The organism is Robbsia andropogonis (genome assembly GCF_034047095.1).
GTDB classification, from domain to species: domain Bacteria; phylum Pseudomonadota; class Gammaproteobacteria; order Burkholderiales; family Burkholderiaceae; genus Robbsia; species Robbsia andropogonis.
On record NZ_CP139170.1, the window covers coordinates 3400477 to 3457214 of the forward strand.

Below are 56738 nucleotides of genomic sequence, written 5' to 3' on the forward strand. Positions count from 1 at the left end.
TATTCGCACGTCCAGCATGGCTTCGCAAAGCGGGCGTATTGTACAATAAAGTCTGTTTTTCCCTTGATTTGCCAATGGTTAGGGGCGGACGGAATGTCGCGGCAGGGAAACAATGGCGGTCGTCGTGACGGGCTTCGGAACGAGAATGCAATGTAATCGCCCGGTAACGGTCACTCTCCCGACATAATCGAACTGTTTGGCCCTTGGCGAAAGCGCGCAAGACCACGGTACGGGTGCGACAACAAGCCTGCATTTGCCCTGCATCCTTGGTATCGACTGCTTTCAATGCACTGCGCTACGTCGGCATTGTGCAGGGATGGCGACCTGTCGGGCGGTCCACGCACGGTGCCCGCGTCCCTGGTGACGAGGCGGAGGAATGGCCGGCGTATTTCGCACGACGCTTTCGTCATGTGTTCGTCAGGTCCCTGTGCCGATCGGCAATGCCAGCGACGAGCCGCGTTCCGCCAGCAGAACCTCGATTTTCGCTGCCGCGTCAATTTGACGCAGTCATCACGGGTCCGGGTCTTGGTGCCTTCGCCGTTTATCCCTCGAAGTGAAATGGGTATCCAGCGACCATACCGGCAGTCCTTCAGTATCGCTGTTTTTTGTGTTTTCTAACGCGCTTCGGCGCGGAGTCCGTCATGCCGTCGTCGTATCTGCTGCACCAATCGCGCTTCTTCGTCACCGTGAATCATCTCCGGGACCTGCCCCCCACCCCGCAACCCGAGGTCGCGTTCGCGGGTCGCTCGAATGCGGGCAAGTCGAGCGCGATCAACGTGCTTTGCAATCAACGTCGATTGGCGTTCGCAAGTAAGACCCCCGGTCGTACCCAACATATCAACTACTTCGAAGTCGGGCCGCAGGACGAGCGCGCCGGCTTTGTCGTTGATCTGCCAGGGTACGGTTATGCCCAAGTACCGGGTGAAGCCAAGAAACACTGGGAAGCCTTGTTGAGCAGCTACATGCGACTCCGTCCGCAATTGCGCGGCATGGTGCTGGTCATGGACTCGCGACGTCCATGTACCGATCTCGACGTCCAGATGATCGATTGGTTTGCGGTCACCGGCAAGCCGATCCACATGCTGCTGACCAAGGCCGACAAACTGAATCGACAGGAAAGCCAGCAGGCCCTGCGCAAGACGCGCGCGCTGATCGATCGCTATAACGAAGCGAGCGGCGAGGAACAACTGACGGTGCAGCTTTTTTCGATGCTCAAGCGTGTGGGATTGGAGGAAGCACACGCAAAGGTCGAAAGCTGGATCAAACCGCCGGCGCCGGTCGAGGATGGATCAGCGGCCCCCGTTGCCGCTGAATAAGCCTGCCGCCTTGGTGTTGGTCTCAGCTACGTCAGCCGCCTGGGTCGCCGATTGTTCCGCCAAGGCACGGGCCAATGGCGTGTCGGCACCTACCGATGCCGCCGTCGCCCTGTTCGACCCCGCATCGGCTTTTTGCGCGGTTTGCAATACTCGCTGCAGCGTGGCGGCGAAGCGATCCGCCGGCTGATAGCCCATCACCCGTAACGCGGTCAGTTCGCGGCCATGTGCATCGTAAAAGATGACCGCCGGCGGCCCGAACATGCCGAAGTGTTTCATCAACGCCTGATCGTCGGAATTATTCGCCGTCACGTCTGCTTGCAACAATGCAAAAGACTGCAAGGCGGTATGCACCGCGGGCTGCGGAAACACCAGACGCTCCATCTCCACACAGCTCGTGCACCAATCAGCGTGGAAGAACAGCATCGTCGGACGACCGGCTGCGGCCGTGGCGCGTTGCAGTTCTTTTAGAGACCGAACCTTGGCAAAGGGCAATCCCGCCATGTCCGCACTGTCGCCGGCACCAGCGGCCCGCGACGACGTATTACGCGAGACGCTGTCGGCAGCACCCACGGGCATCGCCACACCGGCAAATACAGCCAACGGCCGCATCGGATCGCGGGCCCCCGCCAAAGCCCCAGCGATCAATGCGGCCGCGCAGCCCGCGAATAGCCAACCCAACGCCCGCCCCAACACCCGCCAGGCGATGCAGCCGATGGCCGACGTGCTCGCTGCACCGCCAATGGGCACGACACCCAGGCAACAGGCACCTACCAAGGCGACGAACGCCCACCCCAGCAGTACGAGCGCGGCGGGTAGCACCGGTGCCGTGACCCACACCGCCGCCGCCATCAACAGTACGCCGAACGCGCGCTTGACGCTGTCCATCCACAGGCCCGCGCGGGGTAACAAGGCGCCAGCGCCCAACCCCACCACCAGCAGCGGCACGCCAAGTCCCCAAGCCATCGCAAACAAAGAAACGCCGCCCAGGAACACATTTCCGGTCTGTGCGATGAACGCCAGCACGCCGAACAGCGGCGCCGTCATGCACGCCCCGACGAGCAGGGCCGACAGGGCCCCCATCACCAGGACGCTGAGAACGCGGCCACCCCGCAATCGGCCCGACGCGGCGGACACACGGCTCTGCCAGGCCCCCGGCAACTGCAATTCGAACGCGCCGAGCAAGGAAACGGCGAACACCAGCAGCAACACGCCGAAGGCGCCGAGCACCCAGGGGTTCTGCAACGCCGCATTCAGGCTTGCCCCGGCGAGCGCGGCCGCGATGCCGAACACGGTATAGACAATTGCCATGCCGAGGATGTAGGTCGCCGACAGCGCGAGCCCGCGCCATCGGGTCAGCGCGGCGCCCTCACCGAGGATGATCGACGAGAGGATCGGAATCATCGGCAGGGAACATGGCAGCAGACTCAACGCCGCCCCCAATACAAAAAAGATCGCGATTACCGCTGGCAGGCTACGGCCTTCCAATACATGCATCGCATACGCTTGATCGTAAAGGCTGTCGGTAACCGAGGCAGGTACATCGCCGGCAACCAACGCCGGGTCGGCTGCGGTGTCCGTGATCGCCTCCCCCTCCGCGGCCGGCTTCAGCGCGACACCCGCCACATGCACCTGGTGATGGATCGGCGGATAGCAGACGCCTTTATCCGAGCAGCCCTGCGAGGTCACATCGAGATCGAACGGACCTTGCGCGCTTGTCACCGGCACGGTGATGTGCAGCGTCCCCCGATAGGTCTCGACGTCTTTGTTGAACGTCTGGTCGAACTTGACCATACCGGGAGGAAGTTGCGCCGCGCCCAGGGTGGCCTGGCCGGCAATGACCGTGTACGCGAAACGCTCACGATACAGGTAATAGTCTGGCGCGATCCGATACTGCAATTGGACTGCGCCCGGCACTTCGCTGGATTGGAATCGAAACGCCTCAGACGGATCGAGAAACCCGTCGTCGGCGTAGGCAACAGCAGGCAGCGCGAAAACCAATAACAGCAGCAGTGGCGTTAGCGCAAGACCACCGCGGAAGATCGCTTGCGCGGCACGGTGCAGGCTTTGGCGCAGACGCACGCGCCAGCGTGCCGTGCGGATGGTTGTACCGAGTACGGGCACACGGTCCAAAAGAAGAAAACACCGGGCACCGCGCTTGTCGGCATGCGGCGGCCGTCGGTACAAAAACACGGGCATTCTCGAGATCGCCATCAAAAAGCAGATTGTAACGGCTGGGCACCGCCGCCAAGATGAAACGTGCCTCCACATCAAGACCAATGGCGCACCACGCAACGTCATGCGACCCGCCATAAAACATCCGCGCGCGCATGAAGGCCAGGGGTGCCCGACGATTCTACCCGCTTCACGTCATCGACTTCGCTTTGGCCACGGAACGCTTTCACTTGTGTCGTCACTGAATCAGCGAAGTGACTTGGTGATGCATGCATACCAGCATTGCACCGCACATTCGATCGCAATCAGTAAGCGATCGCTTTATACCGTTCTAGCCATCGACCATGAGCCTTGCCCGAAACCTGATGCATCAACTGGCCACCGCGACCTCGATGACACCGCCAGACCCGGCGATGACGACGTGGGATCTCGCGATAGAGGATCGATCCATCACGCTGGAGGATGGCGGCGCCGTGTTGATATTGAGCACTCCGCTGGGAACAGCGTTACGCGCCCATCCCGCGCCATTTTGGCAGCACCTGCTGGCATTGAACACCACCTTGGTCGTAGCGGATGGCGGTGCAATCACGATTGATCGGCCCGGTCATACGATATCACTGACGCAGGTGTGGCCCGCTTCGCAGTACGCGTCGCGCAACCTGCCCGACTGCCTTGGTACCTTCATCGCGCAGGCCCGCCGCCTGGTCGACACGCTGAACCGGACGCTCCCGCTTGACACTTCTTCCGAAGATGGGGAGCCGGAGTCAGGTGGCGCGGCGACTTCGACGAAGGAGCCTGTTTTCGTCTGAGCGTGTGGATGCCGCCATCATTGATGAGTGCGGCATGTGATCAAGGACCGTGTGAGAGACGCGCTATGGCGGAAATGTCTGTATCGCCGGACGGTATTGCCATCGGCGTGGATGCGCATTGGGACCTCCGCGGCATCACCGACATCGGCAAACTTGCCGAATCGGCGCGTCGGACGGATCTGATCGAGCAGGGTTTTTCGCCGCTGTGGCGCAGTGCTGTCGCCATCCTGTCGACATTGCCGCTGATTGGCGGCAGCGAGCACGTCAAGCAAGCGGCAGCAGACATCGCGTTCAGTGACACGGCCCGCGCCGCGCACTTCGACGCATTTGTCGACGCGCTGCAGTCGCAGTACGGCGAAGCCGTTACCAACGAAGCGATTGCGCCGGGATGGCCGCCCGATTGCTGAAAGCCGGTGGCGCGGAAGCTTTCGTGCCGATCCCCGCGACATGGATCTATGTGGACGCGGACACGATGCAGCGGTATTCGCTCGACTTGATACGCGAAGTTACCGCATTGAATGTCAAGGCAGACGCGGTGGATCAGACAATCCAAACATTCGCCTCACCCGGTCGTCCGATGAGCAAGCTGGAAGCCACAAATCCACATGCGACGCGCGTCGCCTTTGCACAGGACGCGATAGCAAGGCTTCCGGCAGCAACACGTGAATCGATGCGAACGTTGCGCACTGCATTGGAAGCGTGCAAAACCCCGCCCAACGACTACGAAAGCGCAATGCGGCAGATGAAAGCGCTGGTCGGCGGTTTGCACGAACACGTCCCCGGCCCATTCGGTTCAGCGATCAATGTGGCATTGGGCGCGGCAAACACGTTGTATAGCGAGATCCGTGACGCTGCCCACGAGGATAGCGAACTACTGGTCAAGCAGAAGCAGCCCAGTTGAAACCCGACCTTTTTGAAAATCGACATGCCAACCGCAAACGACCTCCTGACCACGCTGGCGCAGCAAGCCGGCCTTCCTTTGACGTTCGACGCGAACGGTTGGTGCATGTTCGAGATCGACGGACTCTGGGTCGCCCTTCATCGCACCCCGTCCCATTTGATCATGCACGGCATGATCGGCGCTTATCCCGATCGCCTCGACGATGCCACTTTCTGGCGCGACGCGCTGTTCCGCAATACCGCAACACTGAAAACCGCTGGCGCGGCGATTTCGATGCACGACGGACGGACGTTGATCCTCACCCGTCCGGTGGCAAACGACCTACCGGACATCAATTCGATCGGTGCCCTTTCAGTGACGTTCGTCGATACATTGCGCGGACTGGCCGCGGCGCTCCCGATGGCCGATACGACCCCGCTGCCAAGCGCGGCGAGCGATGGCGGCATGCTACCCATGTTCGGCGGTCCTTACATGGCGGTGTAACCGACAGGAGGGTGGCCTTGGCCGCCATGATCATCGCGGCCCACGCGATTGAACCGTCCTCGCCGGTCAGGCGGGCCGCCTGAGCTTACTGTACTTTCAGGAACCGCCATGCCATTTAATTCTTCATTACCGGGAACCACCGTCGCGGACTTGAAGGCCGATTGGGGAGCCGTCACGGATGTTCGCCCGTTCGCCGAAGCCGAACGGAAATCGAACCTGATCGAGCATGGGTTTTCACCGCTATGGCGTGGTGTGGTGCGGGTGCTGAGCAATTTGCCGATCATCGGCAACACCGATGCCGTCAAACAAGCCGCAGCTGACATTACATTCAGTGATACGGCACGCGCCGAGCGCTTCGACGCCTTCGTCGGTGCACTTCGCTCCCAATACGGCGAAGCAGTCAGCCACGAGGCGATCGCCCTGACGTCGCTGTCACCGGCGAATTACCTGTCACTGTCAAAGATGCGGGAAGTCCGCGACGTCGCGCAGATGCGCGAAAGTCTGACGCATAACCAGCAATTCTCGAATCGGGTGGAAGTGAAGGTATGGCCGTGGGAGAACATGAGTCGCGTCGGGCATGTCGCGTTGATGCTGCGGCATGAAAAAACGGAAGGCGGGGAGATCACGCGGGCTGACGGAGAAGCGGAGACCTACGCCAGTTGGTGGCCCGGAGCCGAGGAAGAGAGAGAGGGCGAGCAGGTCAAGGAAGGCGAACTGCAGGAAAAGATCACTTCCTTGACGCGCGCGCCGCGACTTGGGGTACCGACGACATTTCGAGAGAACAAAATCCTTGAACTCTCGGCACGCGCGCAGCGGGGGCTGATGAGCGGGAAATTCCAACCCAAGGAGGGGCAGGTGCTATTGCCGGCCGAAAAGGGCGAAGAAGCTCAATGGGGCATGGAACCCGAATTCTCGATTGCCATGCCGATGGCCGGATATAACGAACGCCCTGTCGCTGTCGGCACGGGGGAAAAGGAACAGACAACCGCGCCCGCCCTTACGACCTTCGGCCTCAATGGACCGCAGATTAAAAACTATTGGGAGAAAGACGTTCTAGGCGACGAAAGCGCGCAATTCGCGCTCGTCAGCGCCGACAGCAATTGCTCCGGGATGGCGGCGCGACTGCTGAAGGCAGGTGGTGCAGGCGCTTTTGTTCCGGTCCCTACTGCGCAGATCTTTCTAGACCCGAATACGATGCATCGCTATTCGGTCGAACTCATGCGCGAGGTTACCGCTCTGAACGCCAAGGCCGACGCGGTGGACCGTGCCATCGGCGCGTTGCCGAAAACCGTTGGCCAGGAAGGGGCGGCGGCCGCGCCTATTTCCCAGGCCGAGCGCGTGACCCTTGCGCAAGCGGCGATAGCCGCCCTTCATCCGTCCGCACGCGCGTCGATGCAGACGTTAAGCAATGTCTTGAATGCCTGCCAGACAGAAGCTGCGGATTACGAAGGGATGATGCAACAGATGAAGGCGCTTGTTGGTGGGCTGCATGATCATGTCAACGGTCCGTTCGGATCGGATATCAATAAGGCCTTAAGAGCAGCATACGAATTGTACGACACGATACGTGGCGCAGCGCACAAGGCTAGCTATCTGCATGACACGATGGAGTCCGATATCGCGTCCGATTTTTTTGATGATTGATCACGCACGCTAAATACGACGCCCGCCCCTTCTCATTGACTGGGCGGCCCGCTCGGGCGTGAAGCATTATCTGGAACGGTCATGACACACATACCTTTAGCGCCCGATGGCGCTGTTGCGGACTTGCAGGCCGGTTGGGAAGCCGTCACGGACGTGCGCCCTTTCGCAGAAGCGGAACGGCAGTCGAACCTCATCGAGCATGGCTTTTCACCGTTATGGCGTGGCGTAGTACGTCTTCTGAGCAGCCTGCCGATCATTGGCAACACGAATCCCGTCAAACAAGCTGCGGCGGATATCACGTTTAGTGATACGGCACGCGCGGAGCGCTTCGAGGCGTTCGTCGGCGCCTTGCGGTCCCAATACAGTGCGGAGATTACCGATGAGGTGGTTGCCCTGACGGCGCTGTCGCCGGCGAACTATCTATCCCTGTCGAAGATGCGCGAAGCCCGGGACGTGGCGCTCATGCGGGAATGCCTTACCCATAACCAGCAATTCACGAATCGTATAGAGGTAAAGGTGTGGAACTGGGAAAACATGCGCCGCGTCGGCCACGTAGCGCTGCTGATGCGGCATGAGCTGACAGATGGCGGCGATACAAAATTAACGGGCCCGGATGCAGAGACATACGCCAGTTGGTGGCCCGGCGGAGATTTCGACGCGTCGCCCGACGAGGGGCAAGTGTCCGGCCTCGAAGCGAAAATATCCGATCGATTGGAGTTTGACATTCAAACGCAACGCGGGTTCGCTGGCTCATACAAATCCGATATGTACAGCGAAATGTCCCAACGCGCTCGAGAAGGACTCGAATCAGGACGATTTGCGCCATTGCCGGGTCAAGTTCCCATCAATATCTATCAGGGGGGAGAGGATGAAGCGCCTAACGTGAGCTGGGGAAAAGAACCCGACGCGTCTATCGCCATGCCGATGGCAGGCTACAACGAAAGACCACATCCAGGAGGGACCGGAACGGATGCCAACGGGGTCGTCGTTCCAACCCTGACCACTTTCGGCCTCAGTGTCGACGCCATCAAGACATACTGGGAAACGGAGGCGATTGGGAATGATGCGGCGCAGTTCAAGCTCGTCAGCACGGACCGGAACTGCTCGGGCATGGCGGCGCGGTTATTGAAGGCCGGCGGCGCGCATGCGTTTCTGCCAGTTCCCGAAGCGGTGCTCTTCCTGGATCCGAATACAATGCGTCGCTACACAACGGACTTGATGACGGAGGTCACCGCATTGAATGCAAAAGCGGATACCGTCGACGCCTCATTCGGCAGGCTGTTCACCGAGGATGAAGGGGCAGATGAAAGCGGTGTGACGCCCTCCTATTCAGTCCGCCTGGCACGTGCCCAAGAGGCAATCGCTTCACTGCCACGGGCGACACAAGCGTCCATGCAGGCATTAAACAATGCCTTGAATGAATGTAAGACGGAAGCGGGCGACTACGAAGGGATGATGCGACAAATGAAGGCGATGGTGGGCGGCCTGCACAACCACGTCAACGGCCCGTTCGGATCGGATATCAATAAGGCGCTAAGGTCTGCATACGAATTGTACAGTGCGATCCGTGGCGCAGCCCACGAGGCTGGCTACCTGCGCGAGGCGAGTGACTCCGATATCCCGTCGGATTTTTTTGATAATTGATCATGCGTATTGAATACGTTTCTTCCAAACACCGAGTCGATCACCCCCTTCGAATGACGTCCAAGGATACTTCGGGCGCGTTGGCGGCAGCGCTCCCGATGGCTAATACCAATTCGCCGCCAAGCGGGCCAAGCCAGTGGCGGCATGCCTCCCTAGTTTGACTGCAGTCGCATGGCCGTGTAACGGATAAGCGACCGTCCTTACCGCATCGATTGCCTAGACCGCAACGGCGGCGCTTTCATAGACCCGGCATGCAATCAAAGACTTACTACACTTTTAGGAAAAATCATGACAAACGATTCTTTATCACAGGGAGGTCTATTAACAGACTTCCAATCCGACGCGACAACCGTCACGGACATCCGCCCATTCGCGGAAGCCGAACGACGATCGAACCTCGTCGAGTATGGCGTCTCCCCGTTTTGGCGTGGCATGGTACGCATTTTAAGCAACCTGCCGATCATCGGAAACACGAACGTCGTCAAACAGGCGGCGGCGGATATCACATTTAGTGATACGACGCGCGCGGAGCGCTTCGAGGCATTTGTGGGTGCCTTGCGTTCCCAATACGGGGCGGAAATTACCGACAAGGTCGTGGCGATAACAGCGCTTTCGCCGACAAACTATCTGTCCTTGTCGAAGATGCGCGAAGCACGGGACGTGGCGGCCATGCGCCAAGGGGTTACGCATAACCAGCGGTTCCAGAATCGCGTCGAAGTCAAGGTATGGAACTGGGAAAACATGAATCGCGTCGGACACGTATCGCTGCTCCTGCGGCATCCGATCGCCAATCACGGTCGAACCGTATTGAAAGGTGACAAGGCCGAGACCTATGCCAGTTGGTGGCCCGGCAACGAATTGCCCACCTCAACCGACAATAGTCTCGTCGACAATGTAGTAGATAAAATCGTCCATAGATTGGCGTTTACGGGTACGGCACTCGGCCGTACCAGCGACTACGCGAACGACGTCTACGCGGAGATGTCCGAGCGCACGCGAGAAGGTTTGGAAGAGGGGCGGCTGCAGCCATTGCCGGGTCAAGTGCCGATGAATTACATCGATGACAGCACCAATTTACCAACGACAACCTGGGGCATGGAACCGAATGCATCGATTGCAATGCCGATGGCGGGATACAACGAAAAACCGTATGTCGATGCCGCCGGCAAGGAAGAAAATTACATGGAGTTCACGTGGACCCCGTTCGGTCTTGATGGCGGCGCCATCAAGACCTATTGGGAAACCGAGATAAAAGGAAACAAATCGGCGCAGTTCAAGATTTTCAGCACGGACTGGAACTGCTCGGGCGTGTCAGCGCGCCTGTTGAAGGCGGGCGGTGCGGAAGCGTTTCTGCCGGTTCCCGAGACGACGCTCTTAATGGACCCGAATACGATGCGTCGCTACGCGACAGATCTGATGACCGAAGTCACTGCGCTCAATGCCAAGTCGGAGGCCATCGACGCCATGTTCAGCAAGTTATTCGTCTTGGAGATGGAGGCAGACGAGAATGGCGCACCACCCACCTTTTCGGTCCGCTTCAAGCGCGTGCAGGACGCTATCGCGTTATTGCCACCAGCGACAAAAGCAACGATGCAGACTTTAAGCGATGCGGTGGCGGCCTGCGATCCGGTCGCGCACGATCATGCAGGAATGATGCGCCAGTTGAAGGGATTGGTTAACGGATTACACCCACACATCAAGGGCCCGTTTGGTACACATATCAACCTCGTGCTGGTGTCGGCGTGCCATCTTCTCAACGCAATACGCGTTGAAGCGTTTGCCGACAAAACACATAACGGCCACAACGCAGTCGGTTCGGAGCAAGCCGACGTCGAATAACGCAACACCCGGAGCCAAAAAGGATGCGAAAAAAAACCGCCTCATGAACTGCACCCCAAAAGTTGGACACGCGTCCAACGATTTGGGGTGTTTTTTCATGAGCAGACATAGTGCGCAGTTCAAGCGCTCCGTTGTGAAGGATTTGCTCTCAGGCAAAGGCGGCAGTAGCCGGGATGTCGCGTATCGACACGGCATCGATCACGGCACGGTACGCAAATGGGCGGCTGCCTGGCAGGAGCGCGGCGAAGACGCGTTCAGGAAGAAATACAGTCACTATGACGCGCGCTTCAAGCTGAAAGTGCTGAGGGCCATGCTGTCGAAGGATCTGTCCGGCCGGCAGGCGGCCGCATTATTCGATATCCGCAATCCGGCCGTGATCGGCATCTGGAAACGCCAGTATGATTCGGGAGGTATCGAGGCGCTGCAGCCTCGCCCGCGAGGACGACCCGTGAAGCAACCCAAGTCATCTGTGCCGTCCGATTCGACGAAATCCGACGTATCGCGCACGAAAGAAGAGCTCCTCGAAGAGCTGAACTATCTGCGTATGGAGAACGCGTACCTAAAAAAACTGGATGCCTTGATCCGCTCGGAACGCCTCGAAGCGCCGCGCAAAAAGCGCAAATAGTGGCCGGATTAAGGCATCGGTTTCCAGTTCAGGGGCTGCTGAAGTTGGCGGGCCTGGCGCGCAGCACTTTCTACTATCACTGCAAGGCCTCGCTGGCAGCGGACAGGCACGCGCCACTCAAGGCGCGCATCCGTTCGTTATTCGAGCAGCACAAGGGACGCTATGGCTATCGGCGCATCACCAGCGCGATCCGGCGTCTGGGTATCGTTGTCAATCACAAGACGGTCCAGCGGCTGATGCAGTCCATGAAGCTGAAGTGTCTGGTGCGCCCGAAGAAGTACCGCGCCTTCCGGGGCACGGTGGGACGGATTGCACCGAACGTGCTGCAAAGGCAGTTTGATGCCGATGCGCCGAACCGCAAGTGGGTCACCGATATCACCGAGTTCCGGGTGGGGGAGAGCAAGCTTTATCTCTCACCGGTTCTGGATCTGTACAACGGTGAAATTGTGGCCTACGAGACGGCTACGCGCCCGGCATTCGCAATGGTCGCGGGCATGATCAGAAAGGCAATGAGGAAGTTGAAGCACGACGATCGGCCGGTGGTCCACTCCGATCAGGGCTGGCACTATCAGATGAGTGCCTACCAGACACTGCTAGCCCGGCGCGGTCTTACACAGAGCATGTCGCGCAAGGGCAACTGCCACGATAACGCGACGATGGAGAGCTTCTTCGGTACGTTGAAGTCAGAATTCTTTTATCTGAATCGCTTCGAAAGCATTGAGGCGCTGCAGGCCGGCATCAAGGAATACATTCACTACTACAATCACCACCGCATCAAGCTCAAGCTGAAAGGGCTGAGTCCTGTGATGTACAGAACCCAGCCCTTAACGGCCTAGCCAAAAACTGTCCAACTTTGCGGGGTCAGTTCATCAAAGGGCGGTTTTTTTCTTCCAACACGGTCTACCACGATTCGCGCAGACCGACTGAGAACCAACGTCGGCGCTTACTCGGCGTCGCTCGTGTCTTCCACTGCTTCCGTGACTTCCGGGCGATCCATCAATTGGATCAGCGCCATCGGTGCATTGTCGCCGTGACGGAAACCGAACTTCAGGATGCTCAGATAGCCGCCCGGGCGGTTCGCGTAACGCGGGCCCAGCACGGTGAACAGCTTCGTGACCGAATCACGGTCGCGCAGGCGATTGAACGCCAGACGACGGTTTGCCAACGTATCGGTCTTGCCCAGCGTGATCAGCGGCTCCACGACACGGCGCACTTCCTTTGCCTTCGGAACCGTGGTCTTGATTGCTTCGTGATGAATGATCGAATTCGACATATTGCGCAGCATTGCCAGGCGGTGAGCGCTGGTACGGTTCAGCTTACGCAGTCCACTACGGTGACGCATGATGATTTTCCTTGAATTGAGTCTTGCTCCGGCTCTTCTATCCGTCCTGCCACACCCATCTGGCGCAGCGGACCGCGGTCCGGTAGGGTTGATTTAAAGGCAACTCCGCGTACAACGCGAAGGGGCATCATCTTACCGTATGATGCCCCTTCGATCCAACCACCCGCGGCACATGCTGCGATCGAAACAACAGATCGCGCCGCACCGCGCCGTGGTGCAAGGTCGCGGCACCACGCTGTCGCCTGACAGGCGACAGGCGTTATTACTTATCGAGGCTTGACGGCGGCCAGTTCTCGAGCTTCATGCCCAGCGTCAGGCCACGCGAGAACAGCACTTCCTTGATCTCGGTCATCGACTTCTTACCGAGGTTCGGGCACTTCAGCAGCTCGTTTTCCGTACGTTGGATCAGGTCGCCGATGTAGTAGATGTTTTCGGCCTTCAGGCAATTTGCCGAACGGACCGTCAACTCAAGATCATCAACCGGACGCAACAGGATCGGATCGATCTGTGGCGCACGCGACGGGGCTTCGGCCGTGGTTTCGGTACCTTCCAGCGCCGCGAACACGTTCAACTGATCAACCAGGATACGCGCTGCCTGACGAATCGCTTCCTCCGGCGTCAAGACGCCGTTGGTTTCGATGTTCATCACCAGCTTATCCAGATCGGTACGTTGCTCCACCCGTGCCGATTCCACCGCATAGCTCACGCGCTTGACCGGCGAGAACGACGCGTCCAGCACGATACGACCGATGACCTTGGCGACGTCTTCGCCGTAGCGACGTACGTTACCCGGCACATAGCCGCGCCCCTTTTCCACCTTGATCTGCACGTCGAGCTTGCCGCCCTTCGACAGATGCGCGATCACATGGTTCGGATTGATGACTTCGCAGTCATGGGGCAGTTCGATGTCCGCCGCCGTAACCACGCCTTCGCCGTCCTTGCGCAACGTGACCGTGACTTCATCACGGCTATGAAGCTTGAAAACCACGCCCTTCAGGTTCAGCGCCAGGTTGACCATGTCTTCCTGAACACCGTCTAGCGTCGAGTACTCATGAACCACACCCGCGATCGTCACTTCCGTCGGCGCGTAACCCAGCATCGACGACAGCAGTACACGACGCAACGCGTTGCCGAGTGTGTGACCATAACCGCGTTCAAACGGCTCCATCACGACTTTGGCGTGGTTGTCACCCAACGACTCCACTGCGATGATCTTGGGCTTCAACAAACTGTTTTGCATAGGTTTTCCTCTTCAATACCCTCGGCTCGTTACACCGATAAGGCTGACTGGCAACAACCCTAAAAAGCCGACGCGTGGCATGCCACGGCACCGACGTTACCGTCAGCCGCCGTTTCTTGCCACGCAGCCGGCACTACTTCACTGCTCACCACAACGCTACCGTAATGCAAACCCGAGACCGATCCGCATTCAGGTGGCCGATCAACGCGAATACAATTCGACGATCAGGCTTTCGTTGATGTCGCCCGTGATTTCCGAACGATCCGGCACTTGCTTGTATGTGCCCACCAGTTCCTTCGAATCAACCGCAACCCAGCTCGGGAAGCCGCTCTGCTCTTGCAGGCTCAATGCTTCCAGAACGCGAGCTTGCTTCTTGGCCTTCTCACGGAGCGCGATCACGTCACCGACGCGAATCTGCTGCGACGGAATGTTCGCCACCACGCCATTCACCGTGATTGCACAGTGGCTGACGAGCTGACGGGCTTCCGCACGGGTCGAGCCGAAGCCCATCCGGTACACGACATTGTCCAGACGGCCTTCCAGCAATTGCAACAGCGTGGCGCCGGTGTTGCCCTTGCGACGGTCGGCTTCAGCGAAGTAACGGCGGAACTGACGCTCCAACACACCGTAGATCCGCTTGACCTTTTGCTTTTCACGCAGTTGCAGACCGTAGTCCGACGTCCGCGCACCCGAGGTACGACCATGTTGACCCGGCTTGCTGTCAAGCTTGCACTTGTCAGCGAGCGAACGACGGTTCGACAACAGCGACAGGTCAGTGCCTTCACGGCGGGAGAGTTTGGCTCGTGGGCCGGTATAACGTGCCACTTTCAGTTTCCTTCTTGATTAATCGCGGACAACGGGCTGGGCATACGGTCCCGGCAAGACATCGGGCGTGCAAGTCTGCACAAAAGACGTCTTACCCCGCACCCCCACCCGCTGAGGCGAGTCCGATGTCCTGCACGGGGACGTCCTTGATGTCTGGACCGTCGCCACGCGCGTCGCACCTGGACGGTGGGCTTATGGGTGGAATGGCTCGCACCATTCCGGCATGCATCGATCAGATACGACGACGCTTCGGCGGGCGGCAGCCGTTATGCGGGATCGGCGTCACGTCGCAGATCGACGTGATCTTGATACCCAGGCTGTGCAACGCACGAACCGCGGATTCGCGACCCGGGCCGGGGCCCTTGATGCGCACTTCCAAGTTCTTCACGCCGTATTCCATCGCCACGCGGCCAGCTTGTTCCGCTGCTACCTGCGCTGCAAACGGGGTCGACTTACGGGAGCCCTTGAAACCTTGACCGCCCGAGGTCGCCCACGACAGGGCATTACCCTGACGGTCCGTGATCGTGATGATCGTGTTGTTGAACGATGCGTGGACGCATGCAACGCCCTCGGGTACGTTCTTCTTCACCTTTTTCCGGACGCGCTGAGCGGCGGAATTGTTCTGAGCCTTAGCCATTCGTTTTTCCTGTGACCAGTGTTGCGCTTACTTCTTCAGCGAAGCAGCGGCACGACGCGGGCCCTTGCGGGTACGCGCATTCGTGCGGGTACGTTGACCGTGGACAGGCAGGCCCTTACGGTGCCGCACGCCGCGGTAGCAACCCAAGTCCATCAAGCGCTTGATGTTCATCGTGACTTCACGACGCAGATCGCCTTCAACCGGATAGTTCCCGATTTCCAGACGGATCTTTTCCTGATCGTCGTCGGTCAGTTCGCCAACCTTCTTCGAGAAAGGCACGCCAACCTTCTCAAGGATCTTGCGCGCGGTCGGACGGCCGATACCGAAAATCGCCGTCAAACCGATCTCGGCGTGCTTGTGATTGGGGACATTAACCCCTGCAATACGAGCCATTACTCTTCCTCAACTGAGAGCCTGGTACCGACGCTACGCGTCAGCCCTGGCGTTGCTTATGGCGCTGATCCGAGCTGCAGATCACCCGCACAACGCCATTGCGCTTGATCACCTTGCAGTTCCGGCACATGCGCTTTACCGATGCCATTACCTTCATGATGTTACTCCCTCGAAATCACTTCGCCCTGAATACGATCCGCGCCCGCGATAGATCGTAGGGCGTCAGTTCCACCGTCACTTTGTCCCCGGGGAGGATACGGATATAGTGCATCCGCATCTTGCCGGAGATATGCCCGAGCACGACATGACCGTTTTCCAGCTTCACCCGAAAAGTCGCGTTGGGCAGGTTTTCCAGCACCTCGCCCTGCATCTGGATTACATCATCTTTGGCCATATTCTCGTGCTCAACGCATCATCGTATTGCCGCCCTTGAAATTGGCTTTCCGGAGCAGCGATTCATATTGTTGCGACATCACGTACGACTGGACCTGCGCCATGAAATCCATCGTGATCACCACGATGATCAACAGCGACGTACCGCCGAAGTAGAACGGCACATTCCAGCGCAACACCAGGAATTCCGGCAACAGACAAACGAACACGATGTAGATCGCACCCGCCAGCGTCAGCCGCGTAAGAATCCGGTCGATGTAGCGCGCGGTTTGGTCGCCCGGTCGAATACCCGGCACGAACGCCCCACTCTTCTTCAGGTTGTCCGCCGTTTCCCTGCTGTTGAACACCAACGCGGTGTAGAAAAAGCAGAAGAAAACGATGGCCAACGCGTACAAAATTACATACGGCGGCTGTCCGGGTGACAGCGTTGTCGCGATGTTATGCAACCACGGCATCCGGGTGCTGAACCAGTTTGCGATCGTCGCCGGGAACAGAATGATCGACGATGCAAAGATGGGCGGAATCACCCCCGCCATGTTCAGCTTCAACGGCAGATGGGACGACTGTCCGCCGTAAATCTTATTGCCCACCTGGCGCTTCGCGTAGTTCACGAGGATCTTGCGCTGGCCGCGTTCGATGAACACCACCAGATACGTGACCCCTGCGATCAACGCGACGATGATAATCGCCGAGATGATGCTCATCGACCCGGTTCGCACCAGTTCGAACAACCCTGCCACCGCATTCGGCAGCCCCGCCGCGATACCGGCGAAGATAATGATCGAAATGCCGTTGCCCAATCCGCGCTCGGTGATCTGCTCACCCAGCCACATCAGGAACATTGTCCCGGTCACCAACGTCACCACCGTCGTCAGGCGGAATGCAAGGCCCGGATCGATCACCAGACCTTGCTGACCGCTCAACGCCACCGCAATCCCGAACGCCTGGAAGGTCGCCAGCACCACGGTAAAGTACCGCGTGTACTGAGTGATCTTCCGCTGACCTGCCTGCCCTTCCTTCTTCAGCGCCTCCAGCTGCGGCGACACGATCGCCAGCAACTGCATGATGATCGACGCCGAGATGTAAGGCATGATCCCCAATGCGAACACCGAGAAACGCGACAACGCGCCCCCAGAGAACATATTGAACATCCCGAGGATGCCGCCCGCCTGACTCTGGAACAGCTTTGCCAGTTGGTCCGGATCAATCCCCGGCACCGGAATATGCGCACCGATCCGATAAACGATCAACGCCAGCAGCAGGAAAATCAGCCGCCGGCGCAGGTCGCCGTACTTCGGCGCCGTCTTTCCGGATTTCGCAAGACTTGGGCTGGTAGCCAAAACCTTCTCCGATGCAGCCGTGGCCATCCTGCTTCGCCACGTATCGCCACGTTCTGCGCTAATTAATCGCTGATTGCCGCTGCGGCGGGCCTGTCTCTCGGCCGGCCCGCCGTTCACTGCTTACTCGCTCAGCGAGCCGCCTGCCGCTTCGATCGCCGCACGCGCACCCTTCGTCGCCGTCATGCCTTTCAGCACAACCTTGCGCTTCAGTTCGCCCGTTGCGATGACCTTCACACGCTCGATCATCTGACCGACCAGCTTGGCCTTCTTCAATGCGAGCAGGTCGACTTCGTCGAGCCCCAGCTTTTCGAGGTCGCTCAAGCGCACTTCACCGACGAATTCCTTCGTCAGCGAGGAGAACCCGCGCTTCGGCAGACGACGATGCAGCGGCATCTGACCGCCTTCGAAGCCAACCTTGTGGAAACCGCCCGAACGCGACTTCTGGCCCTTGTGACCGCGACCAGCGGTCTTGCCCAGGCCAGAGCCGATGCCGCGGCCTACACGGCGCTTGGCATGGGTCGAGCCTTCCGCGGGCTTGATGGTATTGAGTTGCATAGTCTGTCCCCAGGCTTAAGAGCCGATGACTTTCACAAGGTACGAAACCTTGTTGATCATGCCGCGTACCGCCGGCGTGTCTTCCAACACGCTGACCGAGTTGATGCGGCGCAGACCGAGACCGCGAACCGTATCACGATGCGATTCACGCGTGCCGATCAAGCTCTTGACGAGCTGAACCTTGATGGTCTTATCTGACATGGTGAGCATCCTTAGCCGAGAATATCTTCGACCGACAAGCCACGCTTGGCTGCTACTTCCGCCGGCGTCACTTGCTTTTTCAGTCCATCCAGCGTCGCACGGACCAGGTTGTACGGGTTCGTCGAGCCAAAGCTCTTCGCGACGACGTTGTGCACGCCAACCGCTTCGAATACCGCACGCATCGGGCCGCCGGCGATCACGCCGGTACCTTCCTTGGCCGGTGCCAGCAACACCTTCGAAGCGCCGTGACGGCCCTTGATTTCGTGTTGCAGCGTACCCTTCTTCAGGTCGACCTTGAACATATTGCGGCGCGCGCTTTCCATCGCCTTCTGCATCGCAGCCGGGACTTCCTTCGCTTTGCCCTTACCCATGCCGACGCGGCCATCGCCGTCGCCAACCACGGAAATCACCGAGAACGACATCACGCGACCGCCCTTGGCGACCTTCGTGGTGCGGACGACGGCGATCGGCTTTTCGATCAGGCCGTCTTCGCTCTCGGTTTGAGTGCGTACTTGAGTTTTTGCCATGACGACCCCTTAGAACTTGAGACCGGCTTCACGGGCGGCTTCGGCCAACGCCTTGACCCGACCGTGATACCGGAAACCAGAACGATCGAACGCCACCGACTCGACGCCTGCTGCCTTGGCGCGTGCTGCAATGCGTTGACCGATCAGCGTAGCGGCGTCAACGTTGCCGCCCACGCCGGTTTTACCAGCCAATTCCGTACGCACTTCCGCTTCAACGGTGGACGCGCTGGCCAGCACTTGCGTGCCGCACGGCGAGAACACTTGTGCGTAGATGTGCAGATTCGTACGGTGCACCGCCAAACGGTGGATGCCGCGGTCCGCGATGAGGATCCGCGTCTTGCGCGCACGGCGCGCACGAGCTTGTTTCTTATCCATGGTGGGCACCTTACTTCTTCTTGGTTTCCTTGAGGATCACAACCTCGTCGGAGTACCGCACACCCTTGCCCTTGTATGGCTCAGGCGGACGGTAGCCGCGAACTTTCGCAGCTTCCTGACCGACGACTTGCTTATTGATCCCCTTGATGACGATCTCGGTCTGCGACGGCGCTACTGCCGTCACGCCAGCCGGCAACTGGTGCACGACCGGATGCGAGAAACCCAGCGACAGATTGATCTTGTCGCCTTGCACTTGCGCACGGTAACCGACGCCGACCAGGGTCAGCTTGCGCTCGAAACCCTTCGTCACGCCGATAACCGCGTTATTGGTCAGTGCGCGCAGCGTACCGGACAGCGCATTCGCTTCCCCGCTTTCATCCGCGACTTCGAAGGTCAGAACACCGCTGTCCAGCGCAACCTTTACCAGCGGTTGTGCTGCCAGCGACACCGAACCGCTCGGGCCCTTGACCACGATTTGTTCCGCGCCAATCGTTACTTCCACGCCTGCCGGCACGGTGATCGGGCTTTTACCAACTCGAGACATTGTTCTCTCCCTGACGTCAGGCGACGTAGCAGATGACTTCGCCGCCCACGCCTGCGGCGCGCGCTGCACGATCGGTCATCACACCGCGCGGGGTGGAAACAATGGCGACGCCCAGCCCGTTCATCACGCGCGGAATGTCGTCACGACCCTTGTACACGCGCAGACCAGGCTTCGACACGCGTTCGATGCGCTCGATGACCGGACGGCCGGCGTAGTACTTCAGCGTGATGCCCAGCGATGCCTTCGCACCGTCAGTCGTCACGGCGTAGGTTTCAATATAGCCTTCGTCCTTCAGGACCTTGCAGATCGCAACCTTCAGCTTCGACGACGGCATGACTACCGACGTCTTCCCGACTTGGTGTCCGTTTCGGACGCGGGTCAGCATATCGGCGATAGGATCACTCATACTCATATCGTTTCTCCTATTACCAGCTGGCCTTGGTCAGGCCCGGGATTTCGCCGCGGAAAGCCATCTCGCGCAGCTTGTTACGGGCGAGGCCAAATTTACGGAAAGTGCCACGGGGACGACCCGTGACGGAACAACGATTGCGTTGACGCGTAGGATTCGCATTGCGCGGCAGCTGTTGCAGCGCCAGGCGTGCTTGATAACGCTCATCGTCGGTCTTGCTGGAATCGTCGATGATCGTCTTCAATGCGATGCGCTTGGCCGAGAACTTTGCAACCAGGCGCGCCCGCTTGTCTTCACGTTCGATCAGTGCCTTTTTAGCCACGTTAACCTCAGTTTCTGAACGGGAACTTGAAGCTGGCGAGCAGCGCCTTCGCTTCTTCGTCGGTCTTCGCGGTGGTCGTGATGCTGATGTTCAGCCCACGCAGCGCGTCGATCTTCTCGTATTCGATTTCGGGGAAAATGATCTGCTCTTTCACACCGATGTTGTAGTTACCACGACCATCGAACGCACGGCCGGAAACACCTCGGAAGTCACGCACACGCGGCAACGCGATGGTGATGAAACGATCCAGGAATTCCCACATACGTTCTTGACGCAGCGTAACCATCGCACCGACCGGATACTGCTCACGGATCTTGAAACCTGCGATAGCCTTGCGTGCCTTCGTGACCACCGGCTTTTGGCCAGCAATCTTCGTCAGGTCGCCCACGGCGTGTTCGATCACTTTCTTGTCAGCAACCGCTTCGCCAAGACCCATGTTCAACGTGATCTTGACCAGACGCGGCACTTCCATCACTGACTTGTAACCGAACTTTTCGGTCAACTCAGGGATGACTTTTTCTTTGTAAATCTCTTGCAGACGAGTCATTTGTCACTCCAAGCGTCAAGCGCTGATCGTCGCACCGGTCGACTTCAGGAAACGCACCTTCTTCCCGTCCTCAACCTTGATGCCCACACGCGACGGCTTGCCGTTCGCATCCACCAGCGCCACATTCGACTTCTGCAGCGGCATAGCCTTGGCTTCCACACCGCCCGTCGTACCCTTCATCGGGTTCGGCTTGACGTGCTTCTTCACCAGATTCAGGCCTTCGACCACAACGTGATCTTCTGCCACCAGCAGCACGGTGCCGCGCTTGCCCTTGTCTTTACCGGTAATGACGATGATCTCATCGCCCTTGCGAATCTTTTCCATCGCGGCTCCTTACAGCACTTCCGGCGCCAGCGAAACGATCTTCATGAAGCGTTCGCTGCGCAGCTCACGCGTCACCGGCCCGAAAATACGGGTGCCGATCGGCTCGAGCTTGTTATTCAAAAGCACGGCGGCATTGCCGTCGAACTTGATCAGCGAGCCGTCTGCACGGCGAACGCCCTTTGCGGTACGAACAACAACAGCGTTGTAGATTTCGCCCTTCTTGACGCGGCCACGCGGTGTCGCTTCTTTCACGGTCACCTTGATGACGTCGCCAATAGCTGCGTAACGCCGCCTGGAGCCGCCTAGCACCTTGATGCACATGACTTCACGCGCACCGGTGTTGTCGGCCACTTCGAGCCGAGATTCGGTCTGGATCATGATTTAACTTTTCCCAACTTAATCCGAGAACGCCACCATGGCGCCATCGGTCAGTCTTGGTCCCGTCAGCCAGCCGGCTGTTTGGGCGTGAACGGCAGGCGACAGCTGAAGGACCACTATCACCTTGGTGCCACTGCCACCCGCCGAAGCCTGCACAAACCGCCCGGCGAATGATAATCGGCACCAAAACGCCCTTTCGGGCGAATCCAAATTGAAGCAAAGAGCGAGAGTATAGCCCGCTTTCTCTTCCTTAGCAATACCTTCGCGGCGACAGGGCCAAAAACCGGGCCACGTCGCCGTTTCACCACATCAGGTCGAACAGTTGCGGTGATGAAAAAGCCGGCCTTTTTCAGCCGGCTCTTTGATCACCGCCCCGAACCAAAGTCCGAGGAGGCGTACGCAATCAGATCACGCGCGCGGCAGTGATCAGGCGGGACACCGTCCATGCCTTCGTCTTCGAGATAGGACGCGACTCCTGAATCTCAACGAGATCACCTTCGTTATACGTGTTGCTTTCGTCATGCGCGTGGTACTTCTTCGAGCGTACGACATACTTGCCGTAGATCGGGTGCTTCACGCGGTGCTCGACCAGCACGGTCACCGTCTTGTCCATCTTGTTGCTGGTAACGGTGCCGGACAGCGTGCGCTTCAAGCTATTGGTAGCGGTATCGTTCATTTCTGGCTCGCCTTTTCCGTCAAGAGGGTGCGTACGCGTGCGATGTCGCGACGAACCTTCTTGATTTGGCTGGTATTGCTCAGCTGCTGGGTACCCAGCTGCATGCGCAGGCCGAACTGGGCCTTCAGCAAATCGCTGAGTTCCTGGTTGAGCGCCGCTTCGTCCTTACTGCGAAGTTCAGATGCTTTCATCGTTCATCTCCCTCAGGCGCCGATGTGACGAACAACGAAGGTCGTCTGGATCGGCAGTTTTGCCTGGGCCAGACGGAACGCTTCGCGCGCCAATTCTTCGGTAACGCCGTCCATTTCGTACAGCATCTTGCCTGGTTGAATCTCAGCGACGTAGTACTCCGGGTTACCCTTACCGTTACCCATCCGCACTTCCGCCGGCTTTTGCGAGATTGGCTTATCCGGGAAGATTCGAATCCAGATCCGGCCACCGCGCTTGATGTGACGCGTCATGGCACGACGCGCAGATTCAATTTGACGCGCGGTCAGACGACCACGACCAATAGCCTTCAGACCGAACTCACCAAACGACACCGCGTTACCGCGAGTCGCTACACCGGTGTTACGGCCCTTCTGCTCCTTACGATACTTTCTACGCTTCGGTTGCAGCATGATTACCCTCCAGTGCGGCGCGGCGCACCACGACGCGCACCAGGACCACCGCCTTCACCGTCACGGCGCGGGCGGCGATCGCCCGGACGTGCGTTGCGACGATTACGCTTGTCTTCGACCGGCGCCTCTTCCACTGCCGGCGCTTCGTTCGGGCCCAGGTGGTCGCCCTTGTAGACCCACACCTTGACACCGATGCGACCGTACGTCGTCTGCGCTTCCGAAGTTGCGTAGTCGATGTTGGCACGCAGCGTGTGCAGTGGCACACGGCCTTCGCGATACCATTCCGTACGTGCGATTTCGATACCGTTCAGACGACCCGAGCTCATGATCTTGATGCCTTGGGCACCCAGACGCATCGCATTGGCCATCGCGCGCTTCATTGCGCGACGGAACGCGATACGGCGCTCGAGCTGCTGCGTAATCGAATCACCGATCAGCTGCGCATCGATTTCCGGCTTGCGGATTTCTTCGATGTTGACGTGAACCGGCACGCCCAACAGGCGTTGCAGGTCCGACTTCAACAGCTCGATATCCTCACCCTTCTTGCCGATCACGACGCCAGGACGCGAACTGAAAATCGTGATCCGGGCATTGTTTGCCGGACGTTCGATCAGCACACGACCTACCGAAGCGTTCTTCAGCTTCTTCTTCAGGTATTCGCGGACCTTGATATCTTGGGACAACATGCCCGCAAAATTCTCATTGCCTGCGTACCAGCGCGACGACCAGTCACGCGTCACGGCCAGCCGGAAGCCGGTCGGATGAATTTTTTGTCCCATCGTCGACCCCTTAGTCCCCGACTGCCACAAAGATGTGACAGGTCTGCTTTTCGATTTTGTTGCCGCGACCCTTCGCGCGCTGCGTGAAGCGCTTCAACGAACCCGCTTTGTCGACATAGATCGTTTTGATCTTCAACTCGTCGATGTCTGCGCCTTCGTTGTGCTCCGCATTCGCGATAGCCGACAACAGAACCTTCTTAACAACCACGGCTGCAGCCTTCGGCGAGAACGTCAAGACGTCCAACGCACGAGCAACAGGCAGGCCGCGGATCTGATCAGCGACCAACCGGGTCTTCTGGGCCGACATACGGGCCCCGCGATGAATTGCTTTAGCTTCCATCTCTATCGCCCCTTACCGCTTGGCCTTTTTGTCCGCTGCATGACCCTTGAACGTCCGGGTCAGAGCGAATTCGCCAAGCTTGTGGCCTACCATGTTGTCCGAGATGTACACCGGAACGTGTTGGCGACCGTTGTGGACCGCGATCGTCAGACCGATAAAATCGGGCAGGATCGTGGAACGACGCGACCAAGTCTTGATCGGCTTCTTGTCACGCGAGGACGCCGCCGCTTCAACCTTCTTCAGCAAGTGGGCGTCGCAGAACGGACCTTTCTTAAGAGAACGTGCCATGTCGGCTCCTTAACGCTTCTTGTTGCGGCGCTGCACGATCATACTGGTCGTGCGCTTGTTGCGACGGGTGCGGAAGCCCTTGGTCTTCTGGCCCCACGGGGAGACCGGATCGCGACCAGCTGCGGTCTTACCTTCACCACCACCGTGCGGGTGATCCACCGGGTTCATTGCAACACCGCGAACCGTCGGACGAACACCACGCCAACGCATTGCACCGGCCTTACCGATTTGACGGAGGCTATGCTCTTCGTTGCCGACTTCGCCGACCGTTGCACGGCATTCGATGTGCACGCGACGGATTTCGCCCGAACGCAGACGAACCTGCGCGTAGATGCCTTCACGCGCCAGCAACATCGCCGAGGTGCCGGCCGACCGCGCGATCTGCGCGCCCTTGCCCGGCAACATTTCGATGCAGTGGATCGTCGTACCAACCGGAATATTCCGAATCGGCAACGTATTACCCGGACGGATCGGGGCTTCGGAACCGGACATCAGCGCTTGGCCGACAACCATGCCCTTCGTGGCGACGATATAACGACGCTCACCATCCGCGTACAGCACCAGCGCGATGTTCGCGCTACGGTTCGGGTCGTATTCGATACGCTCGACCTTCGCCGGGATGCCATCCTTGGTGCGCTTGAAGTCGATGAGACGATATTGCTGCTTATGCCCACCGCCCTTATGGCGCGTCGTGATGCGACCGTTGTTGTTACGGCCGGCTGTCTTGCTTTCACTCTCCACGAGCGCCGCGAACGGACGCCCCTTGTAGAGGTCGGCATTGACGACCTTGACCATCCCGCGGCGCCCCGGGGAGGTTGGTTTGACTTTAACGAGCGCCATGATTACTTGGCCTCCGTCGATTCAAAGTTGATTTCCTGGCCCGGCTTCAGCGAGACATAAGCGCGGCGCACGTGTGCGCGGCGGCCCATGAAACGGCCAAAACGCTTTTCCTTGCCTTTACGGTTCAGGACCTGGACCGACTCGACTTCAACCTTGAACAGCAGCTCAACAGCCGCCTTGATTTCAGGCTTCGTCGCGGTCTTCGCGACCTCGAACACGACCTGCTCGTTCTTTTCCGCCACGAACGTCGCCTTTTCGGAGACTACCGGCGCGAGCAGGACCTGCAGCAAACGATGATCCTTTTTGCGAACGTCCGTCATGACAGCAACTCCTCGATCTGGGCAACCGCCGCCTTCGTGACCAGAACGTTCTTGAAATGGATCAGCGACAGCGGGTCGGCATAACGCGGCTCGACAATAGCGACGCCAGGCAGGTTGCGCGATGCCAGATACAGGTTCTCGTCGAGCTCATCGGTGATGATCAGCACGGACTCGAGGCCCAGGCTCTTGAACTTCTGCGCGAGCAGCTTGGTCTTCGGCGCTTCCAACGTGATCGGCTCGATCACGGACAGACGGCCTTCACGAACCAATTGCGAGTAGATCGACGAGATGCCCGCACGGAACATCTTCTTGTTGACCTTCTGCGTGAAGTTTTCTTCAGGCGAATTCGGGAAAATCCGACCACCCCCACGCCACAGCGGGCTGGAGCGCATACCGGCACGAGCGTTACCCGTACCCTTCTGGCGCCACGGCTTCTTCGTGGAGTGGTTGACTTGCTCACGATCCTTCTGCGCGCGGTTACCGCTACGTGCGTTCGCCTGATAGGCGACGACGATCTGGTGAATCAGCGCTTCGTTGTAATCGCGACCAAAAACGGCGTCCGACGCAATGACTGCCTCGCCCGTTTGACCTTGCTCATTCAGGAGCTTCAGTTCCATGATCAGGCTCCTTGCGCGACAGTAACGTGCGCCTTCACTGCCGGCGTCACGAACACGACGCCGTTCTTCGCGCCCGGCACCGCGCCGCGAACGAAGATCAGCTTGCGATCCGCGTCGATACGCGCGATCTGCAGATTTTGCGTGGTGGTGGTGACGTCACCCATGTGACCCGTCATGCGCTTACCGGGGAAAACGCGACCCGGATCCTGCGCCATACCGATCGAGCCCGGCACATTGTGCGAGCGCGAGTTACCGTGCGAAGCACGACCGGATGCGAAGTTATAGCGCTTGATGGTACCGGCATAACCCTTACCGATCGACACGCCCTGCACGTCGACCTTTTGGCCATCCGCGAACAGGTCGACATCCACCACGGCACCCAGTGCCAGCGAAGCTGCACGCTCCGCGTCGACACGGAATTCCTTCAGGACGACACCCGGCTCGACACCGGCTTTGGCCAGATGACCAGCTTCCGGCTTCGTCACGCGCGAGCGGCGACGCTCGCCGTATGCCAACTGGACCGCAGCATAGCCGTCGGTTTCCAGCGTCTTGATCTGCGTTACACGGTTGTTCGACACGTCCAACACGGTGACAGGAATCGAATCCCCATCAGCCGTAAAGATACGGGTCATCCCAACCTTGCGACCCACGAGTCCAAGGCTCATTGTTTTCTCCATTCCCGACTGCGATTGGCCGGGGCTTAAATACACCCAAAAGGGTGCGAAATCTCAGCGGAAAACGCCCACACACCCCTTAATCAGGCGGCAGGCTTGGCGCAAATTTCCTGATCACTTTCCGCGGGAAGCGGCGTTTGAACGGGAAATCAAATCGTCTTAGCGACGAAAAGCTCATCACTATACCTTAGGTAACCGGGGCGTGCAAGGCATCTATCTGATCAGCAAGGGGAAATACCGTAGGCGTTGCGGGACGGCATCGGCGAAGGAGAAACGGCGAGGGCATGGCGCACCGGCGGCACTCACCGCGCAACCGCCGCGCAGCCCCTGCCGACGGCGCGTCCGTGTTGCGACAAAGCGCCGCTCGCGTAGGATCAACAGCGCACTAACTGTAACGCGAGCGCCTCGGCAACCTTGATGCCGTCGATCGCCGCCGAATAAATGCCTCCGGCGTACCCGGCGCCCTCACCGGCGGGGTACAAGCCTTTGACATTGATACTCTGGTAGTTGTCGTTCCGGCGGACACGAACGGGTGATGAGGTTCGCGTTTCCACTCCCGTTAATATCGCATCGGCCATCGCGAAACCCGGTAATTTCTTATCGATCTCGGGCAAGGCCTCGCGGATGGCGTCAATGACGTAGTCGGGCAGCGCCGTACTCAAATCGGTTAGATTGACGCCGGGCTTGTATGACGGCTCCACGCTTCCCAACTGCGTACTCGACCGCTTCGCAAGGAAGTCACCAACCCGTTGCGCCGGGGCACGATAGTCGCACCCGCCTAATTCAAACGCCCGTGCCTCCCAGTGACGCTGAAAGGCAATGCCCGCCAGCGGACCACCGGGAAAATCGTCCGGCGTAATGCCAACCACGATTCCTGCATTCGCATTGCGCTCGTTACGGGAGTATTGGCTCATCCCGTTGGTCACCACGCGCCCCGGCTCCGACGCGGCGGCGACCACGGTCCCGCCGGGGCACATGCAGAAGCTGTAGACGGCGCGACCGTTGCTGCAATGATGGACGACCTTGTAGTCCGCCGCGCCGAGAAGCTTGTGTCCGGCAAAGCGCCCGAACTGACTACGATCAATCACACCTTGCGGATGTTCGATACGAAAACCCAGGGAAAACGGTTTCGCTTCCATGAACACGCCACGGTTGTGGAGCATCTCGAACGTATCGCGTGCACTATGTCCCACCGATAGCACGACATGATCGCAGCGCAACGTCTCGCCAGTCGAGAGAGCCAGGGCACGGACTGCCCCATCTTCGATATGAATGTCGTCGACACGTGACTCAAACCGCACTTCGCCGCCGAGCGAATGGATCGTGGCACGCATTTTCTCGACCATACTGACCAGGCGGAACGTGCCGATATGCGGCCGGCTCAGGTAGAGGATATCGTCCGGTGCACCCGCCAGAACAAACTCCTCAAGCACCTTCCGCCCATAAAACTTCGGGTCCTTGATCTGGCTGTACAGCTTGCCATCGGAGAAAGTCCCTGCGCCTCCCTCGCCAAACTGCACGTTGGATTCAGGCTGCAGGACATTCTTGCGCCACAGCCCCCAGGTGTCCTTGGTGCGCTCACGAACGGCCTTCCCGCGCTCCAGAATAATCGGGCGGAACCCCATCTGCGCCAGGATCAGCCCCGCAAAAAGACCACATGGCCCCATACCGATGACCACCGGCCGCGATGTCGCCGGCGAGTCTTCCCGCGCCCGCGCAACAAATTTGTACCGCATGTCCGGAGTGACTGCGACGTGAGGCTGGCCCTTCAGATGCGCGAGCGCCTTGGCTTCATCCTTGATATCGACATCGACGATATACGTGAGCTTGATATCGGAACGCTTGCGGGCATCGTGGGCCCTTCTGTACACGCTGTAGCGCAGCAAATCTTCAGCAGGAACGTGCAGTTGCGCCAAGCGAGCATGGATGGCCGACGCGAGCGCGTCTTCCGTGTGGTCAAGCGACAGCTTGATTTCACTGATTCGTAACATGGTGATCGGTGTGCAAAGGGCGCTATCTATCCGCCAATGCGCGGATTCTACCGCGCAATCGCCCCTGCGTCCCCAGGACCGCGGGGGCGCAGGCGTCGCATCGCCCCAACAAGCCCCCCCCAACCAAACAAGGACGAGTCCACGCAGTCTTTGAGGCCAGTCCAATCGCTCTCACCACGACCACGCTCTATCGTTGCCAAACGGGTCAGTGATAGCGCGGCATGCCCGTCTCGGCCCCTGTTCGCGCAATAGCTTTTGGAGCGACTTCATGCGACTTCCTGCCTATCCACACCTTGCTAAAAGCAACGGGACGCGGCGCACGCCTTGTCGAAAAATCGCGCACGTCCTGACGTGCGCAGTACTGAGCGTCGCACCACTCGTCGCCTCCTCCGAGGCGGTCGCGGCGACCAATGGTGTTTTTGTACAAGCCGATGGCTTGCTGTCCATCGGCCCAGGTCGCCTATCCGCCGCCAATAGCAAACTCGGCGGCGGGGACGGACATACGCTTTATGGATTGGCCAACGACGGACGCTTCGGCTTCGGCGCCGCGGTTGGCTACATTCATGACCGCACTGGCATACGTGTGCGATATCTGTATCTGGGTACGCAACCCACGCTTTCGATCAACGGAAAGACGACCGGCAGCCGCGGAGGCCTGACGTCTCATTTTATGGGTGTCGAAGGCCTTTACCTGGTGCCACTGATCCCGCGTCGCGTGGATCTCGTGCTAAGCGGCGGTGCGGGTGTGCTGCGATCATCGGTACCGTTTCCCGGCACGTCGCACCCGAACGCCGAAAAGGCCCCACGGCCCGGCAAGGCTACCCAGTTCGAGCCCGCCCTGTCATTGGGAGTAGGTCTGCGCGTCGCGCTGCTCCGACAGATCACCGGAAACATCGACATTACGCGTCTGACACCTTTTCAAAGTGGCCTGCGCTCGCGCGGGCTGTACAACAATGGCCAGACGGTCATATCCGCAGGCATCGCTTATACGTTCTAGGGCACCTGTGCAGGTCGCCTCGATCATCTCGCCCTAAGGCGCACGTTCGCTCGTCGCCCTGTTGCGCAAAAAAAAACCGACCTCGAAAGGTCGGTTTTTTTCATTGGTGGCGGCGATACCCGCCAACCGCCCGCGTCCATCGAATGGCTTAGGCCAGTTTGATCTTCACGTCGACGCCAGCGGCCAGATCCAGCTTCATCAACGCGTCAACCGTCTTTTCGGTCGGATCGATGATGTCGACCAGGCGTTGGTGCGTACGGATTTCGAACTGGTCACGCGATGTCTTGTTCACGTGCGGCGAGCGCAGCACGTCGAAGCGTTCAATACTCGTCGGCAGCGGTACCGGACCGCGCACGATGGCGCCCGTCCGCTTCGCTGTCTCAACGATTTCGATTGCCGATTGATCGATCAAGCGATAATCAAATGCCTTCAGGCGAATACGGATGTTTTGGCTTGCCATGATGTTTCCTTAAAGAGCGAGGCGGCTGGGTCCGCCATCAAATAAAGAGCGAGGGGTTGCGCGATTGCCCTGCAAAGTATCAACGCAAACCGGAATATACAACAGCCCCCATCGTCGCGCCGCTTCCCTGCACCGTAATGCGTGAAATCGGTATTGAAACAACACCGGGGCGCATGCGGCACACCCGCGCGACAAGGGGCTTGCGGTGCCGAACCAGCATGAAGCAGGCCCGACACCGCCGAGGCAACCTTACTTCGTGATGGTTGCCACGACGCCGGCACCGACGGTACGGCCGCCTTCGCGGATAGCGAAGCGCAAACCTTCTTCCATCGCGATCGGAGCGATCAACTTCACCGAAATCGACACGTTGTCGCCAGGCATGACCATCTCCTTGCCTTCCGGCAGCGAGATCGAGCCCGTCACGTCCGTCGTACGGAAGTAGAACTGCGGACGATAGTTGTTGAAGAACGGCGTATGACGACCGCCTTCATCCTTGCTCAGCACGTACACTTCCGCCGTGAAGTCCGTGTGCGGCTTGATCGAGCCCGGCTTCGCCAGCACTTGACCACGTTGCACGTCTTCACGCTTCGTACCACGCACCAGCACGCCTACGTTGTCCCCTGCCTGACCTTGGTCCAGCAGCTTGCGGAACATTTCAACGCCCGTCACCGTCGTCTTTTGCGTATCGCGCAGACCGACGATCTCCACTTCCTCGCCAACCTTGATGATCCCGCGCTCAACACGACCCGTCACCACCGTGCCGCGACCCGAGATCGAGAACACGTCTTCCACCGGCATCAGGAACGTACCGTCAACCGCACGCTCCGGCGTCGGGATGTACGTGTCCAGCGCTTCGGCCAATGCCATGATCGCCACTTCGCCCAGCTCGCCCGCATCGCCTTCCAGCGCCAGCTTCGCCGAACCCTTGATAATCGGCGTATCGTCGCCCGGGAAGTCGTACTTCGACAGCAACTCCCGCACTTCCATTTCCACCAGCTCCAGCAACTCAGCGTCGTCCACCATGTCCGCCTTGTTCAGGAACACGATGATGTACGGCACGCCAACCTGACGCGACAGCAGAATGTGCTCGCGCGTTTGCGGCATCGGGCCGTCCGCGGCCGAGCACACCAGGATCGCGCCGTCCATCTGCGCCGCACCCGTGATCATGTTCTTCACGTAGTCAGCGTGGCCCGGGCAATCAACGTGCGCGTAGTGCCGATTCGCCGTCTCATACTCAACGTGCGCCGTGTTGATCGTAATGCCACGTGCCTTCTCTTCCGGCGCCGCGTCGATCTGGTCGTACGCCTTCGCCTCACCGCCGAACTTCTTCGACAGAACCGTTGCAATCGCCGCCGTCAGCGTCGTCTTGCCGTGGTCAACGTGACCGATCGTGCCCACGTTCACGTGCGGCTTGGTACGTTCAAACTTGCCTTTAGCCATGTCAGTATGCTTTCAAAAATGGTTCGATATTCAGGATCTGCGCCACCGGCCCGCCGGCATTCAGCCCGGTCCGGCGACACGTCCGCGCACGCGTACACACGAATGCGCGGTGAGTCGTTTTCGCTTACTTGCCCTTCGCGGCGACAATCGCCTCGACGACGTTCTTCGGTGCTTCCGCGTAATGCTTGAACTCCATCGTGTACGTCGCACGACCTTGGGTCGCCGAACGCAACGACGTGGAGTAGCCGAACATTTCCGACAGCGGCACTTCAGCCTTGATTTGCTTGCCGCCACCAACCATGTCGTCCATGCCTTGCAGCATACCGCGACGCGACGACAAGTCGCCCATCACGTTACCGGCATAGTCTTCCGGCGTTTCCACTTCCACCGCCATCATCGGCTCGAGCAGCACAGGGCTTGCCTTGCGCATCGCTTCCTTGAAAGCCATTGAACCAGCCATCCGGAACGCGTTTTCGTTCGAGTCCACATCGTGGTACGAACCGAACACGAGGCGTACCTTCACGTCTTCCACCGGGTAGCCTGCAACCACACCCGCCTTCAACGTGTCCTGGATACCCTTGTCGACTGCCGGGATGAATTCACGCGGCACCACACCGCCCTTGATTTCGTCCAGGAACTCGTAGCCCTTGCCTTGTTCGTTCGGCTCAAGCGTGATGACAACGTGCCCGTACTGACCACGACCGCCCGACTGCTTGACGAACTTGCCGTCGACGTCCGCAGCGATCTTGCGGATCGTTTCGCGGTACGCCACCTGCGGCTTACCGACCGTCGCTTCGACGTTGAACTCACGCTTCATCCGGTCGACCAGAATTTCCAGGTGCAGTTCGCCCATACCCGAAATGATGGTTTGACCCGATTCTTCGTCGGTCTTCACGCGGAACGACGGATCTTCCTGTGCCAGACGGTTCAGCGCCAGGCCCATCTTTTCCTGGTCGGCCTTCGTCTTCGGCTCGACAGCCTGCGAAATCACCGGCTCCGGGAAAATCATGCGTTCGAGCACGATCACCGCCGACGGATCGCACAGCGTATCACCCGTCGTCACTTCCTTCAGGCCCACCGCCGCGGCGATGTCGCCGGCGCGCACTTCCTTGATTTCCTCGCGCTGATTCGCATGCATCTGCAGAATCCGGCCCAGGCGTTCCTTCTTCTCCTTGACGGAGTTATAGACGGTATCGCCTGCATTGACCAAGCCCGAGTACACGCGGAAGAACGCCAACTGACCGACGAACGGGTCCGTCATGATCTTGAAGGCCAGCGCCGAGAACTTCTCTTCATCCGATGCCTGACGCGTGGTCGGCTCATCGTTCTCAAGCAAGCCCTTGACCGGCGGAATATCGATGGGCGACGGCATGTAGTCGATGACCGCATCCAACATCGCCTGCACGCCCTTGTTCTTGAACGCCGTACCGCACATCATCGGCACGATTTCGCCGGCGATGGTACGCGTGCGCAGCGAGAGCATGATCTCGGCTTCTGACAGCGTGCCTTCTTCCAGGTACTTGTTCATCAGGTCTTCCGACGCTTCAGCCGCGGCTTCGACCATCTTTTCGCGCCATTCATCGGCAACGCCCTGCAGTTCGGCGGGAATATCCCTGTACTCGAACTTCGTACCTTGTGCGGCGTCATCCCACACGATGGCCTTCATCTTGACCAGATCGATCACGCCTTGGAAGTTTTCTTCCGCGCCGATAGGTACCTGGATAGGAATCGGGTTCGCCTTCAGGCGTGTACGCATCTGCTCGTACACCTTGAAGAAGTTCGCGCCAGTACGGTCCATCTTGTTGACGAACGCGAGACGCGGCACGTTGTACTTGTTTGCCTGACGCCATACGGTTTCCGACTGCGGCTGCACACCGCCCACTGCGCAGTAAACCATGCAGGCGCCATCGAGCACGCGCATCGAACGTTCCACTTCGATCGTGAAGTCAACGTGACCCGGGGTGTCGATGATGTTGATCCGATGCTCCGGATAGTTGCCGCCCATGCCCTTCCAGAAGGCGGTGGTCGCAGCGGACGTGATCGTGATGCCGCGCTCCTGCTCCTGCGCCATCCAGTCCATCGTCGCGGCGCCGTCATGCACTTCGCCAATCTTGTGATTGACACCGGTGTAGAACAGAATCCGTTCGGTGGTCGTCGTCTTGCCAGCATCAATGTGAGCGCTGATGCCGATGTTGCGGTAGCGCTCGATGGGTGTCTTGCGTGCCACGGTTATCCTCTATCTCTCTGGTAACGCGGGAAAAGGGGGCCAACACGGAGTGTCATCCGACGGACATTTTCCCGCGCGCCCTAACACAAACGGGCGAGGCGCATTCGCGCTCCCGCCCGGAGTACGCCGACATACCGGCGGACTGCTCCGAGGCGTTGCCAACCGCCCGGTCGACCGCCGCGGAACAGTCCCGGCATCAGAAGCGGAAGTGCGAGAACGCCTTGTTCGCTTCCGCCATGCGGTGCACTTCGTCGCGCTTCTTCATTGCAGCGCCACGGCCTTCCGCGGCTTCTTGCAACTCGCCTGCCAAACGCAGCGCCATCGACTTCTCGCTGCGCTTCTTTGCCGCTTCACGCAGCCAGCGCATCGCCAACGCCATACGACGCGACGGACGCACTTCCACCGGCACCTGGTAGTTTGCACCACCCACGCGACGGCTCTTCACCTCAACCACCGGCTTCACGTTGTTCATGGCAGTCGTGAAGACTTCCAGAGGGTCCTTGCCGCCCTTGGTCTGGATTTGCTCGAACGCGCCATACACGATGCGCTCTGCAACTGCCTTTTTACCGTCCAGCATCAGGACGTTCATGAATTTGGTGACATCGACATTGCCGAACTTCGGATCCGGCAACACTTCCCGCTTGGGGACTTCACGACGACGTGGCATTTCTTTCCTCTTACCTTTTCAGTTCGGGCTGTCAAAACGACTTACCCGGGTTGCACCAACGGAGGATCTCGACGCTTGAGACCACATGCCCGGGGCAACACTTACTCAACAGTTGGCGACCTGCGCATTTTGCTCAGCGCTTAGGACCGTCACTGCAGCGGACGCGCCGCAGACACTGACACCTACAATCGCTTACCGGGACATTCCGGCGCGCGCGACGGCGATCAGGCCTTACTTGTTCTTCGGACGCTTTGCGCCGTACTTCGAGCGCGATTGCTTCCGATCCTTGACGCCCTGGGTATCCAGCGAGCCGCGGACCATGTGGTAACGCACACCCGGCAAGTCCTTGACCCGGCCGCCGCGAATCAGCACGACCGAGTGTTCCTGCAGGTTGTGGCCTTCACCACCGATATACGAAATAACTTCGAAACCGTTCGTCAGACGAACCTTCGCCACCTTACGCAGTGCGGAGTTCGGCTTCTTCGGCGTGGTCGTGTACACACGGGTGCACACGCCGCGACGTTGGGGGCAGTCCTGCAAGGCCGGGCTCTTGCTCTTCACGACTTCTGAAGTACGGGCCTTGCGAACCAATTGATTAATGGTTGGCATTTTTTTCCTGCGGAAAAGTGTTTCTGTCGATGTCTGTAACCGGGCAAGCGGCTACATTCCATTTTTAGCAAACGGAACCCTGGATTCTATACCGAGTTAACAGAAAAGCGCAAGTTTGGCAATCACTTGCGTACGGTGACCGCGGTTGCTGCGCGACGAAATCAGCATACCTGCAGGTAACTCGGGGCTACACGCTGCATTTTCGCGCGTCGCAGCGCCTGCTCCAGCGAATACGCAAGATCAATCAGCGTCGACTCACTGTACGCTTTTGCCGCGAACACGACAGCTGAAGGCATCGTCAGACCGTCCTAGGCCATTGTGGAAACGGAAGGATGCCGGCTGCAGTCGCAAAGCGGATCGCGGACACCGTGCGTCATTCCCAGCCATATCCGGAGATAACCTGGTATAAGCAAGCGAATGCGGTCAGCCTGCGACAACCTCGATCAGTTCCGGACCAAACCGTTCGAGTTTTCGCGCGCCAATGCCGGGGATATCCTTCAGCGCATCGACGGAGTCCGGCGCGCGCGTCGCGATTTCCGCCAGCGTCGCGTCATGAAAGATCAAATAGGCAGGCACCCCATCGGCTTTTGCCGTCTCGGTGCGCCATGCACGCAGCCTTTCCCAGCGCCCCAGTTCCGCCAGATCCATATTGGCGGTCCGGTCCGCAGCAGCGGTGGCACGACCTTCGGCGATTCGCTGCCGGGCGCGCTTCACATAGCGCCGCAAGGTCACCTTCGTTTCACCCTTCAGCACGGAACGACTGCTTTCCGTCAGCATCAGCGCGCCGTGCCCGTCGTGATCGACGGTCAGCAGCCCGGCGGCCACCAGTTGGCGAAAAATGGCACGCCACTCCGGCTCGGACAACGCGCTGCCGATACCGAACGTCGACAATAACTGATGCCCTCGTCCTTGCACCCGCTCGGTGGACACGCCCCGGAGGATATCGATGAGATGTCCGGCACCGTAGCGGATACCTCCCGCCTCCGCGGCGCGGAAGACGCAGGACAACGCCATCTGTGCCTCGCGCGAGCCATCCCACGTTGCCGGCGGCTCCAGACAGGTGTCGCAGTTACCGCACGGCGCGCTCTCCTCGCCAAAGTACGACAGCAGCCGTTGACGACGGCAGTGCGCCGTTTCACAAAGGCCCAGCAGCGCATCCAGTTTGGCGGACATCGAGCGCTTGTGACTGTCGTCCGCCGGCGATTCGTCGATCATCCGCTTTTGCTGGACAACGTCTGCCAGCCCATAGGCCATCCAGGCATTGGCGGGCAAGCCGTCACGGCCGGCGCGGCCGGTTTCCTGGTAATAACCTTCCACGCTCTTCGGCAAATCAAGATGCGCGACAAAACGCACATCCGGTTTGTCGATACCCATGCCGAAGGCGATGGTCGCCACCATGACAATGCCTTCCTCCTGCTTGAACATGGCCTGGTGGCGTTGTCGGACATCCGCATTCATGCCTGCGTGGTAAGCCAAGGCGCGGATGCCCTTGCTGACAAGCCATTCCGCCGTCTCCTCGACCTTTCGTCGGGACAGGCAATAAATGACGCCCGCATCGCAACTACCGTCCTTGCGCCGATGCTCCGCCTGGATGAAATCGAGCAATTGCGTGCGTGCATTGTCTTTCTCGACGATGCGGTAGCGGATATTCGGTCGGTCGAAACTCGAAATGAAGATGCGTGCGTCCGTCAATGCCAAGCGACGCACGATCTCTTCTCGCGTCACCTGATCCGCGGTGGCGGTCAAGGCGATGCGCGGAACGTCCGGAAAACGCTCGTGCAGCACCGACAACTGGATGTATTCAGGGCGGAAGTCGTGCCCCCATTGCGACACGCAGTGCGCTTCGTCGATTGCGAACAATCCAACACGGGAACGACGCAACAACTCCTGAAAGCGGGGTGTCATCAGCCTTTCCGGGGCGACATACAGCAGATCGATATCACCGTTCTCGAACGCCCGCTCGGTTGCAAATGCTTCGCGCCCATCCATCGCCGAATTCAGGCACGCCGCCCGCACCCCGACCTCATGCATCGCCGCCACTTGATCTTGCATCAGGGCGATCAACGGCGATACGACGATGCCGGCGCCAAGCCCGGCCTGCGCGCGTACGAGCGAGGGAATCTGGTAGCACAGGGACTTGCCGCCGCCGGTAGGCATCAGGACGAGCGCGTCACCGCCGGCCGCCACATGCTCGACGATCTCCGCCTGAGGCCCACGGAAGGCGGGATAGCCAAAGGTTTCCTGGAGAATCGCAAGACTACGGGACATGGGAGCTCAAACTTCGGACCGCGCGACAGCGCCAACGTCCGCAGTTTACCGCTTGCATGGGCGCGGAACCATGTACCAGCATAAAACTATCCATTCGGCGAGGGGGCGGCTGCATCGCCTGCCGGTCACGCCCATGACGGTTGCCCGGTAAATGACACGGAGAGCCATGCATCCAGGCGCGCCTCCGGCTCCAGCGTCGCCGCGATTTCTCGGCGCAACGCGTCGTGTGTTTCAATGCTGTGGCACCATCCCGCAGGAACGATGATATGGATATCGATCCGATAAAGCCGGCCGGTCTTGGCCGCATAGCTGTTGTAGCCTAGCAGACCGTGCCGCGCGATGACGGGATCGACGGCCTCGCGCACTCGCCGATGCAGCGCCTCCGGCGCAATCAGAAAAATCTCGCGGAGCGCATGATGCAGGATGCGCATCGGCAAAGGCAACAGGCCGAGCGCCAGTATCAGCAAAACGCCTGCGTCGGCGTTTCGGGCAACGATTTCCCACCCGGCATGGCCCGCCAGCGACGCCAATCCGAACCCGGCGAACACCCCCGCCGAAATGACCGCGGACATCAGGAACCCATCGGCATCGATGCGGACGAGCGTCGACTGCAATCGCCGATTGGCCCGTCGCTCGTACATCCACAACGCCAGTGAAACGCCGCACGAAATGCCGGAGTAAAGAGCGGTGACGTCCCAGGAGATCACCTGCGACGTGTTCGTCAGCAGTATTTGGAGCGCGTTGATCGTCGCGTAAAGACACAGCAGCATCAGAATCGCGCCATTGAATGCCGCAACAAGCGGTTCGATGTGCCAATAGCCGTACTGGAAGCGGCGGCTCCCCTCTCGGGACACGAGCAACGCCGTCGCCATGGCTAATCCCGACATCGCCGCATCGATCGACTCGAATACCCCGTCGAACACAATGGCGCGTGAGTTGACCACCAAGCCATAGATGACACCAAACAAAGCCAGTAGGGCGGTCAGCCCTGCCGACAATGCCAGCACGTCCGCCTCCGAGGGCAATGTCCACCGGCGCCAGAAACGCGCCAGGCGGTGAATAGGAATGTGCGGCAACATGCACCAATGCGTTGTTCGAGGAGATCAGGCCAGTGTGTCACACCGATACGGGCGCGCCTATCAGCCAAAGCCGGCGATCCCGCCAAACCGGAATTTTGCTTAACGCCTTGCGGGCATGGTGGCGCGGCAAAGCACGGTGTGCGCCGACAATCAAATCCATTCCCGTCGCGCGGTAAAAGCGATGGAAAGCCATTGATGGAGATTGAACGACGGGCCCAGCGCGTCGGCGATCTCCGCGCGGATCAAGTCGTAGCCCTCCACCGGCACCTGGTGATGATGCGGCACGAGAATATGGATTTCGACCAGATACATTCGGCCACTTTTGGCAACGTAACTGGCGAAGTCCAGCATGCCATGACGATGCACCACCGTGGAGACGACTTCTCTGACGTGGTCATTCACCGATGGCGGCGCGACAAGGAACACTTCACGCATGGCATCACGAACGATGCGCGCGGGAATCGGCAACAGCCCGAGCGCAAGCAGCAGCAGGACCAGTGGATCGGCGTATCGGCCCATTTCCGGATACCCGCCATGTTCGATCAATGTCGCCAACCCGAAGCCGCCAAACAAGGCAACGGTGATGCAGCCCGACATCAGGAAGCTTTGCATGTCAACGGCGATGAGGGCGGATCGCAGGGTACGATTCGCTCGGAACTGGAACAGGTACAACGCAACGCAAATCAGGCAGACGACCACCGAATACACTGCTGTCACGTCCAGCGCCACCTGCTGCCCGCCACCCGCGAAAAGGCTCCGGATCGCATCGACGATAGCATACAGACAGAGCAGCAGCAGGATCGAGCCGTTGAAAGCCGCGACAAGCGGTTCGAAATGCCAGAATCCGTATTGAAAGCGACGACTGCCATCGTGTTGCAGCAATCGTGCGACAAAGAAAGAAAGGATCGTCATCGATGCATCGATCACCGCAAAGACGCCATCGAAGATGATGGCCTGCGAGTTAGCGATGATGCCAAGCAGAATACCCAGGAACGCCATCGCGAACGTCGCCGCAATCGATATCGCAAGGACCTGCGGCTCTGACGGACTACGCAGTATCGCCAAGAGCGGTTGGGACAACTGCGGCGGCGAACCAGCCATGACAACACTCCGGAAAGGATCGCGACCCTCCAGTGTTGATCGCCTGCTGCATGAGTGGCGCGCAGCGCGCCACCGTTCCGTGCCCCTCCGCGCGATCACTTGCCACCGCCGTCACCGCGTAGGAATAAAAAAACCGCCCGAAGGCGGTTTTTTGTGTCCGTGAGATTGGCGGAGAGGACGAACACCGGTGGATCTCCCACCAGTGCGCGCACGCTCAGCGCATCAACCTTCGGACGGTTGCGTCGTCGATGATTCGACCGGCGCCGCATCGTCCAGCGGGTAGTCGTACGCGTCCGCGGCCGCGATCTGGTCGTGACGCTCGCGATCGGCGGCTTCCTTCGCCTTGCGGGCCTTGTGGAAGGCCAGCCCCGTACCCGCCGGGATCAGACGACCAACGATCACGTTTTCCTTCAGACCGCGCAGATCGTCGCGCTTGCCCATGATCGCGGCTTCCGTCAGCACGCGCGTCGTTTCCTGGAACGATGCCGCCGAGATGAACGAGTCTGTCGACAGCGATGCCTTCGTAATGCCCAGCAGCACGTTGTCGTAGACGCAAGGACGCTTGTCCTCTGCGATCATCTTGTCGTTCTCGTCCAGCATGTCGGAACGCTCTACCTGCTCGCCCGGGATGAAACGGGTGTCGCCGGCATCGACGATCTGCACACGACGCAGCATCTGGCGAACGATCACTTCAATGTGCTTGTCATTGATCTTCACGCCCTGCAGACGATACACGTCCTGCACTTCGTCGACGATGTAACGCGACAACGCCTCGATACCTTGCAAACGCAGGATATCGTGCGGGTCTGCCGGACCGTCGACCACCATTTCACCCTTGTTCAGGACCTGGCCGTCGTGCACCAGTACCTGCTTTTCCTTCGCGATCAGGAACTCATGCGGATTGCCATCGAGATCCGTGATCACCAGACGCTGTTTGCCCTTCGTGTCCTTACCGAACGACACGGTACCGGTCACTTCGGCCAGGATGCCTGCATCCTTCGGCGATCGCGCTTCGAACAACTCGGCCACCCGCGGCAAACCGCCGGTAATGTCACGCGTCTTCTGCGCTTCGGTCGGGATACGCGCCAGCACTTCACCCACATGTACTTGCTGGCCATCCTTCACGGTGATCAGCGCGCCAACCTGGAAGCTCACGGTCACCGAGTGATCGGTGCCCGGGATCTTCACTTCGGCGCCCTTCTCGTCGAGCAGCTTGACCTGCGGACGTAACGTCTTGCCCGCTTGGGCGCTGCGACGCTTCGAGTCGATCGCCACCAGCGTCGAGAGACCCGTTACATCGTCGATCTGCTTCGCGACCGTCACGCCTTCCTCGACATTCTCGAACTTCACCGTACCGCCATGCTCGGTGATGATCGGGCGCGTCATCGGGTCCCACGTAGCCAACTGCGTCCCGGCCTTGATCTGCGCGCCGTCCAGTTGCAACAGCGTCGCGCCGTACGGCACCTTGTGGCGCTCACGCTCACGGCCCAGATCGTCCGTGATCATGACTTCGCCCGAACGGGAGATGACGATCTGCTCGCCCTTTCCGTTCGTCACGTAGCGCATCGTCGCGGTAAAGCGCACCGTACCGTTCGACTTTGCCTCGATGCTCGATGCGACTGCCGCACGCGATGCCGCACCGCCGATGTGGAAGGTCCGCATCGTCAACTGCGTACCGGGCTCACCGATCGACTGTGCCGCGATCACACCCACCGCCTCGCCGACGTTCACGCGATAGCCACGGCCCAGGTCACGGCCGTAGCACAGTGCGCAGAGACCGAAACGCGTTTCGCAGCTCAACGGGGTACGCACGCGCACCTCGTCGATCCCCAGGCGCTCGATTTCCTCGACAGCGTCTTCGTCCAGCAAGTCGCCAACGTGGTACAGCGTTTCCTGCGTTTCCGGGTTCACGACTTCCGACACGACCACGCGGCCGAGGATACGGTCACGCAGTGCTTCCACCACCTCACCGCCCTCGACGAGTGCTTTCATCGCCACGCCGTTGGACGTACCGCAATCGTCCTCGACCACCACCAGATCCTGCGTCACGTCGACCAGACGACGCGTCAGGTAACCGGAGTTTGCCGTCTTCAACGCCGTATCCGCCAGACCCTTACGGGCACCGTGGGTGGAGATGAAGTACTGCAGCACGTTCAAGCCTTCGCGGAAGTTCGCGGTAATCGGCGTCTCGATGATCGAGCCATCCGGCTTGGCCATCAGGCCGCGCATACCTGCCAACTGACGAATCTGCACCGCCGACCCACGGGCACCCGAGTCGGCCATCATGTAGATCGAGTTGAACGATTCCTGCTGCACGGTGTTGCCGTCACGGTCGACAACCGGCTCGGTTGCCAACTGCTCCATCATCGCCTTGCCGACCGCTTCCGACGTTGCCGACCAGATGTCGACCACGTTGTTGTAGCGTTCCTGCGCGGTCACCAGACCCGACATGTACTGGCGATCGTATTCCTTCACCTTCTTCGCGGCATCGCCGACGATCGTCTCTTTCTGCGGCGGCACGAGCATGTCGTCCACGCAGATCGAAATACCGGCGCGCGTTGCCAGACGGAACCCGGACTGCATCAGCGCGTCGGCGAAGATCACCGTCTCACGCAGGCCGCAACGGCGGAAAGCCGTATTGATCAGGCGCGAGATTTCCTTCTTCTTCAGCGGCTTGTTCAGCACGGAGAACGGCAAGCCCGGCGGCAGAATTTCCGACAGGATCGAACGGCCGACAGTCGTCGCGTACAGCGAGATCTTCGGCACGAACGCCGGCTGACCGTCGCTCTTGTCCGGATTCGCAACCTGCTCGGTGATCCGGACATTGACGCGCGAAGCCAGTTCGACTTCCTTGTTCTCGTACGCGCGGATCACTTCGGAGACGCCCGTGAAAGTCAGGCCTTCGCCCTTACCGTTCACGGCTTCACGCGTCGCGTAGTACAGACCCAGCACGATATCCTGCGACGGCACGATCGACGGATCGCCGTTCGCCGGGAACAAGACGTTGTTCGATGCCAGCATCAACGTCCGTGCTTCCAACTGCGCTTCCAGCGACAGCGGGACGTGCACGGCCATCTGGTCACCGTCGAAGTCGGCGTTGAACGCCGCGCAGACCAGCGGGTGCAGCTGGATGGCCTTCCCTTCGATCAGCACCGGCTCGAACGCCTGGATGCCCAGACGGTGCAGCGTCGGCGCGCGGTTCAGCATCACCGGGTGCTCGCGAATCACCTCTTCGAGGATGTCCCACACCACCGGCGTCTGGCTTTCGACTTCCTTCTTCGCGGCCTTGATCGTGGTCGCGACGCCCATCAGTTCGAGCTTGTTGAAGATGAAGGGCTTGAACAACTCAAGCGCCATCAACTTCGGCAGGCCGCACTGGTGCAACTTCAACGTCGGACCCACCACGATGACCGAACGGCCCGAATAGTCGACGCGCTTACCCAACAAGTTCTGACGGAAACGCCCGCCCTTACCCTTGATGCTCTCGGTCAACGACTTCAGCACGCGCTTGTTCGGGCCTTGCATGGCCTTGCCGCGGCGGCCGTTATCGAGCAACGAGTCGACAGCTTCCTGCAGCATCCGCTTTTCGTTGCGGACGATGATTTCAGGCGCCTTCAGCTCGAGCAGACGCTTCAACCGGTTGTTCCGGTTGATGACGCGGCGATACAGGTCGTTCAGGTCCGAGGTCGCGAAACGGCCACCGTCCAGCGGGACGAGCGGACGCAGCTCCGGCGGCAGCACCGGCAGCACTTCCATGACCATCCAGTCCGGCTTGATGCCCGAGCGCTGGAATGCTTCCAGCACCTTCAGACGACGCGCGAACTTCTTGATCTTGGCTTCGGAACCCGTTGCCTTCAACTCGGCACGCAGCATTTCCGCCTGCGCATCGATGTCGATCGAACGCAGCAGTTCACGCACGCCTTCCGCACCCATTTCGGCACGGAATTCGTCGCCATATTCCTCGACCTTCGCGTAGTAATCTTCCTCGGTCATGATCTGGCCGCGCTTCAGCGGCGTCATGCCCGGTTCGATGACGACAAAGGCCTCGAAGTACAACACGCGTTCGATGTCGCGCAGCGTCATGTCCAGGACCATGCCCAGACGCGACGGCAGCGACTTCAGGAACCAAATATGCGCGACCGGCGAAGCCAGTTCGATATGGCCCATGCGTTCGCGACGCACTTTCGCCAGCGTGACTTCAACGCCGCATTTTTCGCAGATCACGCCACGGTGCTTCAGGCGCTTGTACTTGCCGCACAGGCACTCGTAGTCCTTGATCGGCCCAAAGATCTTCGCGCAGAACAGGCCATCCCGTTCCGGCTTGAACGTACGGTAGTTGATCGTTTCCGGCTTTTTGACTTCGCCGAAAGACCAGGACCGGATCTTCTCGGGCGACGCGAGGCCAATCTTGATCGCGTCGAATACTTCGTCTTGCTGGACTTGCTTGAATAGATCGAGCAGCGCTTTCATTGCTTCTCTCCGTAGTCCGATTAGTTCCGATCCAGATCGATGTCGATACCCAACGAGCGGATTTCCTTCACCAGCACGTTGAACGACTCGGGCATGCCCGCATCGATCACGTGGTCACCCTTGACCAGGTTTTCATAGACCTTGGTCCGGCCTGCCACGTCGTCCGACTTCACGGTCAACATTTCCTGCAGTACGTACGAGGCGCCATATGCTTCCAGCGCCCACACTTCCATTTCCCCGAAGCGCTGACCACCGAACTGCGCCTTACCACCCAGCGGTTGCTGCGTGACCAGCGAGTACGGGCCGGTCGAACGGGCGTGCATCTTGTCGTCGACCAAGTGGTGCAGCTTCAGGTAGTGCATATAGCCCACCGTCACGGTCCGTTCGAACTCTTCGCCCGTACGGCCATCGCGCAGACGCACCTGGTTCTTCGACGCCGTCATGCCGAGGTTCGCGGCGATGTCGTCCGGGAAAGCCAGATCCAACGCGCGGGACATTTCTTCCTCGGTTGCACCGTCGAATACCGGCGTTGCGTACGGCACGCCTTCCTTCAGGTTCGATGCAAGATGCAGGACTTCGTCGTCGCTGAGGTTGGCGATGTCTTCCTTGTGACCGTGCTCGTTGTAAATCTTTTCGAGGAAACCACGGACTTCGGTCGCTTTCGCCTGCGCACGTAACATCTCGTTGATCCGATGACCCAGACCCTTTGCCGCCCATCCCAGATGGACTTCCAGAATCTGTCCCACGTTCATCCGCGACGGCACACCCAGCGGGTTCAGCACGATGTCGCACGGCGTACCGTCAGCCATGTACGGCATGTCTTCAATCGGCACGATGCGCGAGACCACACCCTTGTTGCCGTGACGACCAGCCATCTTGTCACCCGGCTGCAGGCGACGCTTCACGGCCAGGTACACCTTCACCATCTTCAGCACGCCCGGCGGCAGTTCGTCGCCTTGCGTCAACTTCTTGCGCTTCTCTTCGAAAGCCAGATCGAACTGGTGACGCTTTTGCTCGATCGATTCCTTGATGGCAACCAGTTGGTTCGCCGCGGCTTCGTCGGCCAGGCGGATATCGAACCAGTGGTAGTGATCCAGGTCGGCCAGGTATTCCTTCGTCAGCTCGGCACCCTTCGCCAGCTTCTTCGGGCCACCATTGACGGCCTTGCCGATCAGCATCCGTTCCAGACGCTGGAACGCATCGCCTTCCACGATCCGCAACTGGTCGTTCAGGTCAAGCCGATAGCGCTTCAGTTCATCGTCGATGATCTGTTGCGCGCGCTTGTCACGCTGGATGCCTTCACGCGTGAAGACCTGGACGTCGATCACGGTGCCGCTCATCCCTGACGGCACGCGCAGCGACGTGTCCTTCACGTCAGACGCTTTTTCACCGAAGATCGCGCGCAGCAGCTTTTCTTCCGGCGTCAATTGCGTCTCACCCTTCGGCGTGACCTTACCCACCATCACGTCACCGGCTTCCACTTCCGCGCCGATGTAGACGATGCCCGACTCATCCAGACGACCCAGTTGCACTTCCGCCAGGTTCGAGATGTCGCGCGTGATTTCTTCCGGGCCGAGCTTCGTGTCGCGGGCGACCACGTTCAGCTCTTCGATATGGATCGACGTGTAACGGTCGTCCGCCACCACCTTCTCGGAGATCAGGATCGAATCTTCGAAGTTGTAGCCATTCCACGGCATGAACGCGACCAGCATGTTCTGGCCGAGCGCGAGTTCGCCGAGGTCCGTCGACGCACCGTCGGCGATCACGTCACCACGTGCGACACGGTCACCCACCTTGACGATAGGACGCTGGTTGATGTTCGTGTTCTGGTTCGAACGCGTGTACTTGATCAGGTTGTAGATGTCGACACCCACTTCCCCGGCCACGGCTTCGTCATCGTTCACGCGAATCACGACACGGCCCGCATCGACGTAGTCGACGTGGCCACCGCGCGATGCCTGCACCGTCGTGCCCGAGTCGACCGCCACCGTGCGCTCGACACCGGTGCCGACCAGCGGCTTTTCCGGACGCAGGCAGGGCACCGCCTGACGCTGCATGTTCGAGCCCATCAAGGCGCGGTTTGCGTCATCGTGTTCCAGGAACGGGATCAGCGATGCCGCAACCGACACGATCTGCGATGGCGCCACGTCCATGTACTGGACACGGTCCGGCGTCGCCATCAACGTTTCGCCCATTTCACGTGCGGAGACCAGTTCGTCGGTCAGCGTGCCGTCTTCAGACACAGCCGCGTTCGCCTGAGCAATCAGGTAACGGCCTTCCTCGATCGCCGACAGGTAATCGATCTGATCCGTCACCTTGCCGTCGACGACCTTGCGGTACGGCGTTTCCAGGAAGCCGTACTCGTTCAGGTGCGCGAACAGGGCGAGCGAGTTGATCAGGCCGATGTTCGGACCTTCCGGCGTTTCAATCGGGCACACGCGACCATAGTGCGTCGGATGCACGTCACGCACTTCGAAGCCTGCGCGTTCACGGGTCAAACCGCCCGGTCCCAACGCCGAGACACGCCGCTTGTGCGTGATTTCCGACAGCGGGTTGGTCTGGTCCATGAACTGCGACAACTGCGATGAGCCGAAGAACTCACGAATCGCGGACGAGATCGGCTTGCTGTTGATCAAGTCGTGCGGCATCAGGTTTTCGCTTTCGGCCTGACCCAGACGCTCCTTCACCGCGCGCTCGACACGCACCAGACCAGCACGGAACTGGTTTTCCGCCAGTTCGCCGACGCAACGCACGCGACGGTTACCCAAGTGGTCGATGTCATCGACCTCGCCCTTACCGTTACGCAGCTCGACCAGGATCTTGATGGTTGCCAGGATGTCGTCATCCTGCAACGTCATAGGTCCGACGATTTCCTCGCGACCCACGCGGCGGTTGAACTTCATGCGGCCGACCTTCGACAGGTCATACGCGTCTTCGCTGTAGAACAAGCGATTGAACAGCGCTTCAACCGCTTCTTCCGTCGGTGGTTCGCCCGGACGCATCATCCGGTAGATCGCGATACGTGCAGCGGTCTTATCCGCTGTTTCGTCGATCCGTAGCGTTTGCGAGATGTATGGGCCTTGGTCCAGATCGTTCGTGTAAAGCGTCTGGATTTCCTTGACCTCCGCCGCGCGCAGCTTTTCGAGTACGCCCTCGGTCAGTTCGTCGTTTGCGGACGCAATCACCTCTCCGGTATCCGGATCGATGACGTTCTTTGCCAGCACACGGCCCAGCAGGTAGTCCTCCGGTACCGAGATGAACTTGGTCTTCGCATTTTCGAGGTCGCGGATATGCTTCGCATTGATCCGCTTTTCCTTGGCTACGACGACATTGCCATCACGATCCGAAATGTCGAAACGCGCGACTTCACCGCGCAGGCGTTCCGGCACGAACTCGACCTGCGCCCCTTCGCCCATCAACGTGAAGTTGTCGAACACGAAGAAGTTTGCAAGGATCTGTTCCGGCGTCAGGCCAATGGCCTTCAACAGGATCGTGACCGGCATCTTTCGGCGACGGTCGACGCGGAAGTACAGGACATCCTTGGGGTCGAACTCGAAGTCCAGCCACGAACCGCGATAAGGAATAACACGTGCCGAGAACAGCAACTTGCCCGAGCTGTGTGTTTTGCCCTTGTCGTGTTCGAAGAAGACCCCTGGCGAACGGTGGAGCTGCGAAACGATGACACGTTCGGTACCATTGATCACGAACGAGCCGTTTTCAGTCATCAAGGGCATTTCGCCCATGTAGACTTCCTGCTCCTTCACTTCCTTGACGACCGGCTTATTCGGCGATTCCTTGTCCAGAATCACCAATTGCACGACCGCGCGGAGTTGCGAGCAGAAAGTCAATCCCCGCTGCTGGCACTCGGTAACGTCGAACGCCGGAGGCGACAACATGTAACGCACGAATTCCAGACGTGCGAAACCGTTGTGTGACACGATCGGGAAAACCGATGTAAATGCGGCCTGCAAGCCTTCGGGCTTGCGACCATCAGGTGTTGCATCTTGCTGCAGGAATTGGCTGAACGACTCAAGCTGAGTCGCCAATAGGTAGGGAACCGGGTGAACGTTGGTGCGCTTCGCAAAACTCTTGCGGATGCGCTTTTTCTCGGTGAAGGAATATTGCATACTATCTCCAGATCACTGCCGGTCGGCATAGTGCGCGTATCGCTTTGCCGACATCCGGGTGTTCACCGACTGAGGCCCGAAATCCGCTCCCGGCGGTTCCCTCACGGAAACGCCCCGGTCACGGATATAGAAGCTTGGTGGTTGGCCGCTACCAACCATGGCTGACAGTAAAGCACGCCGCACGGACCAACGCTGTCCATACGCCATCCCCTACCCGACCAAACTTGCCTTCTGCAGTCGCTTCAGAAGACAAAAAAAGGCTGTCGCACGGCGAGCATACTCGCAACAGCTTTTCTTTGTGTTCTTACACCGCACAAATCACCGGACTTAGTCAAGTCGGCATTTGACAACTTACCGCAAATTACAAAAACTTCCGACAACAGTCACCATTCACAGCCAAATACTTACAACGCACACTCATGTAAAACAATTTTGCGACGCCAGCGATTTTCTTTGCTTGTAAGCGCAAAAAGGCTGACGGGGAATCCCCGCCAGCCCACACCCCTACCGCAGTCTCTTACTTGACTTCGGCGTCGGCGCCAGCGGCCTTTAGCTTTTCCAGCGCTGCATCGGCGTCGGCCTTTGCAATGCCTTCCTTAACCGGCTTCGGTGCGCCATCAACCAGGTCCTTCGCTTCCTTCAGGCCCAAGCCCGTGATTTCACGGACAGCCTTAATGACGCCAACCTTGTTCGCGCCTGCACCCTTCAGGATGACGTCGAATTCGGTCTTTTCTTCAGCGGCCGGAGCAGCTGCACCGCCTGCCGGACCAGCCACTGCCATCGCAGCTGCCGATACGCCAAACTTCTCTTCGAACGCCTTGACCAGGTCGTTCAGTTCCATAACCGTCAAGTTACCAACGGCTTCCAGGATGTCGTCTTTCGTGATTGCCATGATACGTAAAACCTTTTGAATGGATTGCGCGATACACGGTGCGGGCTAGAACCACACTGCGATCACTGCGGTTACGCCACCGCTCCACTGGAACGGGGCGCGACTGAACAATGTCGATCCGATGCCTTATTCGGCAGCCGGAGCTTCGGCCGGCGCCTCGGCTGCCGCTTCCGCAGCCGCCGGTTCGCCTTCGCCCTTCTTCGCGGCCAGTGCTGCCAGGCCACGTGCAAACGCCGCAACCGGCGCTTGCATGACACCCAGCAATTGAGCCAGCAGAACTTCGCGGCTCGGGATAGCTGCCAGCGCTTGCACGCCAGCCTTATCCAACACTTGACCCTCGTAGGCGCCCGAACGGATCACCAACTTGTCATTGCCCTTCGCGAAGTCATTGATGACCTTCGCCGCGGAGGTGGCATCCTCGGATACGCCGTAAATCAGCGGACCCGTCATCTGCTCAGCCAGCGGACCGAACGGCGTACCTTCAACGGCGCGGCGCGCCAACGTGTTCTTCAACACGCGAAGGTAAACCTTTTGCTCCCGCGCTACCGCGCGCAGCTTCGTCAGATCGCCAACCGCAATGCCGCGATATTCAGCCAGCACGATGGACTGAGCCTTCGCAACTTGCGCGACGACTTCAGCCACAACGGCCTGCTTATCTTCCCTATTGAGTGGCACGGTTAAAACTCCTGATTCGATACACCACCGGCAACCGGGTTTCCCCGGCCTTGGAGGCATTCAACAACGGCGTCCGGCGGTTAGGAGCACTTCAAACGGGCCGCTCAACAACGCGACTTCCCGCAATCCATCCTGCAAAACGTTTCGGGTTCGCCATCTGCGTTGGGGATTAAGGCCTATTTCCCCACCGGAAATAGGGCCACCAACGGTCTTTGACAACCGGACATCAAGCTTTCCTTCCTCTCGACATCCGCCCCAAAGCTCTAAAACCATGGCCGCACCCAACATGCAACCACGGAAATCCTATTTTACTGCGCAGTCAAAGTCGACTGGTCAACGCGGATACCGCCGCCTTGGGTGCTCGACAGCGCAACCTTACGCACGTAGATACCCTTGCTTGTTGCCGGCTTCAGCTTTTGCAGGCCATCCAGCAGTGCCAGCAAGTTTTGCTTCAGCGCATCCGGCTCGAACGACGCGCGGCCGATCGTACCGTGGATAATGCCCGCCTTGTCGACACGGAATTGCACCTGACCTGCCTTGGCATTCTTGACCGCGGTCACGACGTCCGGCGTCACCGTACCCACCTTCGGGTTCGGCATCAATCCGCGAGGGCCCAGGATCTGACCCAGGGTACCGACGATACGCATCATGTCCGGCGAGGCGATAACCACGTCAAAATTCATGACGCCGCCCTTGATTTGTTCCGCCAGGTCGTCCGCACCCACGATGTCGGCACCGGCGGCCTTCGCTTGCTCGGCTTTATCGCCTTGAGCGAACACGGCAACGCGCACCGACTTACCGGTACCTGCCGGCAGGACCACGGAGCCGCGGACCACTTGATCGGACTTCTTCGCATCCACGCCCAATTGCACAGCGACGTCAACCGATTCGTCGAATTTCGACGTTGCGGTCTTCTTTACCAGATCCAGCGCTTCACCGATCGGGTAGGCCTTCGTACGGTCGATCAGCTTTGCGAGAGCCTGTTGACGCTTCGAGATCTTAGCCATTTACAGACCCTCCACCGTGATGCCCATCGAACGGGCGCTGCCAGCAACCGTACGGACCGCTGCTTCCAAATCAGCAGCGGTCAGATCGGGGGACTTGGTCTTTGCAATTTCTTCCGCTTGTGCGCGGGTGATCGAGCCAACCTTGTCGGTATGCGGCTTCGGCGAACCCTTTTGCACGCCGGCCGCCTTCTTGATCAGCACCGTCGCCGGCGGCGTCTTCAGAACGAACGTGAAGCTCTTGTCCGCGAAAGCCGTAATGACGACCGGCGTCGGCAGACCCGGCTCCAAACCCTGCGTGGCGGCATTGAACGCCTTGCAGAATTCCATGATGTTCAAGCCGCGTTGACCCAATGCCGGACCGACCGGCGGCGACGGGTTAGCCTTGCCTGCAGGGATCTGCAGCTTGATAAAGCCAATGATCTTTTTTGCCATTTCTTACCTCATAAGGGCGGCAACGCCACCCGTGAGTGATAACGCGTCGTGTACGGGCGGGGCGGCACGTCAGGGTTTTCCCTTTCGTTCCCGCACACCGTCGACACGACGCTCCTCGATAAAGCGGCAAACACACCGCTCCGACTATTCACACCGCCGGCACACGCCGCGTGGTGCTTGGCACAGATCGCCAGCCTGATTCAGACTTTTTCGACCTGACCGAATTCCAACTCGACCGGCGTAGCCCGGCCGAAAATAGTGACCGACACGCGTACGCGTGCTTTTTCACCATTCACATCCTCGACGGTGCCATTGAAGTCCGTGAAAGGACCATCCTTGACTCGCACTGTCTCGCCAATCTCGAACAACACCTTCGGACGGGTGTGCTCGGAGCCTTCTTGCGCCAGCGACAACAACTTGTCGACTTCGCGCTGCGGCAGCGGCATCGGCTTGTTGCCCGTGCCGCCAATAAAACCGGTGACCTTTTGCGTGTTCTTCACCAGATGCCACGTTTCGTCGTCCATTTCCATCTCGACGAAAATATAGCTAGGGAACAAACGACGCTGGACGACAATTTTCTTGCCATCCTTCGTTTCCGACACATTTTCGGTCGGCACTAATGTGCGCCCGAATTTCTCGCTCATGCCTTGTTGCTCGATCCGCTCCTGCAGCGCCCGCTGCACCGTCTTTTCCATGCTGGAATAGACTTGCACGGTGTACCAGCGCTTCTTGGAGCTGGCCGAGGCGGCACCCGCTTCTGGCGTAGTCGTATCGCTCATCTCATCTCCACCCAAGAATCACTGAAAAAATCAGCCATTCGATCGTTTTATCGGTACACCATAGGTAAATCGCCATAACGACGACAAAACCGAAAACGATCAGCGTGGTCTGCCCTGCTTCCTTGCGCGACGGCCACACGACCTTGCGCACTTCGCGATAGGCATCTTTCGAGAAACCGACAAACGTCTTGCCGAGACCAGAAAAGGATGCGGCAACCGCTCCACCGGCAATCAGCACCAGCAAAACGACTGTGCGGATAGCGAGATTCTGGCCGCTCAACAAATAGAACGCTGCAACACCGACGAGGACCAACACGACGCCAAGCGCCAGCATCAGCTTGTCGCTGGTCGTATTGACCGTTTCCACTGGAGGATTCGCCATAAGACCTTGGTGGCACCCGCCAGAAAAGCGAATGCACGAATGTGGCAGGGGCAGAGGGAATCGAACCCCCAACCTTCGGTTTTGGAGACCGACGCTCTGCCAGTTGAGCTATACCCCTAGAAACCATATAGGGCAGACTTGATAGCCCGCCCCTGAAACAACACGTTACCGCCTCAACAACCACTTATCTCGACAGGGCGGCGTTACCGCCCCTCTGGCAATCCCGCTTGCGCGGGAATCGAGTCTTACTTCGTGATGGTTGCCACGACGCCGGCACCGACGGTACGGCCGCCTTCGCGGATAGCGAAGCGCAAACCTTCTTCCATCGCGATCGGAGCGATCAACTTCACCGAAATCGACACGTTGTCGCCAGGCATGACCATCTCCTTGCCTTCCGGCAGCGAGATCGAGCCCGTCACGTCCGTCGTACGGAAGTAGAACTGCGGACGATAGTTGTTGAAGAACGGCGTATGACGACCGCCTTCATCCTTGCTCAGCACGTACACTTCCGCCGTGAAGTCCGTGTGCGGCTTGATCGAGCCCGGCTTCGCCAGCACTTGACCACGTTGCACGTCTTCACGCTTCGTACCACGCACCAGCACGCCTACGTTGTCCCCTGCCTGACCTTGGTCCAGCAGCTTGCGGAACATTTCAACGCCCGTCACCGTCGTCTTTTGCGTATCGCGCAGACCGACGATCTCCACTTCCTCGCCAACCTTGATGATCCCGCGCTCAACACGACCCGTCACCACCGTGCCGCGACCCGAGATCGAGAACACGTCTTCCACCGGCATCAGGAACGTACCGTCAACCGCACGCTCCGGCGTCGGGATGTACGTGTCCAGCGCTTCGGCCAATGCCATGATCGCCACTTCGCCCAGCTCGCCCGCATCGCCTTCCAGCGCCAGCTTCGCCGAACCCTTGATAATCGGCGTATCGTCGCCCGGGAAGTCGTACTTCGACAGCAACTCCCGCACTTCCATTTCCACCAGCTCCAGCAACTCAGCGTCGTCCACCATGTCCGCCTTGTTCAGGAACACGATGATGTACGGCACGCCAACCTGACGCGACAGCAGAATGTGCTCGCGCGTTTGCGGCATCGGGCCGTCCGCGGCCGAGCACACCAGGATCGCGCCGTCCATCTGCGCCGCACCCGTGATCATGTTCTTCACGTAGTCAGCGTGGCCCGGGCAATCAACGTGCGCGTAGTGCCGATTCGCCGTCTCATACTCAACGTGCGCCGTGTTGATCGTAATGCCACGTGCCTTCTCTTCCGGCGCCGCGTCGATCTGGTCGTACGCCTTCGCCTCACCGCCGAACTTCTTCGACAGAACCGTTGCAATCGCCGCCGTCAGCGTCGTCTTGCCGTGGTCAACGTGACCGATCGTGCCCACGTTCACGTGCGGCTTGGTACGTTCAAACTTGCCTTTAGCCATTGTCGACTCCTAAACAGGACTATTCATCCGTTGCGCCGCGCGCAAACACACTGATCAGCTTACTGGTGCCCATGGGCAGGATCGAACTGCCGACCTCTCCCTTACCAAGGGAGTGCTCTGCCACTGAGCCACATGGGCGAAACCGGCGCTACAAAAACAAACTGCACAACACCTGGAGCGGGTGAAGGGAATCGAACCCTCGTCGTAAGCTTGGAAGGCTTCTGCTCTACCATTGAGCTACACCCGCGGATTCAGTACCGCTCGAATTCCTTCGCCTGCCTTATTGCTGCGCTGCAAACCACCCGAAAGCCTGATCACGACGCACCGCAACTACCGCTTTTTGCGCCACACCGTCGAGCCTTCAGGTAACTTGACTTGAATTCTGGTGGAGGAGGTTGGATTCGAACCAACGTAGGCGTAAGCCAACAGATTTACAGTCTGCCCCCTTTAGCCACTCGGGCACCCCTCCGCAGAGAATTCGAGATTATGGAGATACTCCCGAGGACTGTCAACCATTTTCTGCGCCAACACGGTAAGCCGTTACTCCGCTTAGCCTGCATCGTCAGACGCTGTCAACGCATGCGGGATCTCAAAGGGGTTATGTTTCGCGCATACCCGTCGACCCTCCATGCGCTTTCGAACGGGATCGGTGCCGATCCCGTGATCATCGGAATGTACGGTGCGTCTCATCAGACGCCGATTGACTAAATAAGCCACGCATACACCGCCTTGTACGTCATCAGCGAGCCACCATACGCTCGTTTTTTGCGACGATTTCAGCGGTCTCCTTCGGATATAGACGAAACCTGTCACGGCGTTGCCGTCGGCGTCGGTCTATGCTGTCTTCGTCGTAGCGCGACACCACAAACTATTAGCGTTATCAACGCGAGGAGAAATGCGTGGCGGACGGCCAGCTTGCGCAGTATCGACGTTCAAGCATCCGCGGCCGTTATAGGCCTCCACCATCAGCGATGAAGGTGCCATACAGAGAACCGCTCAGAGAACCGCTGTAAAGACGGTCCAAGGCGGTGCGCTCGGCACCGCGCGTGTGCCGTCTCAGCGCATGCCCGTCAGTCTCTGAAATAACGTCTTTCGCGGCCGTGGTTCTACACGCTCGAAAATAACGTTGAACAGTCGGCGATAGCGTTGCGGTGGGCAGCGCAGTGCATCAACGCCGTGCCAGGCGGTGACCGTATTTTTAAATAGAAAACTGCGATTATCGCGGATGTCGACAGCCCTCACCGACCCGAAGTCGGTGATATCAGGATTCTTTCGTCGGACCTTTTTATCACCTAGTACGAGGATACTGCCGCCCCATTCCTCGGACCAATCCGCCGCCGTGTTGAAATAAAAGATGTGCGTACCGAGTTTTTTATCGGTGTCACGGTGCGGCGACACTTCCGCCCCCTGGAATCCGAGATGCCAGGCAAATCGAACGGTCATTGGCTGAACACCGAAGGCGCGCTCGGCAAACGCCTGATATCGTCGACTGCTACGGATCTCTTCCATGAAGGCCTGCCATGGCGCAGGTAGGTCCGGAAGGTCCACCACGCCCGATTTTGACAGCGGCGCGGACGTTGTCGGGGCAATGGCCTTACCCGACGACGCCAGATCTTCCGTGCGCGCGATTGACAAGGGGCCGACCATTTCGTTGTCGCCCCCATCACGGCAGTAGACACCCGGCGCGGCATTCTCGCCGCGATAGATATTGCGCTTAAACGCCAGATAATACCGGTCGTGCGAACGTTGCTGATCAGCGCGCGCTATGCCGCGATGCGTGTCGAAAAGCGCCACAGAGGGAAAGCTTTCCAGCAAAGCCGTGAATTTCTCGGGCAGCAGCAACGTCTCGAAGGCTTGCCAGGGGAACGGTTCACGTCGCCCGAATGCGTCGCCGCTGAAACCATCCAAAACGCTGTCATTGAAGAAACCGGACACGGCACTCCCCCTCATCGCTCGCGAGATTGATCATTCTATCAATCCTGACCGCTCCTCATGGATTTAGGTGAAGTAGCGCTGCAAATGCTTGATTTGATCGCAGCGGGACGATTGTCGACAAGCGCCCGGCGACCGTCGTCAAACACCCCTCTAGCGGGCCTTTCCACGGCGCGTACGGGCGCGCTGCCTGGGTCGATAGGGCACACGACTGTGCCGAGCAGGCATCAGCCTACCGGCGGCTAGTTGGCATCGTTCCGGTCCACGATTGCCTTAAGTGCATTAATCAAGCGAACCATGCTCAGATGGATCTCGCTGAGCAGACGATAGCTGGTTAGGAGCGAGCATCCGACTTCTCAAGCAAAGGGACTCTATCTTTTACTTAGGAAAACGATATGAACAAATGGTTTGTATTCATTCTTTTGTGGGCGATGGCCTTTTGCGTCGGCAACACCTACGCGAAGAACGAAGTTACCCGACAATTGGGCGGTGCCTGCGGTGAAGATAGCAATATCATCGCCGGTTGCGCATCCGGGCTCAGTTGCAAAAATGGGACATGTCAGATGAACAGCTTTCTGTCACCCGCCACGGTCGGCTGTAAACAAGCAATGAAAGACATGGGAGATGATAGCAAGTACGTTGCGGTACACGACGGTTTCTGTTATGTCGATAGCGCTTGCCGAGGTCTGTACGAAAAAGCGATGACAGCGGCGAACGCCACATCGCATGTCCTCACCGCAAACGGCATAGATCCCACAGCCTTCGCCGCGCTGTCCGAACAGGATCGGAACGCATTTATCGTCGCGAGCGACGCTTGCCGGCAATGCG

General features: G+C 59.2%; 60 protein-coding genes and 4 tRNA genes (1 of these 64 running past the window's edge). 11 read left to right on the forward strand and 53 right to left on the reverse strand.

Annotated elements, in window-relative coordinates:
* Positions 1–641 precede the first annotated feature (641 nt).
* Positions 642–1316 (forward strand): ribosome biogenesis GTP-binding protein YihA/YsxC, encoded by a 675-nt coding sequence (yihA, locus tag SJQ66_RS28305; RefSeq protein ID WP_036007457.1) that lies wholly within the window; start codon positions 642–644, stop codon positions 1314–1316.
* Here the strand turns inward: yihA and dsbD are convergent.
* On the reverse strand, positions 1290–3512 hold the full coding sequence (dsbD, locus tag SJQ66_RS28310; protein WP_320534831.1) for a protein-disulfide reductase DsbD: 2223 nt from the start codon (positions 3510–3512) through the stop codon (positions 1290–1292). The genes yihA and dsbD overlap by 27 nt on opposite strands.
* Positions 3513–3832: 320 nt before the next feature.
* Between dsbD and SJQ66_RS28315 the strand changes: the two genes are divergently transcribed.
* The 8 genes from SJQ66_RS28315 to SJQ66_RS28350 all read left to right on the forward strand — a co-directional run bounded on the left by SJQ66_RS28315 (position 3833) and on the right by SJQ66_RS28350 (position 12269).
* Complete coding sequence (locus SJQ66_RS28315; RefSeq protein ID WP_024901975.1) at positions 3833–4297, forward strand: type III secretion system chaperone; 465 nt, start codon at positions 3833–3835, stop codon at positions 4295–4297.
* 65 nt (positions 4298–4362) lie between these two features.
* A complete protein-coding gene (locus SJQ66_RS28320; protein ID WP_024901976.1) occupies positions 4363–4704 on the forward strand; it encodes a hypothetical protein in 342 nt (113 codons plus the stop codon).
* Entirely contained in the window at positions 4686–5198 is a 513-nt protein-coding gene (locus tag SJQ66_RS28325) for a hypothetical protein (RefSeq protein ID WP_024901977.1), read from the forward strand. The genes SJQ66_RS28320 and SJQ66_RS28325 overlap by 19 nt, the downstream gene beginning before the upstream one ends.
* 24 nt (positions 5199–5222) lie before the next feature.
* The gene (locus SJQ66_RS28330) at positions 5223–5681 is read left to right on the forward strand and encodes a type III secretion system chaperone (RefSeq protein WP_024901978.1); all 459 of its coding nucleotides are present in this window, start codon (positions 5223–5225) and stop codon (positions 5679–5681) included.
* Between the two features lie 108 nt (positions 5682–5789).
* Positions 5790–7325 (forward strand): hypothetical protein, encoded by a 1536-nt coding sequence (locus SJQ66_RS28335; RefSeq protein WP_046153589.1) that lies wholly within the window; start codon positions 5790–5792, stop codon positions 7323–7325.
* A gap of 81 nt (positions 7326–7406) precedes the next feature.
* Positions 7407–8969: a hypothetical protein gene (locus SJQ66_RS28340; RefSeq protein WP_320534832.1), complete on the forward strand. Its 1563-nt coding sequence runs from the start codon at positions 7407–7409 to the stop codon at positions 8967–8969.
* A 288-nt stretch (positions 8970–9257) separates the two neighbouring features.
* Positions 9258–10808 (forward strand): hypothetical protein, encoded by a 1551-nt coding sequence (locus SJQ66_RS28345; protein WP_046153588.1) that lies wholly within the window; start codon positions 9258–9260, stop codon positions 10806–10808.
* Between the two features lie 97 nt (positions 10809–10905).
* Positions 10906–12269 (forward strand): IS3 family transposase gene (locus SJQ66_RS28350; RefSeq protein WP_407691505.1). Its coding sequence is split into 2 segments (ribosomal slippage): positions 10906–11380 and positions 11380–12269, totalling 1365 coding nucleotides; the frame shifts between segments, so codons are not numbered across the junction.
* A 107-nt stretch (positions 12270–12376) separates the two neighbouring features.
* On the opposite strand, the gene rplQ is transcribed toward SJQ66_RS28350, so the two are convergent.
* The 29 genes from rplQ to SJQ66_RS28495 all read right to left on the reverse strand — a co-directional run bounded on the left by rplQ (position 12377) and on the right by SJQ66_RS28495 (position 28930).
* Positions 12377–12775 (reverse strand): 50S ribosomal protein L17, encoded by a 399-nt coding sequence (gene rplQ, locus SJQ66_RS28355; protein ID WP_024901982.1) that lies wholly within the window; start codon positions 12773–12775, stop codon positions 12377–12379.
* A 262-nt stretch (positions 12776–13037) separates the two neighbouring features.
* Complete coding sequence (locus tag SJQ66_RS28360; protein ID WP_024901983.1) at positions 13038–14015, reverse strand: DNA-directed RNA polymerase subunit alpha; 978 nt, start codon at positions 14013–14015, stop codon at positions 13038–13040.
* 201 nt (positions 14016–14216) lie between these two features.
* On the reverse strand, positions 14217–14840 hold the full coding sequence (gene rpsD / locus SJQ66_RS28365; RefSeq protein ID WP_024901984.1) for a 30S ribosomal protein S4: 624 nt from the start codon (positions 14838–14840) through the stop codon (positions 14217–14219).
* 232 nt (positions 14841–15072) lie between these two features.
* The gene (rpsK, locus tag SJQ66_RS28370; protein ID WP_024901985.1) at positions 15073–15477 is read right to left on the reverse strand and encodes a 30S ribosomal protein S11; all 405 of its coding nucleotides are present in this window, start codon (positions 15475–15477) and stop codon (positions 15073–15075) included.
* 27 nt (positions 15478–15504) lie between these two features.
* Positions 15505–15870, reverse strand: a complete 366-nt coding sequence (rpsM, locus tag SJQ66_RS28375) for a 30S ribosomal protein S13 (protein WP_024901986.1) — start codon at positions 15868–15870, stop codon at positions 15505–15507.
* A gap of 40 nt (positions 15871–15910) precedes the next feature.
* Positions 15911–16027 (reverse strand): 50S ribosomal protein L36, encoded by a 117-nt coding sequence (gene rpmJ, locus SJQ66_RS28380; protein ID WP_024901987.1) that lies wholly within the window; start codon positions 16025–16027, stop codon positions 15911–15913.
* 18 nt (positions 16028–16045) lie between these two features.
* Positions 16046–16264: a translation initiation factor IF-1 gene (gene infA / locus SJQ66_RS28385; protein WP_003264140.1), complete on the reverse strand. Its 219-nt coding sequence runs from the start codon at positions 16262–16264 to the stop codon at positions 16046–16048.
* A gap of 10 nt (positions 16265–16274) precedes the next feature.
* On the reverse strand, positions 16275–17603 hold the full coding sequence (secY, locus tag SJQ66_RS28390; protein WP_024901988.1) for a preprotein translocase subunit SecY: 1329 nt from the start codon (positions 17601–17603) through the stop codon (positions 16275–16277).
* A 120-nt stretch (positions 17604–17723) separates the two neighbouring features.
* Positions 17724–18158: a 50S ribosomal protein L15 gene (rplO, locus tag SJQ66_RS28395; RefSeq protein ID WP_024901989.1), complete on the reverse strand. Its 435-nt coding sequence runs from the start codon at positions 18156–18158 to the stop codon at positions 17724–17726.
* A gap of 15 nt (positions 18159–18173) precedes the next feature.
* Positions 18174–18359: a 50S ribosomal protein L30 gene (gene rpmD / locus SJQ66_RS28400; protein WP_024901990.1), complete on the reverse strand. Its 186-nt coding sequence runs from the start codon at positions 18357–18359 to the stop codon at positions 18174–18176.
* A gap of 11 nt (positions 18360–18370) precedes the next feature.
* Complete coding sequence (gene rpsE / locus SJQ66_RS28405; RefSeq protein ID WP_024901991.1) at positions 18371–18886, reverse strand: 30S ribosomal protein S5; 516 nt, start codon at positions 18884–18886, stop codon at positions 18371–18373.
* Between the two features lie 9 nt (positions 18887–18895).
* On the reverse strand, positions 18896–19261 hold the full coding sequence (gene rplR, locus SJQ66_RS28410; RefSeq protein ID WP_024901992.1) for a 50S ribosomal protein L18: 366 nt from the start codon (positions 19259–19261) through the stop codon (positions 18896–18898).
* Between the two features lie 10 nt (positions 19262–19271).
* Complete coding sequence (gene rplF, locus SJQ66_RS28415) at positions 19272–19805, reverse strand: 50S ribosomal protein L6 (RefSeq protein ID WP_320534833.1); 534 nt, start codon at positions 19803–19805, stop codon at positions 19272–19274.
* Between the two features lie 16 nt (positions 19806–19821).
* Positions 19822–20217 (reverse strand): 30S ribosomal protein S8, encoded by a 396-nt coding sequence (rpsH, locus tag SJQ66_RS28420; RefSeq protein WP_024901994.1) that lies wholly within the window; start codon positions 20215–20217, stop codon positions 19822–19824.
* Between the two features lie 13 nt (positions 20218–20230).
* Entirely contained in the window at positions 20231–20536 is a 306-nt protein-coding gene (gene rpsN, locus SJQ66_RS28425; RefSeq protein WP_024901995.1) for a 30S ribosomal protein S14, read from the reverse strand.
* Between the two features lie 7 nt (positions 20537–20543).
* Positions 20544–21083, reverse strand: coding sequence for a 50S ribosomal protein L5 (rplE, locus tag SJQ66_RS28430; RefSeq protein ID WP_024901996.1), 540 nt, complete (start codon positions 21081–21083; stop codon positions 20544–20546).
* 15 nt (positions 21084–21098) lie between these two features.
* Positions 21099–21407: a 50S ribosomal protein L24 gene (rplX, locus tag SJQ66_RS28435; RefSeq protein WP_024901997.1), complete on the reverse strand. Its 309-nt coding sequence runs from the start codon at positions 21405–21407 to the stop codon at positions 21099–21101.
* A 9-nt stretch (positions 21408–21416) separates the two neighbouring features.
* Positions 21417–21785, reverse strand: coding sequence for a 50S ribosomal protein L14 (gene rplN, locus SJQ66_RS28440; RefSeq protein ID WP_024901998.1), 369 nt, complete (start codon positions 21783–21785; stop codon positions 21417–21419).
* Between the two features lie 403 nt (positions 21786–22188).
* Positions 22189–22461 carry a 30S ribosomal protein S17 gene (gene rpsQ / locus SJQ66_RS28445; RefSeq protein ID WP_024901999.1) on the reverse strand — a complete coding sequence of 91 codons (273 nt, stop codon included), beginning with the start codon at positions 22459–22461 and terminating at the stop codon, positions 22189–22191.
* Positions 22458–22652: a 50S ribosomal protein L29 gene (rpmC, locus tag SJQ66_RS28450; protein WP_024902000.1), complete on the reverse strand. Its 195-nt coding sequence runs from the start codon at positions 22650–22652 to the stop codon at positions 22458–22460. The genes rpsQ and rpmC overlap by 4 nt, the downstream gene beginning before the upstream one ends.
* A 12-nt stretch (positions 22653–22664) precedes the next feature.
* Entirely contained in the window at positions 22665–23081 is a 417-nt protein-coding gene (gene rplP, locus SJQ66_RS28455; protein ID WP_024902001.1) for a 50S ribosomal protein L16, read from the reverse strand.
* A gap of 2 nt (positions 23082–23083) precedes the next feature.
* Entirely contained in the window at positions 23084–23860 is a 777-nt protein-coding gene (rpsC, locus tag SJQ66_RS28460; RefSeq protein ID WP_024902002.1) for a 30S ribosomal protein S3, read from the reverse strand.
* 10 nt (positions 23861–23870) lie between these two features.
* Entirely contained in the window at positions 23871–24200 is a 330-nt protein-coding gene (rplV, locus tag SJQ66_RS28465; protein WP_024902003.1) for a 50S ribosomal protein L22, read from the reverse strand.
* A gap of 12 nt (positions 24201–24212) precedes the next feature.
* The gene (rpsS, locus tag SJQ66_RS28470) at positions 24213–24488 is read right to left on the reverse strand and encodes a 30S ribosomal protein S19 (protein WP_024902004.1); all 276 of its coding nucleotides are present in this window, start codon (positions 24486–24488) and stop codon (positions 24213–24215) included.
* A 9-nt stretch (positions 24489–24497) separates the two neighbouring features.
* Positions 24498–25328 (reverse strand): 50S ribosomal protein L2, encoded by an 831-nt coding sequence (gene rplB, locus SJQ66_RS28475; RefSeq protein ID WP_024902005.1) that lies wholly within the window; start codon positions 25326–25328, stop codon positions 24498–24500.
* Between the two features lie 2 nt (positions 25329–25330).
* Positions 25331–25648 carry a 50S ribosomal protein L23 gene (rplW, locus tag SJQ66_RS28480; protein WP_024902006.1) on the reverse strand — a complete coding sequence of 106 codons (318 nt, stop codon included), beginning with the start codon at positions 25646–25648 and terminating at the stop codon, positions 25331–25333.
* Positions 25645–26265 (reverse strand): 50S ribosomal protein L4, encoded by a 621-nt coding sequence (gene rplD / locus SJQ66_RS28485; RefSeq protein ID WP_320534834.1) that lies wholly within the window; start codon positions 26263–26265, stop codon positions 25645–25647. Before rplD ends, rplW begins: the two co-directional genes overlap by 4 nt.
* A 2-nt stretch (positions 26266–26267) precedes the next feature.
* Positions 26268–26930 (reverse strand): 50S ribosomal protein L3, encoded by a 663-nt coding sequence (gene rplC, locus SJQ66_RS28490; protein ID WP_052738401.1) that lies wholly within the window; start codon positions 26928–26930, stop codon positions 26268–26270.
* A gap of 383 nt (positions 26931–27313) precedes the next feature.
* A complete protein-coding gene (locus SJQ66_RS28495; RefSeq protein WP_320534835.1) occupies positions 27314–28930 on the reverse strand; it encodes an NAD(P)/FAD-dependent oxidoreductase in 1617 nt (538 codons plus the stop codon).
* A gap of 268 nt (positions 28931–29198) precedes the next feature.
* On the opposite strand from SJQ66_RS28495, the gene SJQ66_RS28500 reads away from it, so the two are divergent.
* Positions 29199–29927 carry a porin family protein gene (locus SJQ66_RS28500; protein WP_320534836.1) on the forward strand — a complete coding sequence of 243 codons (729 nt, stop codon included), beginning with the start codon at positions 29199–29201 and terminating at the stop codon, positions 29925–29927.
* A 148-nt stretch (positions 29928–30075) separates the two neighbouring features.
* Here the strand turns inward: SJQ66_RS28500 and rpsJ are convergent, their stop codons facing one another.
* From rpsJ to SJQ66_RS28615, 23 genes are all read right to left on the reverse strand, one after another.
* A complete protein-coding gene (gene rpsJ, locus SJQ66_RS28505) occupies positions 30076–30387 on the reverse strand; it encodes a 30S ribosomal protein S10 (RefSeq protein WP_024902011.1) in 312 nt (103 codons plus the stop codon).
* A 249-nt stretch (positions 30388–30636) separates the two neighbouring features.
* Positions 30637–31827 (reverse strand): elongation factor Tu, encoded by a 1191-nt coding sequence (tuf, locus tag SJQ66_RS28510; protein ID WP_024902012.1) that lies wholly within the window; start codon positions 31825–31827, stop codon positions 30637–30639.
* A 124-nt stretch (positions 31828–31951) separates the two neighbouring features.
* The gene (gene fusA, locus SJQ66_RS28515) at positions 31952–34054 is read right to left on the reverse strand and encodes an elongation factor G (protein ID WP_024906038.1); all 2103 of its coding nucleotides are present in this window, start codon (positions 34052–34054) and stop codon (positions 31952–31954) included.
* A 196-nt stretch (positions 34055–34250) separates the two neighbouring features.
* Entirely contained in the window at positions 34251–34721 is a 471-nt protein-coding gene (gene rpsG / locus SJQ66_RS28520) for a 30S ribosomal protein S7 (RefSeq protein WP_024906039.1), read from the reverse strand.
* A gap of 231 nt (positions 34722–34952) precedes the next feature.
* Positions 34953–35330 (reverse strand): 30S ribosomal protein S12, encoded by a 378-nt coding sequence (rpsL, locus tag SJQ66_RS28525; RefSeq protein WP_024906040.1) that lies wholly within the window; start codon positions 35328–35330, stop codon positions 34953–34955.
* A gap of 161 nt (positions 35331–35491) precedes the next feature.
* Positions 35492–35626, reverse strand: coding sequence for a hypothetical protein (locus tag SJQ66_RS28530; RefSeq protein ID WP_260843921.1), 135 nt, complete (start codon positions 35624–35626; stop codon positions 35492–35494).
* A gap of 127 nt (positions 35627–35753) precedes the next feature.
* Positions 35754–37598, reverse strand: coding sequence for a DNA helicase RecQ (gene recQ, locus SJQ66_RS28535; protein WP_024906041.1), 1845 nt, complete (start codon positions 37596–37598; stop codon positions 35754–35756).
* A gap of 125 nt (positions 37599–37723) precedes the next feature.
* Complete coding sequence (locus SJQ66_RS28540) at positions 37724–38677, reverse strand: cation diffusion facilitator family transporter (protein WP_024906042.1); 954 nt, start codon at positions 38675–38677, stop codon at positions 37724–37726.
* Between the two features lie 150 nt (positions 38678–38827).
* Complete coding sequence (locus tag SJQ66_RS28545; RefSeq protein ID WP_046154174.1) at positions 38828–39778, reverse strand: cation diffusion facilitator family transporter; 951 nt, start codon at positions 39776–39778, stop codon at positions 38828–38830.
* Positions 39779–40000: 222 nt separating this feature from the next.
* Positions 40001–44248: a DNA-directed RNA polymerase subunit beta' gene (gene rpoC, locus SJQ66_RS28550; RefSeq protein WP_024906044.1), complete on the reverse strand. Its 4248-nt coding sequence runs from the start codon at positions 44246–44248 to the stop codon at positions 40001–40003.
* Between the two features lie 20 nt (positions 44249–44268).
* Positions 44269–48375 (reverse strand): DNA-directed RNA polymerase subunit beta, encoded by a 4107-nt coding sequence (gene rpoB, locus SJQ66_RS28555; RefSeq protein ID WP_024906045.1) that lies wholly within the window; start codon positions 48373–48375, stop codon positions 44269–44271.
* Between the two features lie 517 nt (positions 48376–48892).
* On the reverse strand, positions 48893–49267 hold the full coding sequence (rplL, locus tag SJQ66_RS28560) for a 50S ribosomal protein L7/L12 (protein ID WP_024906046.1): 375 nt from the start codon (positions 49265–49267) through the stop codon (positions 48893–48895).
* Positions 49268–49393: 126 nt separating this feature from the next.
* Positions 49394–49942, reverse strand: coding sequence for a 50S ribosomal protein L10 (gene rplJ, locus SJQ66_RS28565; protein WP_320534837.1), 549 nt, complete (start codon positions 49940–49942; stop codon positions 49394–49396).
* A 308-nt stretch (positions 49943–50250) separates the two neighbouring features.
* Positions 50251–50949, reverse strand: a complete 699-nt coding sequence (rplA, locus tag SJQ66_RS28570; RefSeq protein ID WP_024906048.1) for a 50S ribosomal protein L1 — start codon at positions 50947–50949, stop codon at positions 50251–50253.
* Entirely contained in the window at positions 50950–51381 is a 432-nt protein-coding gene (gene rplK, locus SJQ66_RS28575) for a 50S ribosomal protein L11 (RefSeq protein ID WP_024906049.1), read from the reverse strand. It abuts the gene before it with no gap.
* 200 nt (positions 51382–51581) lie between these two features.
* Positions 51582–52160, reverse strand: a complete 579-nt coding sequence (gene nusG, locus SJQ66_RS28580; RefSeq protein WP_024906050.1) for a transcription termination/antitermination protein NusG — start codon at positions 52158–52160, stop codon at positions 51582–51584.
* A gap of 1 nt (position 52161) precedes the next feature.
* Entirely contained in the window at positions 52162–52542 is a 381-nt protein-coding gene (gene secE / locus SJQ66_RS28585; protein WP_320534838.1) for a preprotein translocase subunit SecE, read from the reverse strand.
* A gap of 42 nt (positions 52543–52584) precedes the next feature.
* Positions 52585–52660, reverse strand: a tRNA-Trp gene (locus SJQ66_RS28590).
* A 127-nt stretch (positions 52661–52787) separates the two neighbouring features.
* Positions 52788–53978, reverse strand: coding sequence for an elongation factor Tu (tuf, locus tag SJQ66_RS28595; protein ID WP_024902012.1), 1191 nt, complete (start codon positions 53976–53978; stop codon positions 52788–52790).
* Between the two features lie 63 nt (positions 53979–54041).
* Positions 54042–54116 (reverse strand) — tRNA-Thr (locus tag SJQ66_RS28600).
* Between the two features lie 35 nt (positions 54117–54151).
* Positions 54152–54225 (reverse strand) — tRNA-Gly (locus SJQ66_RS28605).
* A 136-nt stretch (positions 54226–54361) separates the two neighbouring features.
* Positions 54362–54447 (reverse strand) — tRNA-Tyr (locus SJQ66_RS28610).
* Between the two features lie 587 nt (positions 54448–55034).
* Positions 55035–55913 carry a 2OG-Fe(II) oxygenase gene (locus SJQ66_RS28615; protein WP_320534839.1) on the reverse strand — a complete coding sequence of 293 codons (879 nt, stop codon included), beginning with the start codon at positions 55911–55913 and terminating at the stop codon, positions 55035–55037.
* A gap of 392 nt (positions 55914–56305) precedes the next feature.
* On the opposite strand from SJQ66_RS28615, the gene SJQ66_RS28620 reads away from it, so the two are divergent.
* Positions 56306–56738, forward strand: the 5' portion of a protein-coding gene (locus tag SJQ66_RS28620) for a hypothetical protein (RefSeq protein ID WP_320534840.1). The gene runs 47 nt beyond the window's last position; only the first 433 of its 480 coding nucleotides appear in the window; its start codon is at positions 56306–56308; its stop codon lies beyond the right edge, outside the window.

What these genes read in the sequence shown, in the direction of transcription:
- yihA (WP_036007457.1), top strand. Translation starts at nt 642, where the DNA reads ATGCCGTCGTCGTATCTGCTGCACCAATCGCGCTTCTTCGTCACCGTG.
- tuf (WP_024902012.1), bottom strand. Translation starts at nt 31,827, where the DNA reads ATGGCTAAAGGCAAGTTTGAACGTACCAAGCCGCACGTGAACGTGGGC.
- rplB (WP_024902005.1), bottom strand. Translation starts at nt 25,328, where the DNA reads ATGGCGCTCGTTAAAGTCAAACCAACCTCCCCGGGGCGCCGCGGGATG.
- SJQ66_RS28325 (WP_024901977.1), top strand. Translation starts at nt 4,686, where the DNA reads ATGGCCGCCCGATTGCTGAAAGCCGGTGGCGCGGAAGCTTTCGTGCCG.
- rplW (WP_024902006.1), bottom strand. Translation starts at nt 25,648, where the DNA reads ATGACGGACGTTCGCAAAAAGGATCATCGTTTGCTGCAGGTCCTGCTC.
- nusG (WP_024906050.1), bottom strand. Translation starts at nt 52,160, where the DNA reads ATGAGCGATACGACTACGCCAGAAGCGGGTGCCGCCTCGGCCAGCTCC.
- rplQ (WP_024901982.1), bottom strand. Translation starts at nt 12,775, where the DNA reads ATGCGTCACCGTAGTGGACTGCGTAAGCTGAACCGTACCAGCGCTCAC.
- SJQ66_RS28320 (WP_024901976.1), top strand. Translation starts at nt 4,363, where the DNA reads ATGGCGGAAATGTCTGTATCGCCGGACGGTATTGCCATCGGCGTGGAT.
- SJQ66_RS28530 (WP_260843921.1), bottom strand. Translation starts at nt 35,626, where the DNA reads ATGCCTTCAGCTGTCGTGTTCGCGGCAAAAGCGTACAGTGAGTCGACG.
- rplL (WP_024906046.1), bottom strand. Translation starts at nt 49,267, where the DNA reads ATGGCAATCACGAAAGACGACATCCTGGAAGCCGTTGGTAACTTGACG.
- rplV (WP_024902003.1), bottom strand. Translation starts at nt 24,200, where the DNA reads ATGGAAGCTAAAGCAATTCATCGCGGGGCCCGTATGTCGGCCCAGAAG.
- SJQ66_RS28315 (WP_024901975.1), top strand. Translation starts at nt 3,833, where the DNA reads ATGAGCCTTGCCCGAAACCTGATGCATCAACTGGCCACCGCGACCTCG.
- recQ (WP_024906041.1), bottom strand. Translation starts at nt 37,598, where the DNA reads ATGTCCCGTAGTCTTGCGATTCTCCAGGAAACCTTTGGCTATCCCGCC.
- rpsQ (WP_024901999.1), bottom strand. Translation starts at nt 22,461, where the DNA reads ATGAACGATACCGCTACCAATAGCTTGAAGCGCACGCTGTCCGGCACC.
- rplN (WP_024901998.1), bottom strand. Translation starts at nt 21,785, where the DNA reads ATGATCCAGACCGAATCTCGGCTCGAAGTGGCCGACAACACCGGTGCG.
- rpsE (WP_024901991.1), bottom strand. Translation starts at nt 18,886, where the DNA reads ATGGCAAAAACTCAAGTACGCACTCAAACCGAGAGCGAAGACGGCCTG.
- rpmJ (WP_024901987.1), bottom strand. Translation starts at nt 16,027, where the DNA reads ATGAAGGTAATGGCATCGGTAAAGCGCATGTGCCGGAACTGCAAGGTG.
- rpsH (WP_024901994.1), bottom strand. Translation starts at nt 20,217, where the DNA reads ATGAGTATGAGTGATCCTATCGCCGATATGCTGACCCGCGTCCGAAAC.
- rpoC (WP_024906044.1), bottom strand. Translation starts at nt 44,248, where the DNA reads ATGAAAGCGCTGCTCGATCTATTCAAGCAAGTCCAGCAAGACGAAGTA.
- rpmC (WP_024902000.1), bottom strand. Translation starts at nt 22,652, where the DNA reads ATGAAAGCATCTGAACTTCGCAGTAAGGACGAAGCGGCGCTCAACCAG.
- rplA (WP_024906048.1), bottom strand. Translation starts at nt 50,949, where the DNA reads ATGGCTAAGATCTCGAAGCGTCAACAGGCTCTCGCAAAGCTGATCGAC.
- rpsC (WP_024902002.1), bottom strand. Translation starts at nt 23,860, where the DNA reads ATGGGACAAAAAATTCATCCGACCGGCTTCCGGCTGGCCGTGACGCGT.
- rpsK (WP_024901985.1), bottom strand. Translation starts at nt 15,477, where the DNA reads ATGGCTAAGGCTCAGAACAATTCCGCCGCTCAGCGCGTCCGGAAAAAG.
- rpoB (WP_024906045.1), bottom strand. Translation starts at nt 48,375, where the DNA reads ATGCAATATTCCTTCACCGAGAAAAAGCGCATCCGCAAGAGTTTTGCG.
- infA (WP_003264140.1), bottom strand. Translation starts at nt 16,264, where the DNA reads ATGGCCAAAGATGATGTAATCCAGATGCAGGGCGAGGTGCTGGAAAAC.
- dsbD (WP_320534831.1), bottom strand. Translation starts at nt 3,512, where the DNA reads ATGCCCGTGTTTTTGTACCGACGGCCGCCGCATGCCGACAAGCGCGGT.
- rplR (WP_024901992.1), bottom strand. Translation starts at nt 19,261, where the DNA reads ATGGATAAGAAACAAGCTCGTGCGCGCCGTGCGCGCAAGACGCGGATC.
- rplK (WP_024906049.1), bottom strand. Translation starts at nt 51,381, where the DNA reads ATGGCAAAAAAGATCATTGGCTTTATCAAGCTGCAGATCCCTGCAGGC.
- SJQ66_RS28545 (WP_046154174.1), bottom strand. Translation starts at nt 39,778, where the DNA reads ATGGCTGGTTCGCCGCCGCAGTTGTCCCAACCGCTCTTGGCGATACTG.
- SJQ66_RS28540 (WP_024906042.1), bottom strand. Translation starts at nt 38,677, where the DNA reads ATGTTGCCGCACATTCCTATTCACCGCCTGGCGCGTTTCTGGCGCCGG.
- SJQ66_RS28330 (WP_024901978.1), top strand. Translation starts at nt 5,223, where the DNA reads ATGCCAACCGCAAACGACCTCCTGACCACGCTGGCGCAGCAAGCCGGC.
- rplX (WP_024901997.1), bottom strand. Translation starts at nt 21,407, where the DNA reads ATGGAAAAGATTCGCAAGGGCGATGAGATCATCGTCATTACCGGTAAA.
- rpmD (WP_024901990.1), bottom strand. Translation starts at nt 18,359, where the DNA reads ATGTCAGATAAGACCATCAAGGTTCAGCTCGTCAAGAGCTTGATCGGC.
- rplF (WP_320534833.1), bottom strand. Translation starts at nt 19,805, where the DNA reads ATGTCTCGAGTTGGTAAAAGCCCGATCACCGTGCCGGCAGGCGTGGAA.
- SJQ66_RS28500 (WP_320534836.1), top strand. Translation starts at nt 29,199, where the DNA reads ATGCGACTTCCTGCCTATCCACACCTTGCTAAAAGCAACGGGACGCGG.
- rplO (WP_024901989.1), bottom strand. Translation starts at nt 18,158, where the DNA reads ATGCAACTCAATACCATCAAGCCCGCGGAAGGCTCGACCCATGCCAAG.
- rpsG (WP_024906039.1), bottom strand. Translation starts at nt 34,721, where the DNA reads ATGCCACGTCGTCGTGAAGTCCCCAAGCGGGAAGTGTTGCCGGATCCG.
- SJQ66_RS28335 (WP_046153589.1), top strand. Translation starts at nt 5,790, where the DNA reads ATGCCATTTAATTCTTCATTACCGGGAACCACCGTCGCGGACTTGAAG.
- rplE (WP_024901996.1), bottom strand. Translation starts at nt 21,083, where the DNA reads ATGACTCGTCTGCAAGAGATTTACAAAGAAAAAGTCATCCCTGAGTTG.
- rpsL (WP_024906040.1), bottom strand. Translation starts at nt 35,330, where the DNA reads ATGCCAACCATTAATCAATTGGTTCGCAAGGCCCGTACTTCAGAAGTC.
- SJQ66_RS28495 (WP_320534835.1), bottom strand. Translation starts at nt 28,930, where the DNA reads ATGTTACGAATCAGTGAAATCAAGCTGTCGCTTGACCACACGGAAGAC.
- rplD (WP_320534834.1), bottom strand. Translation starts at nt 26,265, where the DNA reads ATGGAACTGAAGCTCCTGAATGAGCAAGGTCAAACGGGCGAGGCAGTC.
- SJQ66_RS28345 (WP_046153588.1), top strand. Translation starts at nt 9,258, where the DNA reads ATGACAAACGATTCTTTATCACAGGGAGGTCTATTAACAGACTTCCAA.
- rplP (WP_024902001.1), bottom strand. Translation starts at nt 23,081, where the DNA reads ATGCTGCAACCGAAGCGTAGAAAGTATCGTAAGGAGCAGAAGGGCCGT.
- SJQ66_RS28360 (WP_024901983.1), bottom strand. Translation starts at nt 14,015, where the DNA reads ATGCAAAACAGTTTGTTGAAGCCCAAGATCATCGCAGTGGAGTCGTTG.
- rpsJ (WP_024902011.1), bottom strand. Translation starts at nt 30,387, where the DNA reads ATGGCAAGCCAAAACATCCGTATTCGCCTGAAGGCATTTGATTATCGC.
- secE (WP_320534838.1), bottom strand. Translation starts at nt 52,542, where the DNA reads ATGGCGAATCCTCCAGTGGAAACGGTCAATACGACCAGCGACAAGCTG.
- rplC (WP_052738401.1), bottom strand. Translation starts at nt 26,930, where the DNA reads ATGAGCCTTGGACTCGTGGGTCGCAAGGTTGGGATGACCCGTATCTTT.
- SJQ66_RS28340 (WP_320534832.1), top strand. Translation starts at nt 7,407, where the DNA reads ATGACACACATACCTTTAGCGCCCGATGGCGCTGTTGCGGACTTGCAG.
- tuf (WP_024902012.1), bottom strand. Translation starts at nt 53,978, where the DNA reads ATGGCTAAAGGCAAGTTTGAACGTACCAAGCCGCACGTGAACGTGGGC.
- rpsS (WP_024902004.1), bottom strand. Translation starts at nt 24,488, where the DNA reads ATGGCACGTTCTCTTAAGAAAGGTCCGTTCTGCGACGCCCACTTGCTG.
- rpsM (WP_024901986.1), bottom strand. Translation starts at nt 15,870, where the DNA reads ATGGCTCGTATTGCAGGGGTTAATGTCCCCAATCACAAGCACGCCGAG.